The sequence below is a fragment of the Vibrio sp. UCD-FRSSP16_30 genome, assembly GCF_001676025.1.
In the GTDB taxonomy this organism is placed as follows: Bacteria; Pseudomonadota; Gammaproteobacteria; order Enterobacterales; family Vibrionaceae; genus Vibrio.
On record NZ_LZFW01000016.1, the window covers coordinates 1 to 56,534 of the forward strand.

General features: G+C 42.3%; 54 protein-coding genes, 2 pseudogenes and 1 riboswitch. Of the genes and pseudogenes, 35 read left to right on the top strand and 21 right to left on the bottom strand.

The window, feature by feature from the left end; all coding sequences use genetic code 11:
• Nucleotides 1–724 (top strand): IS66 family transposase (tnpC, locus tag A9260_RS08880; RefSeq protein ID WP_156684028.1); only part of this gene is annotated, 724 nt, incomplete at its 5' end.
• Nucleotides 725–1,178: 454 nt separating this feature from the next.
• Here the strand turns inward: tnpC and A9260_RS08885 are convergent.
• The 4 genes from A9260_RS08885 to A9260_RS08900 all read right to left on the bottom strand — a co-directional run bounded on the left by A9260_RS08885 (nucleotide 1,179) and on the right by A9260_RS08900 (nucleotide 4,848).
• Nucleotides 1,179–2,303 carry a M20 family metallopeptidase gene (locus A9260_RS08885; protein ID WP_068698190.1) on the bottom strand — a complete coding sequence of 375 codons (1,125 nt, stop codon included), beginning with the start codon at nucleotides 2,301–2,303 and terminating at the stop codon, nucleotides 1,179–1,181.
• 9 nt (nucleotides 2,304–2,312) lie between these two features.
• Entirely contained in the window at nucleotides 2,313–2,780 is a 468-nt protein-coding gene (locus tag A9260_RS08890; protein ID WP_068698192.1) for a YjiG family protein, read from the bottom strand.
• The gene (locus tag A9260_RS08895) at nucleotides 2,780–3,517 is read right to left on the bottom strand and encodes a nucleoside recognition domain-containing protein (protein WP_068698194.1); all 738 of its coding nucleotides are present in this window, start codon (nucleotides 3,515–3,517) and stop codon (nucleotides 2,780–2,782) included. The genes A9260_RS08890 and A9260_RS08895 overlap by 1 nt, the downstream gene beginning before the upstream one ends.
• Before the next feature lie 608 nt (nucleotides 3,518–4,125).
• Nucleotides 4,126–4,848: an SDR family NAD(P)-dependent oxidoreductase gene (locus A9260_RS08900; protein ID WP_068698196.1), complete on the bottom strand. Its 723-nt coding sequence runs from the start codon at nucleotides 4,846–4,848 to the stop codon at nucleotides 4,126–4,128.
• A 312-nt stretch (nucleotides 4,849–5,160) separates the two neighbouring features.
• Here A9260_RS08900 and A9260_RS08905 point away from each other — a divergent pair, with 312 nt between their 5' ends.
• Complete coding sequence (locus A9260_RS08905; protein WP_068698198.1) at nucleotides 5,161–6,354, top strand: DEAD/DEAH box helicase; 1,194 nt, start codon at nucleotides 5,161–5,163, stop codon at nucleotides 6,352–6,354.
• Between the two features lie 70 nt (nucleotides 6,355–6,424).
• On the opposite strand, the gene A9260_RS16925 is transcribed toward A9260_RS08905, so the two are convergent.
• Nucleotides 6,425–6,655: a hypothetical protein gene (locus A9260_RS16925; RefSeq protein ID WP_156684029.1), complete on the bottom strand. Its 231-nt coding sequence runs from the start codon at nucleotides 6,653–6,655 to the stop codon at nucleotides 6,425–6,427.
• A 55-nt stretch (nucleotides 6,656–6,710) separates the two neighbouring features.
• Here A9260_RS16925 and A9260_RS08910 point away from each other — a divergent pair, with 55 nt between their 5' ends.
• Nucleotides 6,711–7,043 carry a DUF1971 domain-containing protein gene (locus A9260_RS08910; RefSeq protein WP_068698200.1) on the top strand — a complete coding sequence of 111 codons (333 nt, stop codon included), beginning with the start codon at nucleotides 6,711–6,713 and terminating at the stop codon, nucleotides 7,041–7,043.
• A 143-nt stretch (nucleotides 7,044–7,186) separates the two neighbouring features.
• On the opposite strand, the gene A9260_RS08915 is transcribed toward A9260_RS08910, so the two are convergent.
• From A9260_RS08915 to nrfA, 4 genes are all read right to left on the bottom strand, one after another.
• Nucleotides 7,187–7,783, bottom strand: a complete 597-nt coding sequence (locus A9260_RS08915) for an acetate uptake transporter (RefSeq protein ID WP_068698201.1) — start codon at nucleotides 7,781–7,783, stop codon at nucleotides 7,187–7,189.
• A gap of 219 nt (nucleotides 7,784–8,002) precedes the next feature.
• The gene (locus A9260_RS08920; RefSeq protein WP_068698278.1) at nucleotides 8,003–9,361 is read right to left on the bottom strand and encodes an APC family permease; all 1,359 of its coding nucleotides are present in this window, start codon (nucleotides 9,359–9,361) and stop codon (nucleotides 8,003–8,005) included.
• Between the two features lie 280 nt (nucleotides 9,362–9,641).
• Complete coding sequence (locus tag A9260_RS08925) at nucleotides 9,642–10,289, bottom strand: TPR domain-containing protein (protein WP_068698203.1); 648 nt, start codon at nucleotides 10,287–10,289, stop codon at nucleotides 9,642–9,644.
• A 139-nt stretch (nucleotides 10,290–10,428) separates the two neighbouring features.
• Nucleotides 10,429–11,853, bottom strand: coding sequence for an ammonia-forming nitrite reductase cytochrome c552 subunit (nrfA, locus tag A9260_RS08930; protein ID WP_068698205.1), 1,425 nt, complete (start codon nucleotides 11,851–11,853; stop codon nucleotides 10,429–10,431).
• 478 nt (nucleotides 11,854–12,331) lie between these two features.
• On the opposite strand from nrfA, the gene nrfB reads away from it, so the two are divergent.
• The 5 genes from nrfB (at nucleotide 12,332) to A9260_RS08955 (ending at nucleotide 17,160) form a co-directional block, all read left to right on the top strand.
• A complete protein-coding gene (nrfB, locus tag A9260_RS08935; protein ID WP_068698207.1) occupies nucleotides 12,332–12,916 on the top strand; it encodes a cytochrome c nitrite reductase pentaheme subunit in 585 nt (194 codons plus the stop codon).
• Between the two features lie 8 nt (nucleotides 12,917–12,924).
• The gene (gene nrfC, locus A9260_RS08940; protein WP_068698209.1) at nucleotides 12,925–13,611 is read left to right on the top strand and encodes a cytochrome c nitrite reductase Fe-S protein; all 687 of its coding nucleotides are present in this window, start codon (nucleotides 12,925–12,927) and stop codon (nucleotides 13,609–13,611) included.
• Nucleotide 13,612: 1 nt separating this feature from the next.
• Complete coding sequence (gene nrfD, locus A9260_RS08945; protein ID WP_068698210.1) at nucleotides 13,613–14,572, top strand: cytochrome c nitrite reductase subunit NrfD; 960 nt, start codon at nucleotides 13,613–13,615, stop codon at nucleotides 14,570–14,572.
• 72 nt (nucleotides 14,573–14,644) lie between these two features.
• The gene (locus A9260_RS08950) at nucleotides 14,645–16,741 is read left to right on the top strand and encodes a heme lyase CcmF/NrfE family subunit (protein ID WP_082957100.1); all 2,097 of its coding nucleotides are present in this window, start codon (nucleotides 14,645–14,647) and stop codon (nucleotides 16,739–16,741) included.
• A gap of 26 nt (nucleotides 16,742–16,767) precedes the next feature.
• On the top strand, nucleotides 16,768–17,160 hold the full coding sequence (locus tag A9260_RS08955; protein ID WP_373604472.1) for a cytochrome c-type biogenesis protein: 393 nt from the start codon (nucleotides 16,768–16,770) through the stop codon (nucleotides 17,158–17,160).
• Between the two features lie 56 nt (nucleotides 17,161–17,216).
• Here the strand turns inward: A9260_RS08955 and A9260_RS08960 are convergent, their stop codons facing one another.
• Complete coding sequence (locus tag A9260_RS08960) at nucleotides 17,217–18,785, bottom strand: arylsulfatase (protein ID WP_068698214.1); 1,569 nt, start codon at nucleotides 18,783–18,785, stop codon at nucleotides 17,217–17,219.
• A 388-nt stretch (nucleotides 18,786–19,173) separates the two neighbouring features.
• Between A9260_RS08960 and A9260_RS08965 the strand changes: the two genes are divergently transcribed.
• The 7 genes from A9260_RS08965 to A9260_RS08995 are packed head-to-tail and all read left to right on the top strand — an operon-like array spanning nucleotide 19,174 to nucleotide 26,989.
• A complete protein-coding gene (locus A9260_RS08965) occupies nucleotides 19,174–20,193 on the top strand; it encodes an AAA family ATPase (protein WP_068698216.1) in 1,020 nt (339 codons plus the stop codon).
• An 18-nt stretch (nucleotides 20,194–20,211) separates the two neighbouring features.
• Nucleotides 20,212–21,150, top strand: a complete 939-nt coding sequence (locus tag A9260_RS08970; RefSeq protein WP_068698218.1) for a DUF58 domain-containing protein — start codon at nucleotides 20,212–20,214, stop codon at nucleotides 21,148–21,150.
• On the top strand, nucleotides 21,147–21,704 hold the full coding sequence (locus A9260_RS08975) for a DUF4381 domain-containing protein (protein WP_068698220.1): 558 nt from the start codon (nucleotides 21,147–21,149) through the stop codon (nucleotides 21,702–21,704). The genes A9260_RS08970 and A9260_RS08975 overlap by 4 nt, the downstream gene beginning before the upstream one ends.
• Nucleotides 21,694–22,872 (top strand): VWA domain-containing protein, encoded by a 1,179-nt coding sequence (locus A9260_RS08980; protein ID WP_082957101.1) that lies wholly within the window; start codon nucleotides 21,694–21,696, stop codon nucleotides 22,870–22,872. Before A9260_RS08975 ends, A9260_RS08980 begins: the two co-directional genes overlap by 11 nt.
• Nucleotides 22,865–24,571 carry a VWA domain-containing protein gene (locus A9260_RS08985; RefSeq protein ID WP_068698223.1) on the top strand — a complete coding sequence of 569 codons (1,707 nt, stop codon included), beginning with the start codon at nucleotides 22,865–22,867 and terminating at the stop codon, nucleotides 24,569–24,571. The genes A9260_RS08980 and A9260_RS08985 overlap by 8 nt, the downstream gene beginning before the upstream one ends.
• Nucleotides 24,572–24,574: 3 nt before the next feature.
• Nucleotides 24,575–26,074 (top strand): BatD family protein, encoded by a 1,500-nt coding sequence (locus A9260_RS08990; protein WP_068698225.1) that lies wholly within the window; start codon nucleotides 24,575–24,577, stop codon nucleotides 26,072–26,074.
• A 6-nt stretch (nucleotides 26,075–26,080) separates the two neighbouring features.
• Nucleotides 26,081–26,989, top strand: a complete 909-nt coding sequence (locus A9260_RS08995; RefSeq protein ID WP_068698227.1) for a LysR family transcriptional regulator — start codon at nucleotides 26,081–26,083, stop codon at nucleotides 26,987–26,989.
• Nucleotides 26,990–27,120: 131 nt separating this feature from the next.
• On the opposite strand, the gene A9260_RS09000 is transcribed toward A9260_RS08995, so the two are convergent.
• A complete protein-coding gene (locus A9260_RS09000; RefSeq protein WP_068698229.1) occupies nucleotides 27,121–27,441 on the bottom strand; it encodes a hypothetical protein in 321 nt (106 codons plus the stop codon).
• A 265-nt stretch (nucleotides 27,442–27,706) separates the two neighbouring features.
• Nucleotides 27,707–27,805, top strand: a riboswitch (TPP riboswitch).
• A 199-nt stretch (nucleotides 27,806–28,004) separates the two neighbouring features.
• On the opposite strand from A9260_RS09000, the gene thiC reads away from it, so the two are divergent.
• The 3 genes from thiC (at nucleotide 28,005) to A9260_RS09015 (ending at nucleotide 30,738) form a co-directional block, all read left to right on the top strand.
• Complete coding sequence (gene thiC, locus A9260_RS09005) at nucleotides 28,005–29,948, top strand: phosphomethylpyrimidine synthase ThiC (RefSeq protein WP_068698231.1); 1,944 nt, start codon at nucleotides 28,005–28,007, stop codon at nucleotides 29,946–29,948.
• Nucleotides 29,949–30,104: 156 nt separating this feature from the next.
• Nucleotides 30,105–30,437, top strand: a complete 333-nt coding sequence (locus A9260_RS09010; protein ID WP_068698280.1) for a type II toxin-antitoxin system RelE/ParE family toxin — start codon at nucleotides 30,105–30,107, stop codon at nucleotides 30,435–30,437.
• Nucleotides 30,424–30,738, top strand: a complete 315-nt coding sequence (locus A9260_RS09015; RefSeq protein WP_068698233.1) for a helix-turn-helix domain-containing protein — start codon at nucleotides 30,424–30,426, stop codon at nucleotides 30,736–30,738. Before A9260_RS09010 ends, A9260_RS09015 begins: the two co-directional genes overlap by 14 nt.
• 14 nt (nucleotides 30,739–30,752) lie before the next feature.
• On the opposite strand, the gene A9260_RS09020 is transcribed toward A9260_RS09015, so the two are convergent.
• Complete coding sequence (locus A9260_RS09020; RefSeq protein ID WP_068698283.1) at nucleotides 30,753–32,450, bottom strand: alkaline phosphatase family protein; 1,698 nt, start codon at nucleotides 32,448–32,450, stop codon at nucleotides 30,753–30,755.
• Nucleotides 32,451–32,498: 48 nt separating this feature from the next.
• Nucleotides 32,499–33,251 carry a formylglycine-generating enzyme family protein gene (locus tag A9260_RS09025; RefSeq protein ID WP_373604473.1) on the bottom strand — a complete coding sequence of 251 codons (753 nt, stop codon included), beginning with the start codon at nucleotides 33,249–33,251 and terminating at the stop codon, nucleotides 32,499–32,501.
• 202 nt (nucleotides 33,252–33,453) lie between these two features.
• On the opposite strand from A9260_RS09025, the gene A9260_RS09030 reads away from it, so the two are divergent.
• Nucleotides 33,454–34,785: an anaerobic sulfatase maturase gene (locus A9260_RS09030; RefSeq protein ID WP_068698237.1), complete on the top strand. Its 1,332-nt coding sequence runs from the start codon at nucleotides 33,454–33,456 to the stop codon at nucleotides 34,783–34,785.
• Nucleotides 34,785–35,825 (top strand): hypothetical protein, encoded by a 1,041-nt coding sequence (locus A9260_RS09035; RefSeq protein WP_231892588.1) that lies wholly within the window; start codon nucleotides 34,785–34,787, stop codon nucleotides 35,823–35,825. Before A9260_RS09030 ends, A9260_RS09035 begins: the two co-directional genes overlap by 1 nt.
• On the opposite strand, the gene A9260_RS09040 is transcribed toward A9260_RS09035, so the two are convergent.
• Nucleotides 35,784–36,077, bottom strand: a complete 294-nt coding sequence (locus tag A9260_RS09040) for a hypothetical protein (protein WP_068698239.1) — start codon at nucleotides 36,075–36,077, stop codon at nucleotides 35,784–35,786. The two genes, A9260_RS09035 and A9260_RS09040, sit on opposite strands and share 42 nt — an antisense overlap.
• A 141-nt stretch (nucleotides 36,078–36,218) precedes the next feature.
• Here A9260_RS09040 and A9260_RS09045 point away from each other — a divergent pair, with 141 nt between their 5' ends.
• A complete protein-coding gene (locus A9260_RS09045; RefSeq protein ID WP_068698241.1) occupies nucleotides 36,219–36,665 on the top strand; it encodes a methyltransferase family protein in 447 nt (148 codons plus the stop codon).
• Nucleotides 36,666–36,757: 92 nt separating this feature from the next.
• Complete coding sequence (locus A9260_RS09050; protein ID WP_068698243.1) at nucleotides 36,758–37,312, top strand: hypothetical protein; 555 nt, start codon at nucleotides 36,758–36,760, stop codon at nucleotides 37,310–37,312.
• Between the two features lie 142 nt (nucleotides 37,313–37,454).
• On the opposite strand, the gene A9260_RS09055 is transcribed toward A9260_RS09050, so the two are convergent.
• A complete protein-coding gene (locus tag A9260_RS09055) occupies nucleotides 37,455–38,174 on the bottom strand; it encodes an SDR family oxidoreductase (RefSeq protein ID WP_068698245.1) in 720 nt (239 codons plus the stop codon).
• A 150-nt stretch (nucleotides 38,175–38,324) separates the two neighbouring features.
• On the opposite strand from A9260_RS09055, the gene A9260_RS09060 reads away from it, so the two are divergent.
• Nucleotides 38,325–39,218 carry a LysR substrate-binding domain-containing protein gene (locus tag A9260_RS09060; protein WP_068698287.1) on the top strand — a complete coding sequence of 298 codons (894 nt, stop codon included), beginning with the start codon at nucleotides 38,325–38,327 and terminating at the stop codon, nucleotides 39,216–39,218.
• 227 nt (nucleotides 39,219–39,445) lie between these two features.
• Here the strand turns inward: A9260_RS09060 and A9260_RS09065 are convergent, their stop codons facing one another.
• Complete coding sequence (locus A9260_RS09065) at nucleotides 39,446–39,685, bottom strand: hypothetical protein (RefSeq protein WP_231892589.1); 240 nt, start codon at nucleotides 39,683–39,685, stop codon at nucleotides 39,446–39,448.
• A 322-nt stretch (nucleotides 39,686–40,007) separates the two neighbouring features.
• Entirely contained in the window at nucleotides 40,008–41,240 is a 1,233-nt protein-coding gene (locus A9260_RS09070; RefSeq protein ID WP_068698250.1) for an L-lactate MFS transporter, read from the bottom strand.
• 523 nt (nucleotides 41,241–41,763) lie between these two features.
• Between A9260_RS09070 and A9260_RS09075 the strand changes: the two genes are divergently transcribed.
• The 3 genes from A9260_RS09075 (at nucleotide 41,764) to A9260_RS09085 (ending at nucleotide 45,236) form a co-directional block, all read left to right on the top strand.
• Nucleotides 41,764–42,114 carry an NADH:ubiquinone oxidoreductase gene (locus tag A9260_RS09075; protein WP_068698252.1) on the top strand — a complete coding sequence of 117 codons (351 nt, stop codon included), beginning with the start codon at nucleotides 41,764–41,766 and terminating at the stop codon, nucleotides 42,112–42,114.
• Nucleotides 42,115–42,302: 188 nt separating this feature from the next.
• Nucleotides 42,303–43,808, top strand: a complete 1,506-nt coding sequence (locus tag A9260_RS09080) for a bifunctional ADP-dependent NAD(P)H-hydrate dehydratase/NAD(P)H-hydrate epimerase (RefSeq protein WP_068698254.1) — start codon at nucleotides 42,303–42,305, stop codon at nucleotides 43,806–43,808.
• Nucleotides 43,809–44,192: 384 nt separating this feature from the next.
• Nucleotides 44,193–45,236: a GMP reductase gene (locus A9260_RS09085; protein WP_068698256.1), complete on the top strand. Its 1,044-nt coding sequence runs from the start codon at nucleotides 44,193–44,195 to the stop codon at nucleotides 45,234–45,236.
• A 177-nt stretch (nucleotides 45,237–45,413) separates the two neighbouring features.
• Here A9260_RS09085 and A9260_RS09090 read toward each other — a convergent pair whose 3' ends face one another.
• The gene (locus A9260_RS09090) at nucleotides 45,414–46,658 is read right to left on the bottom strand and encodes an iron-containing alcohol dehydrogenase (RefSeq protein ID WP_068698258.1); all 1,245 of its coding nucleotides are present in this window, start codon (nucleotides 46,656–46,658) and stop codon (nucleotides 45,414–45,416) included.
• 408 nt (nucleotides 46,659–47,066) lie between these two features.
• On the opposite strand from A9260_RS09090, the gene A9260_RS09095 reads away from it, so the two are divergent.
• The 5 genes and pseudogenes from A9260_RS09095 to A9260_RS09115 all read left to right on the top strand — a co-directional run bounded on the left by A9260_RS09095 (nucleotide 47,067) and on the right by A9260_RS09115 (nucleotide 51,882).
• The gene (locus A9260_RS09095) at nucleotides 47,067–48,455 is read left to right on the top strand and encodes a coniferyl aldehyde dehydrogenase (protein WP_373604474.1); all 1,389 of its coding nucleotides are present in this window, start codon (nucleotides 47,067–47,069) and stop codon (nucleotides 48,453–48,455) included.
• Between the two features lie 37 nt (nucleotides 48,456–48,492).
• Nucleotides 48,493–48,834: pseudogene (locus A9260_RS09100) on the top strand (hypothetical protein); the annotation flags it as partial.
• A gap of 82 nt (nucleotides 48,835–48,916) precedes the next feature.
• Nucleotides 48,917–50,155, top strand: a complete 1,239-nt coding sequence (locus A9260_RS09105) for an anaerobic sulfatase maturase (protein ID WP_068698262.1) — start codon at nucleotides 48,917–48,919, stop codon at nucleotides 50,153–50,155.
• The gene (locus A9260_RS09110; protein WP_068698263.1) at nucleotides 50,152–50,646 is read left to right on the top strand and encodes a hypothetical protein; all 495 of its coding nucleotides are present in this window, start codon (nucleotides 50,152–50,154) and stop codon (nucleotides 50,644–50,646) included. The genes A9260_RS09105 and A9260_RS09110 overlap by 4 nt, the downstream gene beginning before the upstream one ends.
• A 651-nt stretch (nucleotides 50,647–51,297) precedes the next feature.
• On the top strand, nucleotides 51,298–51,882 hold the full coding sequence (locus A9260_RS09115; protein ID WP_068698265.1) for a hypothetical protein: 585 nt from the start codon (nucleotides 51,298–51,300) through the stop codon (nucleotides 51,880–51,882).
• A gap of 284 nt (nucleotides 51,883–52,166) precedes the next feature.
• Here A9260_RS09115 and A9260_RS16690 read toward each other — a convergent pair.
• Nucleotides 52,167–52,340 (bottom strand): annotated as a pseudogene (locus tag A9260_RS16690) (phage integrase N-terminal SAM-like domain-containing protein); the annotation flags it as partial.
• Nucleotides 52,341–52,386: 46 nt separating this feature from the next.
• Here A9260_RS16690 and A9260_RS09120 point away from each other — a divergent pair.
• Together A9260_RS09120 and A9260_RS09125 are read left to right on the top strand one after the other, a co-directional pair.
• Entirely contained in the window at nucleotides 52,387–52,665 is a 279-nt protein-coding gene (locus A9260_RS09120) for a type II toxin-antitoxin system RelE/ParE family toxin (protein ID WP_068698267.1), read from the top strand.
• Complete coding sequence (locus A9260_RS09125; RefSeq protein WP_068698270.1) at nucleotides 52,665–52,958, top strand: HigA family addiction module antitoxin; 294 nt, start codon at nucleotides 52,665–52,667, stop codon at nucleotides 52,956–52,958. Before A9260_RS09120 ends, A9260_RS09125 begins: the two co-directional genes overlap by 1 nt.
• Nucleotides 52,959–53,258: 300 nt before the next feature.
• Here A9260_RS09125 and A9260_RS09130 read toward each other — a convergent pair whose 3' ends face one another.
• Entirely contained in the window at nucleotides 53,259–53,831 is a 573-nt protein-coding gene (locus tag A9260_RS09130; protein ID WP_068698272.1) for a TetR/AcrR family transcriptional regulator, read from the bottom strand.
• Between the two features lie 174 nt (nucleotides 53,832–54,005).
• On the opposite strand from A9260_RS09130, the gene A9260_RS09135 reads away from it, so the two are divergent.
• The gene (locus tag A9260_RS09135) at nucleotides 54,006–54,674 is read left to right on the top strand and encodes an NAD(P)H-binding protein (RefSeq protein ID WP_068698274.1); all 669 of its coding nucleotides are present in this window, start codon (nucleotides 54,006–54,008) and stop codon (nucleotides 54,672–54,674) included.
• 199 nt (nucleotides 54,675–54,873) lie between these two features.
• Nucleotides 54,874–55,359: a GNAT family N-acetyltransferase gene (locus A9260_RS09140; RefSeq protein WP_068698276.1), complete on the top strand. Its 486-nt coding sequence runs from the start codon at nucleotides 54,874–54,876 to the stop codon at nucleotides 55,357–55,359.
• Nucleotides 55,360–55,747: 388 nt separating this feature from the next.
• Here the strand turns inward: A9260_RS09140 and A9260_RS09145 are convergent.
• A partial coding sequence (locus A9260_RS09145; RefSeq protein ID WP_156684030.1) for an IS256 family transposase occupies nucleotides 55,748–56,534 on the bottom strand: 787 nt, incomplete at its 5' end.

Genomic DNA, 56,534 nt, shown 5'->3' on the forward strand with positions numbered 1-56,534 from the left:
CGTAGCGGGCGGTGAGTTCACTCAAAATCCCGTTGTTGTCTATGATTACCAGCCAAGTCGAGCGGGTGCTTGCGTACGTGAATTCCTAACGGGTTACTCTGGTTATTTACTGTCGGATGGGTACAGTGCTTACGACACGTTAGAAGGTGTGACTCAAGCGGCTTGCATGGCTCATGCTCGTCGTAAATTTACCGATGCTCAAAAAGCATCGCCGTCAAAGAAAGCAGGTAAACCTGAAAAAGCGTTGAACTATATCGCCAAACTCTATGGGATCGAAAAGCAGGCGAAAAGCTTATCCTCTGCAGAGCGCCAAGCTTTAAGAAGACAACAAGCGCAGCCGATCCTAAGCGAGTTCAAAGAATGGTTAGATGCGCAAAATGTTTTGCCGAAAGGGTTGTTAGGTAAAGCCATTACTTACACTCAAAACCAATGGCCGAAGCTACTCACTTATTTAGAAGATGGCAACATTAGCATCGATAATAATGTAACCGAGCGGGATATTCGGCCCTTTACCACGGGCCGAAAAAATTGGATGTTCTCGATATCCGTTGGTGGAGCCAAAGCAAGTGCTAACTTGTACAGTTTAGTGATGACATGTCGTGCCAATGACATTAATCCCTACTATTACTTCCAACATCTGTTCACTGAGTTGCCAAAACGAACTCCAACCGATGACATGTCGGATCTCATGCCGTGGAACATTAAAATCGGTGAAGCTGATTAAGACTTCACTGGTTAATTAATCGCTTACCGGAGAAAACTATCAGGAACTATAGCTCTGCTATGAGGCAATACGTTCGAATGGTGAATCTTCAGCAGCTAAAAGACTGAAGGGCGGCTTTGCTGATTGTCCATATGTGACAGGCAAGCTTCGATGTGAAGTGTATCGAACCCTTGTTCGTGTAAAGCAGTAGAGGCAATGGCTCTTAATCCATGTGCAACAAGTTCATCTTTAAACCCTAAGCTACGTTTTAATGCTGCATTCGCCGTATAGATGCATATATGGCTATCCGGATTGCGTTCTCCGGGGAAGACAAATGAGCAGATGCTAGGATTTTAACACTATATTGAGAAAGGGCGAAGTTTCTAAAGAGAGAGAATAGTTATTGGTATTAGAAACAAAAAAGCGGCGAGCATTTAGGCTCGCCGCTTTCACTATTAACTCAAGCTTACTTAGTTTACTTAGCTAATTTAGTGATGACACTCATGAGTAGCTTAATGCGTGGTTCAATAGACTCAAGCAGTAGATATTCATCAGCACTATGGAAACCTGCGCCAATCGGGCCTAAGCCATCAAGGGTTGGTACGCCTAAAATAGCGGTGTTGTTGGCATCAGAGCCTCCGCCCACTTCTTGCCAATTAATATCAATTTCAAGCTCTTGAGCCGATTGTTCAACAATGGCCATTAAGGCTTCAGTTTGCACCGAAGGCACCATTGATGGTTTATAGGCTCCGCGTTCTACCGAGATAGAAACACCATCCACAAAAGGGGTTTGCGTCATGGCATTGAGTGCAATATCAATTTGATCGTATTCTGCGTTATCCCAGAAACGAACATCAATCACAGCGGTCGCTAAATCAGGAACGATATTTGCGCCAGCGCCGCCAGAAACAACACCCACGTTTAGGGTTGTGCCTGAGTCAAAGTTAGTCATAGCATTAACCGCTAAGATCCAGTTCGCCATTTCAGTGATCGCACTGCGACCCTTCTCAGGTTCATTACCGGCGTGAGCGGCTTTACCATTAAACGTCACTTTGTAGTTGGCCATGCCTTTACGCGCTTTAACTAAACCGCCATTGGCGCGCGCCGCTTCGGCAACTAATACATTGCGGGCTTTCTTTGCCGTGTTTTGTAGCCACTCAACTGAATCTTCAGAACCTGTTTCTTCATCAGGGTTCATGCAAACACAGATAGAGAGTTTTTCTAATACCGCTTGGTCTAGATGACGAAGTGCGTATACCACGTTCAGCAATCCAGATTTCATGTCAGAAACGCCAGGGCCATAAGCTTTTTCAGCATCGATAGACATTGGACGTTCAACTGCTGTACCCGCAGGAAAAACCGTATCCATGTGGCCAATCATCATGACATCAATATGCTCTGAATCTGGCTTATTGCGAACTTCAAGCCCAACGCCTGCTTTACCACAATCGATATGTTTGACTGACCAACCGTTCATTGCTTGGTATTTTTCGGCCATTAGTGTTGCGATGACTTCGATACCTGCGACGGTGTAGGTTCCACAATCCACATCAATGAGTGGGCGTAGTTCCTCTAGATAATTGTTTAGAGAAAAATTCATCTTCAGTCCTTATACAATCATGTTCATGACAAACATTGCGCCAAAGGCGTTCAGTATAGAGATAGCAATCATTACTGGAATATAGCGGCCTTCAGTGCCGATAGGTCCTAAGATACGACCCATGTATTGTACCTGTGAGCCCATTAGATAGATTGCCGGAGCAAGAATCGCAATGTGAGTACCGTTTAGAATACCTTGGTCAAATAGTGTGATAACAACGCCCACAGCGCCGCCCATCGACATCCACGCGCCAATCAATACTGCGGCCGCTTCACCTGGCAAGCCAAAGACAGCCATGATAGGGGAGAAGACTGAGCCCATTAAATCTAGCGCACCAGTAATTTGCAGTGCTTTGATGATAACGAACGCCATCAATACGTTAGGAACCGTTGAAGTTGTTGCAATAACCCAGCCTTTCTTAGCGCCTTCAACGAAGATGTCTGTCACCATTGGTTTTTTCGCTTTAACTTCGCTCATTATGCTGTCTCCGCTGTCATTTTTTTGTCTTGTTTATCATTGTCTTGTCCTTCTTTTCCTTCCGTTACATTTAGGTAAATTCGGAATAAATTTGCGCCAACAAATTTGAAAGCAAACATCACAACAACGGCAAGGCCAATAGAAGAAGGTACGGCTATAGAACCGTCAGGATTGGTTAACGTAAATAGCACTGCGCCTGAAGAAAAGAAGTTTACAATTGCAGCGCCTGCTGTGAATTGGAACATAGTGAAAATATCAGTTTCGCGCTTAGTTAAATGCTTTTCGTCTTTTAGCTGACGGGTCATTGCTGCCCCAGCATCGGTACTTTGCAATGAGCCAATTAATGCAAGACCAGAGTTACCAGGAATACCCATTAGAGGACGAAGAAGAGGAGTAAGCAGTTTACGAGCCGCATTTAGTGCGCCGTAATGCTCAAGAACATTAATCATGCCTAATGCAAACATCACTGTTGGGATCAGCGTTAGTGCAAAAATGAAACCGTCTCGAGCACCGCTACCGCCTTTACCGCGTAGTGATGTTGTCGCAGCTTGAACACCATCTGCAGTTTCAGAAACAGAATAAGCCACTTTACCAAAAGAACCGTTCAAAGTAGTAAAATCGAGAACACCGTACCATTCACTAGATTGCATTAAGCCTGAAAAGAAAACCACAGCAAAGGCTAAAGCTAAGTAGCTGCCAATACCGACCTTTTTAGCTTTATCAGCTGATTGAGTCATAAATACCTCGTTTGATTAATGAATTGCGATTGTTATGTAGTAACTATTTGCAGGTATTTTGCGTGAATGAATTTCAAAAAGGTGTGATTCTTATCAATAACTATTTATTTATATAAAAAATTATATAAATAGTTTTTTATATTGTGATCGAGCTGAAATTGTGGGTTTTATGTTGAATTGTTGTAACCTAAGGTTGCTGAACATGAGTTCTAGGCTGCCCCAGAACCATAAGATATGAGTGTTGGATTATATAATCGCTTATGTATCGAGCGACTTCGGTGTAAAATATAACCAATTTAGAGTTTGTTATTAAACAGAACGTTTTTGTGTGTGTTATAGAAAGTGCGCTTTTTACGAAGTTAAATCATTGCTGGTCTAGTGTTGATATCAAATAAGTGGCAGTGACTCGTGTTGAGATTTTAATATCATTTGTTGATTACTTTGAATGATTCGATCGGCATCAAATAGCAATCTAGCAATCAGTTTCTTGCGACCAATATTGAAATATAGATGCAACTCATTGCCCATACACTCAACTACATTAAGTTGAGTATGGATAAAAATTACTATCGAGAGTGGTGTTTCTCTCGATAGCATAAATAGGTTTTTTACAGGCTAGCAGAGGTTCTTTGTCCGCCATCAACATGTATCACTTCGCCAGAAATGTAGCTGGCTTTGGGGGACGAAATGAAGGTGACAACATCGGAGATTTCTTCGGCTGTTGCCAGTCTTTTCATTGGATGGCTATTGGCTTTTTCTGCAAATAACTCAGGTTCAGCAACTCTAAATTGGTCCCAACCGCTACCGGGAAATAGGGTTGAGGCAGGCGCAATAGTATTAAAACGAATTTTTCCTGCGTGTTCTTGGGATAACGAATGAATGTACTGCGTGAGTGCTGCTTTAATGGAAGCGTATGAGCTGCTTTGCTCGCTCATTATTGCGCTGACCGAGCCAATAAAACTCACCGCAGGTTCTGTGCCTGTCATAGCTGGAATCACCGCTTCTACATTACGGATAGTGCCGAGTAAGTCGGTTTCAATGGTCTTGCCCCAATCGCCACTCATTGCACTGACATTAGGGATAAAAATATCCACCACACCAATTTCTGTAATCCAAGCGTTGAAATCAGCCTCAATGGTGACATCTAATTGCTTTGCATGGACTTGAGATAAGTCATCTAATTCATTTAATAGAGCGGTGATCTTCTGTTGATTACGACCACAGAAATAAACATTGGCACCCTCATCTAAAAAGCGCTTAACCATAGCCGCGCCTATACCAGTGCTGCCTCCAGTAATAACCACATTTTTGTCTTTTAAACCTAGGTCCATCTATCACATCTCCGATTAGATTGGTATTAACTGATGAAAGTATTGAATATTATCCTAACATAGCCTCGAAATAAGGACTTTGCTATCACCTTAGTTCGCATGCGGTGGCAATTTACTGACTGTAGGTGATTTGAATGGCATTTAGTTCGACAAAACCAATGATTACGTGATTTATAGCCGACAAATGAGTGAGTACTTATTCAGCTTCAACGCTTGGTAAAAGTGGCTTTTTTACGGATGCGTGATAACATCCCCTCAATTTCTGGCAATAGCCTATGCTATGTCCATTCATCTGTTTCTATTGAGTAATCTATGTCATTTTCCAAACTGGGTTTAAGTACTCCTCTTCTTAATGCGATAAAGAAGGCGGGCTATGACAAACCAACTTCTATTCAGCAAAAAGCCATTCCAATTGTATTAGAAGGTAAGAACTTAATTGCCGCAGCGCAAACCGGTACCGGTAAAACGGCAGGCTTTGTGTTACCTATTTTGGAAATGCTAAGCAAAGGTGAAACTCAACGTAAGAAACGCATTCGCGCTTTGATCGTGGTGCCAACGCGTGAACTGGCGATTCAGGTTGATGAGAAAATCAAAGAGTACGCCAGTGAAACAAAGCTTACCTCTATGGCGATGTATGGTGGCGTGGATTACCAACCTCAGAAACAAGGTTTGGTCGATGGTGTCGATGTACTGGTTTCAACACCGGGTCGCTTAATTGATTTATACGGCCAAAAGGCGGTTTATTTTGAAGAAGTAGAAGTACTGGTTCTTGATGAAGCTGACCGTATGTTAGATATGGGTTTTATTGAAGACATCAACAAGATCATTGCTCGCTTACCGCAAGATATTCAAAACCTACTGTTTTCTGCAACCTTGTCTAATCCAGTGCGTGAATTGGCAAAAAGTGCCATTGATGGTGCGGTAGAGATTTCTATTGGCAAACACAATGCATCAAAAGCCAATATTGAACAGTGGTTAGTGACCGTAGATAAAGATAAAAAGTCTGCTTTACTGGCACACATGATTAATGAAAATCAATGGGAACAAGCATTAATTTTCATTCAAACAAAACATGGCGCGGCAAAATTGGCAGCGCAATTAGAAAAACGTGGTATCCACGCAGAAGCTTTCCACAGTGGTCGCAGTCAACCTATTCGTGCTCAGCTTCTAGCAGACTTTAAAGCCGGTAAAATTCAGTACATGATTGCAACAGGAGTTGGCGCGCGCGGTATCGATATTGATAACCTGCCACGAGTGATCAACTACGATTTGCCTTTTCCTGCTGATGAATACGTGCACCGCATTGGTCGTACAGGACGTGCGGATAAAAACGGTGAAGCGATCTCATTTGTATCAAGAGATAACTTCAAAAACCTATGCATGATTGAAAGCCGTTTGGGACATTTAATTGAACGTCGCCAAGTAGAAGGTTTTATACCAAGTAAAGAAGTGCCAGTTTCTGTGCTTAATTACGTGCCAAAGCATAAGCGAGAGCCTAGAGACTAAGAAACAGATTTAATCTTGTTATTTTAGTTAATAAACGGTCGCCAGTGATTTCACGGCGGCCGTTTTTGTTTTAACCCGCTAGGATAAAGCGACTATTCTCTAATTGTGTGGTACTTGCTATGGTTAGTGGGTTATAGGTGCAGGGTGAGATCACGAACGTTATTTGAACAAAATCATGTGCATTATCGGAACAAGCCTTTGTTGTATGGATTTGTGGCATGGATGCCACAATGAAGCCATCAAGGATGATTTCACGGCGTCTTGTGGAGATGATGTATATGATTGGTCGATAAGTGTTCACTCATGCGTTCACCCTAGTTATAGGTGTGAATAGAGATGTTAATAAGGGCGATAAAATGATAATTCCTCATGACTTTATCAATTACAAAAAGACGGATATCTTTTCTAAAGATAAGATCCCAAAGATGTTTTTGTTTGAACACAATACAAAAGCAGGGGTGTACGGAAAAATTAACGTACTGACTGGCACATTAAAGTTTACTGGTTTTACTGAGCGTCGAGGTGATGTAGAAAATGAAACTTTGATTAATGCTGGTGACTGTTTGGTATCACCGCCGGAATATTGGCATAAAGTTGAATTTATGACAGACGATACGCAATTCTTTGTCGAGTTTTATGCTCAAAAAGATTCAGAAATAGCCATTCAAAATCTCAGCGAACGTAACTAAGCCTAGTATTTATTCAAATTTATTAGCGGCTAAGTCTAAGTCTAAGTTACTCAATACAAATACAAAAAAGCGCTTCATCGCATATACGGTGAAGCGCTTTTTTATTATTTGAAAGGCTGATTAAAGACTTACTACGATGTTTATTAAGCGGCGATTTGCTTCGCTGCTTCAGTCTTTGGAAATACTGGGCGACCAACAGGTAAGATAGTACGACCGTATTCAGCGTTTAGCAGTTGCGCCATTGCAAAGTAGATTGCAGATGCGCCACAGAAGATACCTTCGATACCAGCAATGAAGCCAATAGTGTGGTTGCCTGTGTAATCGTGAGCGGCAAGTAAGAAGAACAAAATGGTTAATGAACCAAAGATCACTTGCTTAGCAAACGGGTAGCGTAAAGAACCAATGAACATGAAGCCTGTGAAGATACCCCAAAGAACAAGGAACCATACCATGAAGCCTGCAGGGCTTGCTGGTAGCCCCATTTTTGGCATAACGATAATACCCACTAGTGTTAGCCAAAATAGGCCATAAGATGTAAATGCAGTTGTACCGAATGTATCACCACGTTTAAAACACATAATGCCAACAATGACTTGGCTTAAACCACCGTAGAAGATACCCATAGCTAGGATCATAGAATCCATTGGGAAGAAACCTGCGTTGTGGATGTTAAGCAAGACGGTGGTCATCCCGAAGCCCATGAGTCCAAGTGGAGCAGGATTGGCCAGTTTGTTTGACATATGATTACCTTATTCAAAATAGTGCGTAAAAATTAGCCGAGAATTTTAATTGAACGAACATGGATTACAAAACACTTAAAGCAAAAACTAAGATTGCGTTTTTATTATGAAATCTGTGGGTGTTGTTTTGGAGGCGGTGGGGATGGTGTTACAAAGATAGAAAACAATAAAAAAGGGAATCTGAGTCGATTCCCTTTTAAGCAAATAGAGGTATTAGCGCTACTCTCTAGGAGACGAGGTTGCGTATACCACTAAACCAATACCAGCAAACGCGCATGATAATACAAATGAGGTCACGTGTGATGGAATGAAGCCATACAACGCATAGCCTGTACCACTAATTGCCAGAAGAACAAACAATGGTAGAGCAGGTACGCGAATCAGTCTTTTTACATCCGGTTTAGTGATACGTAAGCGCCATACACCGATAAATAATGATGCATAGATGATCCACATAATTGCGATAGGTAGATCGCCATATAGGTCAAAAATATTCTTATCGACGTCAGTACCAGCAATCACAAAACCAATGATCATGTAGATGGCTACAACCGTCAGCATGGTTAGCCCTGAACGTACCGGAAGGTTTGTTTTTGGTGAAACAGTTAATAGCGCTGCTGAACCCTTAAAGTTACGACGCATTGCTAAAGAGTAAGGCATACGCATACCAAGCAACATAAGGCCGTTAAAGCCACCTAGCGCTGAAATAACAATGAAGAATGATAGAGTTCGACCGATATTGTCACCAAATAGCAAACTAGCAACTTGGGAGACGCCCATTTCGTTGGCTGCGTAAGCTGTGCCTTGAGATACCGAAAGTAGCCCTAAAGTGAAAATAACGTAAACCAGTCCAATGATCGCGAGACCGCCTACCATTGCTAATGGCAAGTTACGTTGAGGGTTCTTAATTTCGTGAGCAACAGTCGTTACATAAATCCAGCCGTCAAAAGCAAACAAAACCGGAATTAATGCAGCTGCAATTGCAGTAGCAAAGCTTACTTGTGTAATAGAAGCAACAGCGTCTGCTGAAGCATTAACCACATCACCGTGATAGAACAAACCAAAAATTGCGATACTTAGCAAAGGAATCAGTTTGATTAGGGTAGAGATGCGTTGTAACAATCCACCTAATGATTCGGCCAATAAGTTAGCGGCAGCAAAGACAACAAAATATAAAGCGGATAGGCCTGCTAGCATTGGGATGGTAGGTTCTACTTGTAAAAAAGCACAAGTGAATACCGCTGAGTAGTATAAAATCACACATAAAATCAGTGGGATATAAAGAAGAGTTTGTACCCAACCTACGAAAAAGCCAAAGCGTTCGCCCCAAGCCGTTTCACTAAATGACATCAATCCACCGGTTTTTGAACCCATGGACGCAATTTCAGAGATTACAATTGCCGCAATTGTGGTCAGTAAAGCGGCGAGAACCCATGCAATAACAGCATAAGCACCATTACCACCTGTCGCTTGTAAAACCGGTCCTGTTTTAAAAAATATGCCGATCCCTACTACGATCCCGACAACCAGTGACACTGCGGTACCTAAACCGTATTTAGGCTGTAACTTTTCGTGCACTTGCATTCCCTCTATGTAACTTCTAGCAAAAAAACATCTAGCAAAAAATCTCGAACTATTGGTTTCGAGAACTTATTAAGGCGTGCAGTGTAGACTAATTGAAAAAAAATGAGAACTACAATGCCTTTCGTGTGAGCATACATAAAAGTAAAGTGATTTCGCGTAGGGTAAGCTTAGATTGCAATTATTTTTATTTGAAATGAAAAGGATTGTTTTGCAGATAAAATAACGAGCACAACAGGGTTAAATAATAATTAATTGTCATCAGCCCATGCTGAGGTTATGAAGAAGAATTACTAAGAAATGCTTGTGCCTGTTTGATATGCGTGATGATCTTTACTCGATCAACACCTAAGTGATTAGAGTCTAAAATCATCGTCCAGTGAGTGATCGCTTGTTGGTACCTTGCACTTAGAAAATGATCCGATGCGATGAGTTGTAACGCAGTTTCATTAAAAGGATCCATCTCTAAAGTCATGTTGAGTAAACGCTGAACTTCGGGGGTGATGGTTTGTGAGTGTTGGTAGTAAAGAGCGCTGGCAAGCGCGGCAAATTGTCCCCCGTAAGGGGCGTTTGCTAAGCGAATCGAATAGTTAAAACAAGTCGCAGCGGAGTCAAACTGATATTGCGTCATATACAGTTGGCCCAGTTCAAACCATGCTTTTTGATCGTTTCGGTTCTGGGTAAGGTGCTGTTGTTTTTGTTCCATTATTTGTTGGATGGTCTGAGGTTTTGATACTTCAGCCATAGCGGGTGGATTGTCTCTTAGAGCCTGCCAGAGGCTTAGAGTCAGGATAAATAAAACAGATGTAGTGGCAGAGGACAGAATAAGGCTTTGCTTGTTTGGCAACCTAGCGCGCAGTACGGCATAACTGATGCAAGCAGTCAGTAGTAATAAACCGATAAGCAGTGAATAGGTGGTTAGCATGCAATGCCTCATTGATAATAGGGCTCCAAATCAGTGGAGCCCTAGATTATACCTATCGTGGTAAGTCTGCGTCAGTCTAGCGACTCTCAAGAGTTTTTCTTACGCTATTTCTGACTGTGATAGGGACTACTTATTATTGTTAGTAAGTTGCTTCTCGTTTTTCAGCTGCTTCATCCCATTTTGGTGCGAGCGTCTTTAAGAAGTGTTCTTTTTCAGCTTTCATTGCTTCCATATCCATTCCCAGTGCGGCTTGCGCCTTCTCTTTAGTCGAGATATCAGGAATTTGTACAGGATCAGTGATGCCTTTCTTCGCTAACAGACGAATCAGTTTAGTACGTGCATCTGCCGCTTTATTAATGGCAGTACCTAACTCCTCTAATGCAATTTCAGGGGCGTGCATGTGAATACCATGAGAGGCAATCGCATAATCCCAGCGCCATTGTGCATGACGAATATCTTGCAAGATGTCTTTCATTTCCTGTTCTGTTGCGCCAGCATCCCAAGCCGCTTTTGCTTCAAAGTGAGCGGCAACAATTTGTCTTTCTGCCGTTAGTTTCAGGTTAAGTACCTGCGCTTTACGGGTTGAAACAACTTCTTGAAGCTGATCTTTGGTTTGGGTGTGACAATTTGCACAAGTATCTTCGAAGCGATCAAATGGGTTACCAATCTTGTGGTCGGTAAATACCGTACCATCTTCGTTTTCAACTTTAGGCATATGACAGTCAGCACAGCCGACGTTGTTTTTGCCGTGAATGCCATCGCGCCATGTTTCGTAGCCTGGGTGCTGCGCTTTTAGCATAGGTGCTTTAGAAACAGCGTGGGTCCAATCAGAAAAACCAATTGCGTCGTAATAAAGCTCCATTTCGTGCGCTTTAGTGCCCATATCCCAAGGGAATTTCACGGCATTTTTCGCATCTTTTACGAAGTAGTATTCAACGTGACACTGAGCACAAACACCGGCTTGTTGTTCAACGCGTGATTGGTCTTCAAATGGTTTACCAATCGTATTAAAAGCACGCTCAACATAAGGACGGGTTATCGCAAGCTCTGGTTCGCCATTCTTGAATTTTTCACTGCCTGTATCGTGACAGTCAGAACAACCAATAGAATTGACGACTTCATCGCCGCCACGCGCCCATTTGCCGTCAAAATAGCCGTCTTCGCCGTGCTCATCAATGAGACGTGCAACATCTGGGCTTTTACAGCTCCAACATGCCATAGGCATAGGGCCAGACTTTTCATCGGTAGGACCGCCAGTACGTAGGGTTTCTCTTAAATCATCAATGGCGTAAAAGTGACCACGTGCTTTGTTGTAGTCTTTGGCAAAGCCATAGCCTGCCCAAAGGACAACCATTTTAGGGTCGCCTGCTAAAGCATCGTCTATTGATTCGCTTTCACTGGTGGCTTTCCAGGTATGAAATTGATCGGGGTGTGCTTGTTCGAACGCTTGATTACGCGGATCAATACGCACTTTATTTTCGTCTGACGCCGATGTATTGAAGGTCAATAACCCCAACAAAGCTATAGGCGCAAGCAGACCTAATTTCCACTTACTATTCACCATGTTATCTCCAAACTCTCATTTTTATGAATTGCGTTGTGGGGCAGGTTCCTAAAAAGAATTGGAGGAGTTGGCTACAGGTGATGCAATATAGCCAACCCTGTCACTATAAATGAAAAAATAGATTTCATGTTTGTGTGAATTGCATGGCGTTGATCTTAATCAATATTCGCTATCGATCGCGGTCACAGATAAATAATGTTCTTTTTACGCTGCTTTAAATATTAGATTGAATGATATCTATTACTATTTAATCGTATTTTCACCATGCAATAACATTGATAATAATTATGGATGCTGGTCACTAATATGCATTAATTTGCTAGGTAACTAGCTGTTTAAACATTATTATTATGGAAAGCGTTGTGGCTTATCCTAAATAAGAATTGATTACACTTAGTTTTGTATATTTACAAATCTAAGAGTTGTTAATTGATAGTCGAAATAATGTAAAAATATTTTGATTTAAGGAAAGGATACAATGGGCAATATTAAATTGACCATAGCCACATTGCTGAGAATATTTATAGCATCGTGTCTATTTGGTTATTCAATTAATGCTTTGGCCAATGATGGTGTCCCGAGTAATTCAGCGACATCTGAACGCTTTAAAGTAGAGTTTACCCGTGATAAAGATTACAAATGTACTCAATGTCACAAAGACTCTAAACACACTTTAGCTGGATCTCATGGGCAAAACGTTATTGATAAAATCGGCAAAGAAGTTAACTGTACCGATTGTCATAGCAATATCGGACCAGATCATAGAGACGGAGCCTCAACCGTCACTAAATACTCTGATGCACAGTCTCAAGCTGGGACAGATAAGCATCAACTACCCACCGATCAAATTCTAAAAGCTAACAGCATGTGTACCGATTGTCATACACCAGAACGCTTGCAAAAAGCGAACTGGACACATGATGTGCACGCCAAAAATTTGACCTGTACTAACTGCCATACCGTTCATGCAACTGATGCCAAAGTGCTTTCCTTTGACCGTAAGGCCAAGATTGGTACGTGTGTCGACTGTCATTCTGACATCAATCACCAGCGTGAAGAGTAGGAGGGGCTATGAGTTGTTCTAGAAGAAACTTTATCGCAGGTACTGGCGCAGTCATTTTTACTACCGGTGTCGGCACAAGTGTTGCTTTATCAAGTGGCCGTTCGTTTGCTGCCGCTGAAGAGAAAAAAGCAATTAAATACGGCATGTTACATGATGAAAATGCGTGTATTGGTTGTACAGCATGTACTGAAGCATGCAGCGAAGTGAACAAGGTTCCTGAGGGTGTCAGCCGTTTGAATATTAAACGTTCTGAACCTATTGGCGAATTTCCTGATGTGGAATATCGCTTTACCCGTGACTCTTGCCAACACTGCGAAAACCCGCCGTGTGTGTATGTTTGCCCTACAGGGGCGGCTTACAAAGACGAGAAAACCGGCATTGTTGATGTTCATAAAGACAAATGTGTCGGCTGCGGTTATTGCCTGGCAGCTTGTCCTTATCAAGTGCGCTTTTTCCATCCAGAAAACAAATCTGCAGACAAATGTAATTTCTGTAGAGATACCAATCTTGCACAAGGTAAGTTGCCTGCGTGTGTTGAAAGTTGCCCAACCGATGCCTTGGTATTTGGTGACTTAAATGATGCAAATAGCAACATCAATAAAGCGATCATGGCACAACCTGTTTACCGTGACAAAGTCACTTTAGGTACTAAGCCACAAATGTATAAAGTGCCGTTTGATAAGGGAGAGGTGTAACATGAGTAGTGCATTTCATTTCGACTCCTTAGTATGGGATTGGATCATTGCGATCTACCTATTCTTAGCGGGTATGTCAGCAGGCGCTGTATTAGTTGGTTTGTATTTAAAGCGTAAAGTGATAATTGGTAATGCGGCAAATAATGGCATTATTAAAGCCATCGCTTGGCTTGCGCCGATTGGCATTATTGCGGGATTAACCATATTAATCTTCCATTTAACAAAACCGCTGACCTTTTGGAAAATCATGATTTATTTCAACCCAACATCTGTGATGTCTATGGGTGTGATTTTATTCCAAATTTATATGGCGGTATTGTTTGTGTGGATTGGTATTATTTTCCGTACAACCATTACTCAATACATCAGAAAATACTTGGGAGATCGTTTTTCCTTTGTGGAAGGGTTACTGCTTAAATTTAAACAGTTTGAAAACTCTTTAGAGCTGTTTTTAGGCATTTTAGCCGTAGCGTTGGCCGCTTATACCGGATTTTTATTATCGGCGCTGCAAACTTATCCGATGTTAAATAATCCGGTACTGCCGATTCTGTTCTTATTCTCTAGTTTGTCATCAGGCGCAGCCGCGTGCTTGTTGTTTGGCATTTTAGTGTTTAAAGAAGATTCGCGTAGCCCAAGTGTTGCATGGATCCACAGTTTTGAACGACCAGTGGTGTTGTTCGAGCTGTTTGTGTTAGTGACTTTTTTCACCGGTCTTATCTTTGCTGGCGGACAAAGTGAACTTGCCGCATGGAATGCCATCGGCGGAGGCTTTTGGTCTAACTGGTTCTGGTTTGGCGTGATTGGCTTGGGGATGTTAATGCCTCTTGCTATGAACTACTTTACTCCATCGCAAACGAAACATAATCACGGATTTATTCTTATCGTGACCAGTTTGAGTTTGATTGGTGTATTAATGCTACGAACCTTTGTTCTTTACGCAGGACAAATGACGGTTGTATAACGCACGTTGATAACCGAAGCCCTAGGTAGTATGACGTTGCATGCTACCTAGGCAATATTTTTAAGGTATAAAATGGTAGCGAATTTAGGGCTATTTTGTTTAATTTTGACGGCAATAGTCAGCAGCAGTGGTGCTGGCGTCGGTGTGTATTCCCTAATTAGTGGCGCAAAAGCTCAGGGTACAAAAAACAGCATACTGACCTCTTCTATTGTGCGCTCGTTTTCGCTTGTGACATTACTGGCATCTATTTTATCTATTGCGGCATTAGCCTTTGCTTTTGCCAGTGATGATATGTCTCTTCGCTATGTGTCCGATAATTCTAATCTTGATCTCGCCTTACCTTTCAAAATCGCTGCCACATGGGGCGGACATCAAGGTTCAATGCTGTTTTGGGTTGTGGTGCTTGCATGTTGGAGCGTCGCAGTCTCGAAGTTGAATCAAAAAGCGGCTGATTATCACGCCAGTTGGATCATGCTATTGCTGGTGGCGATATTTAGTTGGTTTACGCTACTTGCGTCTAACCCGTTTGCATTAAATGAGGTATTGCCTATTTATGGGCGAGATCTCAACCCAATGTTGCAAGATATCGGTTTAATTATTCATCCTCCTTTGCTGTATGTGGGCTATGTGGGTTTTGCCTCAGTACTGGCGCTCACTTGTGGTTCATTGCTTGCTGCCGATAGCAACGTAGACAAAACAAAAGAGGATCAAACCCATAAAACCTTAGATAAAAACAGTGATCTGTTTTATCGCCTGACACGTCATACGCTGTTTGCATGGATCTTTTTAAGTGCAGGGATCGCCGTCGGAGCAGCTTGGGCTTATTATGAATTAGGTTGGGGCGGTTGGTGGTTCTGGGATCCGGTGGAAAACGCCTCGTTATTGCCTTGGTTAACCGCAACGGCTTTATTGCATTCTGTGATGGCAAGTCGCAAGCAAGGTCAACTCAAACTGTGGACCTTTTCATTAGCGATTATCACCTTCTGTTTGAGTATTTTAGGGACTTTTATTGTACGTTCGGGGATCTTAACCTCAGTGCATGCCTTTGCTGTGGATCCGGGAAAAGGTCTCACTTTATTGGGCATGTTAAGTGTGATTTTTATTTCAGCTTATGTGTTGTTAATTTGGCGAATACCTCACTTAAAATCCAAGCCCATTAGCCGCTTCTCTAGCAAGAATTTCTTGATTTTGTTATCGCTTAATCTTTTGCTATTGGCGACGATCATTGTATTACTTGGTACGTTTTACCCGATGCTTTATCAGCTGTTTGGCTTAGGTAATATTTCCGTCGGTGCGCCGTATTTTAACCTGTTGTTTGGCCCTTTAACCATTGGTGCATTAAGCGTTATGGGGTGTGCACCACTGCTTAAATGGCAAGCGCAGTCCGGTAATTTTCCGATTAAAATGGGCTTAACGTGCGCTGTGGTCAGCGGTTTACTCGCCATTGCCTTCATCTACTATTACACACAGAAAAACAGTGAAGTGGGGGCTTCGTGGTCAATGTGGGCGTTCATCACCACTTGGGCTACGCTCTGGATGAGTATTACGCACCTATTACGCTGCATTCGCGTTCGCAAGCAGGTGTATAAATATAAAGTGTATTTAGTCTCTCTGGCGCATGTTGGGGTGGCAATTATGGCATTTGGTGCAAGTATGAATAGTGATTATTCTTATGAGCTTACCGCAAAACTGGGGCCAAATAGCGAAGTGCAGTTTGGCAATTATCAAATTAAATATTTGCGTAGCCAATGGCATATTGCGCCTAATTACACCGCAGAGCAGGGCGTGATTGAAATAATAAATCAGACACAGCAATTGCCACAAACGATCTACCAAGCGTATCCAGAAAAACGTCACTACCCAATTCGAGTCATGAATATGACCGAACCGTCACTGACTCCTTTTTGGAATGGTGATGTTTACATTACTCTAGGTGAAAAGATTGATACTCAGCATTATGCCGTCAGAATTCAATTTAAAGCATTTGTGCGTTGGATTGCCTTGGGGGCGTTATTGATTATCTTTGCCTGTGTTGGATTATTGTGCAGAGAAGCTTTGTGCCGAAAAGAGTTGTGCAGAGAAGCGTTGAGCAGAAAGCGCAGTCACCACTTATCGGTCAATAATCGAGACAATGCATCCGAGCAAGACAGCAAGGAGTGTCAAATATGATAAGGCGAATCAACGCTGGACTGATTATGCTGCTCAGTGCGCTGTTTTGTTTACCGACATTTGCATCGGGCTACCAATCAATTTCCCATCCGGTGGATCTCTTTCAGTTTGACTCTGTAATTCAACAAAAACAGGCCATAGAGCTTGCCAAAACATTGCGCTGCCCAATGTGTCAAAACCAAAATTTGATCGAGTCTAACTCTGCGGTTGCTAAAGACATTCGGCTACGGGTTTTTGAATTGATTAAGCAAGGTAATAGCGATGAGCAAGTCAAGCAGTATATGGTGGCAAGATATGGCGAGCATGTATTATATCGGCCGATGTTTAGTTGGAAGAATAGCTTGCTTTGGGGAATCCCAATACTGGTTGCCTTACTATTGCTAGGCTTTAGTGTTCACTACATTAAACGCTCAAGTTAAACAAAAAAAGCTCAGCCCGAAGGCTGAGCAAAGTCTCTTAGAGGAAGAGATAGAAACTATTTTTGCATCTGATTGATTTGCTGTTGCATCGTATCAATTTGGTCAAGTTTCGCTTTTACACCCAAAGACGTTTGGCTAATTGCCGCAGGGTTTATAATTTGACCTTGCTGGCGTGGGAACTTGTCTAAAGTGACAAAGAACTTACCTAACTCATCTTGAACTGGGACAAATAACCACATGTTATCGGCCATCCAGCGCAGGTACATGCCTGATTCATGCGGTGCTTTTTCAAATGGGTCAGCACGCAAGTGAATGATTTTAGGCCAGTTTGATTCAAAACGAACCGCATCGGTAATGTTGCCTTCTAATGTTGCAAAGTGCAGTTTCCAGTCTTGCCAACGGATTGCATTCAACTCGCCATTGGCAGTGAAATACAGCAGTGACTCACGAGGGCCTTGCTCTTCTTTACCTTCAAAGTAAGGCATAAAGTTGTGACCATCGATGTGTACGCGCCATTCTTTACCATTGGCGTTATAGCCTTTAGCTAGCTTCTCTTTGACATCTGGAACTCCGGCCGCTGCCATGATGGTCGGTAGCCAATCTTGGTGCGCCATCATTTCGTTAACTTTAGTGCCAGGTTTAATGACGTTAGGCCAGCGAACCAACTGAGGAACACGCATACCGCCTTCCCAAGTGGTGCCTTTCTCGCCGTGGAAAGGTGTTGCGCCGCCATCAGGCCAAGAAACGGTTTCTGCGCCGTTATCGGTTGAGTAAATTACGATAGTGTTGTCAGCAATGCCAAGATCATCGAGTTTATCCAACAAAACACCAATGTGGTCATCATGCTCTAACATGCCGTCAGCATAGATACTGATGCCTGATTTACCTTGGTATTTTTCTTGTAAGCGGGTCCAAACGTGCATACGAGTGGAGTTATGCCATATAAAGAAAGGTTTATCTGCTTTAACCGCTTTTTCCATGAACGCGAGTGATGAATCTAGGAACTCTTCATCGGCCGTTTCCATGCGCTTACGAGTCATTGGCCCCGTGTCTTCAATGCGCCCATCCGCGTACGATTTTATGACGCCGCGCGGACCGTAGTTCTTACGAAACTCAGGATCTTTCGGGTAATAATATGTTTCAGGCTCTTCTTCAGCATTTAGGTGATAAAGATTGCCAAAGAACTCATCAAAACCGTGTTTAGTCGGTAAGTGCTGATCTTGATCGCCCAAGTGGTTTTTACCAAATTGCGCAGTCATGTAGCCTTGATCTTTAAGAAGGTCGGCAATGGTTGGAGCCCAATCAGGAATGCCGTGAGTCGATCCTGGCATACCAATAGTAAGAAGGCCTGTTCGGAAAGGTTCTTGACCTGTTATGAAAGAGGCGCGTCCTGCGGTACAAGATTGTTGTCCGTAGTGATCGGTAAAGAGTGCACCTTCGTTAGCGATACGGTCAATGTTTGGGGTTTGGTAGCCCATCATGCCTTGGTTGTATGCGCCTATATTCCATAGACCAACATCATCGCCAAAGATTGCGAGGATATTGGGCTTGTCAGCGGCCACAGCAGATGCTGAAGCGGCTATCATTCCTGCAGATATCGCCAGTTTACTTAATTGATTAGTCATAGAGACTCCATCACATTGTAGGGAAAAGGATTCCGACAGTTCAGTGACGTAGGCGGCGGCTCTATAGAGACTATTTTCAGAATAAATAATGCTCAATAGATATCATGCCCAGTCGCAAGTGATAGCAAAACACTTATCCAAACTGTTGTTGGGCATACTGTAAATTCTTAATCTAGTGATTGTCGCTTTATAGAGACTATAACCATTAGTAATGTAGGGTGATTCATGCAGTAAAATTCCCCTGCTTGTAGTCAATATATAGGCAAAATAGAGTCAGTATTAGATCCTCATTTTGCCTATTCAATATCGCAATAACGATGATCGTATATAACCTTTTGTTATGTGAGAGTGACGTAAAATAGACCTATTCAATCGTTGAGGAGGGTTTATGAGTCAGTCACAAGAAGCAGTAACAGCGTTAATTTCCCAAGTCGAGAAAGCCGTTGTTGGACAGCGACATGTTGTTGAGTCTTTGGTGCTCGGTTTACTCACTAATGGGCATGTTTTATTAGAGGGACTTCCTGGGACTGCCAAGACCCGCTCAGTAAAAGCGCTTGCTGATGCGCTGAATACTTCTTTTGGCCGAATTCAATTCACTCCCGATTTATTACCATCTGATGTCACAGGTACACAGGTCTATCAAGAGGCAAGCGATCACAGTGGAATTGCCAAACCTCAGCTTCGTTTTCAAGCCGGCCCTATTTTTAATAGCATCGTATTAGCCGATGAAATTAATCGCGCTCCAGCCAAGGTTCAAGCCGCACTGCTAGAAGCAATGGCCGAAGGGACGATTACCGTCAGTGATGAGACCCACCAACTGCCCGAATTATTTATGGTGCTGGCCACGCAAAACCCCATAGAGCAAGAAGGCACTTACCCTTTGCCAGAGGCGCAAATGGATCGCTTTATTGTTAAAGTCAGCGTTGATTATCCAGATGATGAGGCAGAACTGGACATCATGCGCTTGGTGCGCTCTGAAGAAAGCCTATCGACTAAGCCTCAAGCGGATAAGGCATCTGATATAGCGTCTGAAACTGACGCAACGATTGATCCCAAGTGGATTCTTCAAGCCCGTGAAGAAATTGCCGTAGTCGAAGTGTCGCCAATGGCGGAGCATTATATGGTGGCGCTGGTCATGGCAACGCGCTGTCCTGAGCGTTACCCGCACTCACACTTATCTCGCTGGATTCAAGTTGGCGCAAGCCCTCGTGCCACTATTGCTTTGGATAAATGTTCACGTGCTTATGCGTGGCTCAAAGGTCGAAATTATGTCGAACCGGATGACATTCGCGCCGTTGCTCATGGCGTATTGGGTCATCGACATACTCAAAGTTATGACGCTTTGGCAGAAGGGATTTCTAGCCGTCAAATTATGGATGAATTGCTTGATCATGTCGTCATTGGCTAAAGACGTGGAGACAGTGATATGAGCTCTAACCTATTAACGGATTCACGTATTTATTGCAGTTACAGTGGCTTGGTCAAACTGCAAGGGCAGGTTAATGCCTTTTCATTTTTGCCTCAGCTTAAAGCGGGCACCCTTTTATCTGGTCGTCACCAATCGCTGTTTCGTGGTCGAGGTTTAAATTTTGAAGAATTGCGTCACTACCAACGTGGCGATGACATTCGGAACCTTGATTGGAAGGTCACCATGCGTACTGGTAAGCCTCATGTACGTGCCTATACCGAAGAAAAAGACCGCAATGTCATTATCTGTGTTGATCAGAGATCAAGCTTGTTTTTTTCCTCTGTCGAGATCATGAAATCGGTGGTTGCGGCAGAACTGGCTGCGTTAAGTGCATGGCGAGTGCTTAAAGACAGTGATCGTGTTGGGTTTGTGATTGCCAAACCGACCAGTATTGATTGGCATAAACCTCAGCGAAGCCGGGCGCACCTTCTTCATCGATTACAAGGTTTAGCGCAGGCGAACCAATCCTTAAATGTCGCTTCTCAAGATTCGAATAATGTGTCTTTTCAACAATTTATGAAGGTATTGACACAAGTGGCGAGTAAGGGCTCAACCATTATTGTATTGAGTGACTGGCAAGGCGCGAACGAGTCAGATCTTAACCGACTCAAACAGCTGCAAATCCATAATGATGTTTTGACGGTATTCATTTCTGATGCTCTAGAGCAACAATTACCGAGTCAAGCAAAATGGGTGGTAGGGGATGGCAGTCATCAGCTGGATATCAGTGAACAACGAAAGATAAAAATCGCCAATCACAGCTTGCAGCAATCTCAGACAATGAAACAAAAACAATTGCTGAAACTGATGGCGACCAAGGGTTTACCACTGCTACAACTTGATACCTCAGGTGATCATTTAGCGCAGTTTCAGCGCGCAATGGGGGTGGCTCAATGACAATTCATTCGCCTCCCCAAAGTTATATGCTGCGAAACATTGTCGATGTCGCAACGCCGTCATCGGTGAGTTGGTATCCGCAGACTTTAGGTTGGAAAATACTGGCATTCGTTTTCATCGTTTTTGTGATGTTTTGGACAGTCAAACGGGTCAAAATTTATTGGCACAATCGTTATCGAAGAGAGGCGCTAGTAAGCCTTAGATTGATAGACAAATCCCTTGCCAATAACGCGGATAATAGCGCGGCGTGTATGCAGATCTCGTATGACATGCACCGGGTAATGAAGTCAGTGCTGTGCATTGTAAATAGTGATGCGCGCTCGTTTCATGGTGATCAGTTTCTTGTGTCGTTAGATGCACAAATGCATTTAACGAATATGAAATTTGCCGATAAATGGGCTCACTGGCCTCAATCACTTCTTGTTCAGCCGGCGTTAAGCTCTGTTGATCTGCATGAGGTCGATCTGCATGAGTTGATGCAAGATTGCCAGTTTTGGCTGAAAAATCATCATAGTGATGGGGCTAATCTCAGTGCGGAGGTTAATGGTGTTTGATTTTAATCAGCTGCTTAATTCGACGGTAGAATTTGCTCATCCATCATGGCTATTGGCTTTACCGTTACCACTCTTGGTGTTGTGGTTCATTCCAGCATATCGCACGTCTCAATCGGCAATTAAAGTGCCATTTTTTAATTTATTAATCAAAGCATTAGGCGAAACGCCTACACAAGGGGCGAGTCAACTTCGCCCTTCACTTTGGCAAAGATGCACCTTAGTCCTGTGTTGGTGTTTGGTGATTATTGCGTTATGCAAACCTACGATACTTGGCGAGCCACAAACCCGAGAGCAACTTGGGCGAGATGTGATGGTGGTGGTCGATCTTTCCGGTTCAATGCAAGAGCGCGATTTTACTTCACAAAATGGCGATACAGTCTCAAGGCTTGATGCGGTGAAAGAAGTGTTAACGACCTTTGCATTGTCGCGCAAGGGTGACCGATTAGGTCTGATTTTGTTTGGTGATGCCGCCTTTGTACAAACCCCTTTTACTGCTGATCAGAGGGTATGGTTAGCGCTTTTACAGCAAACAGAAGTGGGCATGGCAGGCGCTAGCACTCATTTAGGCGATGCGATGGGCCTTGCGATAAAAGTGTTTGATAGCAGTTATCAAGAGCAGAATCCGCAGCAAGCGCAAAATTTACAACAAGCGAAATACTCAGCACAAGCACAAGCACAAGCTCAAACAAAAACAAAGCGGGAACGATTAGTGATTGTCTTAACCGATGGTAATGATACCGGCAGTTTTGTTGAGCCTATTGATGCGGCTAAGGTTGCCAATGCTAAGCAGGTTAAAATTCATGTTATTGCGATTGGCGATCCTACCACTATCGGTGAGCAAGCGCTGGACATGCGCACGATTGAGCGCATTGCCAGTGAATCTGGAGGTGAAGCATTTCACGCAATAGACAGGCAAGCCCTTGATCTTGCATACCAAAAAATTGATGAGATAGAACCAGAGCTGTACGAAAGCACGACGTATCGACCTAAAACCAGCGTACATGCTTATCCAATCATGTTGCTGGTCTTTTGGTATCTGTTGGCGTTTTTGATTAGCACTGCGCATAGGTTAATAACGGAGCACAGATTAATAACAGGTCCTAGATTAATAACGGCGCGCAGGGTAGCAGTAGATAACAAGCAAAAGCAGGAGAAGCCTCATGCTTGATTCTATCTCTCTCGATTTGGATTTATTTGATTGGTTAGCGTGGCAACAGATGAGCAGCCAATTTCATTTTATTAGGCCACTATGGTTACTGGCATTAGTGCCACTCATAGCCGTAGTTTGTGCGCGCTGGAAACTCGATTCGGCTGATCGCCAACAGGGGCACTTACCCAAGCATTTAACCGAAGCATTAACCATTGATGATTTAGGTTGGCGCAAACAGCTTCCGCTGAAATTTCTATTTGTGGTGATGTTACTTGCCATCTTGATATGCGCAGGACCGACATGGCAACGTAGCCCATCTCCCTTTGGAGAAGATAAAGCTTCGCTGCTGATTGCGCTAGATAACAGCAGTTCCATGCTAAATGAGGACTTGCCGCCAAATAGACTGGAACGCTCAAAGCAAAAAATACAAGATTTATTAAAACTGCGTAGTGGCGGACAAACGGGGCTGGTGGTGTTTGCTGGCTCTGCGCATTTGGCCATGCCGTTGACCAAAGACAGCTCGGTATTTCTACCTTTTTTAAACGCCATTGATCCCAGCATTATGCCCATTGCCGGTAAAAATGCCGCTAGCATCATCGATCTAGTGCAGACACAGCTTATTGATGAATCGGCAAGTACGGTATTGCTTATCAGTGACGGCGTAACCCCAGATAGCCTAGATGCGTTAAGTGATTACTTTGCTCAAAGCCATCATCAGTTATTGATATTAGCAGTAGGTAATCAACGGCTACAAAGCAATAATCCGATGGATCTCAATTCCTTAAAACGTTTGGCTCGGCAAAGCGGTGGCAGTATTGAAGTTGTGAGCATTGATGATGCCGATGTTGAAGGATTAAACAAAGCCATCGAAAGACACATGAGGCTTAATAGTGAATCGGCAATGCCTTGGCAAGATATGGGTTACTACTTATTGCTGCCTATCGCCTTACTGTTGTTATTGTGGTTTAGAAAAGGCTGGCTAGTACAGTGGGTATTGATTGGGTTTATCGCCACGCCATTGCTGTCACTGCCCGTTTATGCGACGACGCAAACTCATTTTGCTGACACTACGGTGCAGGCAGAGAAAATCACAACCTGGGATACGCTTGCACAATCTTGGATGAACCTTTGGTTAACCCCAGACCAACAAGGGCAGTGGTACTTTAACCAACAAGACTACCTGCAAGCGGCCATTCATTTTCAAAATCCTTTAAGTAAAGGCATCGCCTATTACTACGCAGGGGAATACCCACTGGCTCATGCTCAGTTTATTAATGTTGAGTCGGCATTATCGTTATTTTACGCCGCTAACGCGCTAGCAAGGCAGCGTGAGTATTTAAAAGCAAGAGATGTGTTTCAGTACTTGTTAGAGCAAAAAACATGGCCGTTATCCATAGAACTTAAAAGTGATATTCAACATAATTTGCAGGTTATGCAGGGTATTATCGATGAAGTTAATAGGTTAAGTGAAAGTCAGGCAGGCACGACAGATGGCGCGGAAGATTCCATCGAACTTGGGGATAATCCGCAGACAGGAGATGGAGCAGAAGATACTGCGGTTGAGCAAATGATGCTCAAAGAAACGCTCAATGCGAACGAAATTTTAGGCAGTGATGAACTGGCGGATAAATGGCTGCGCCGCGTCGAGTCTGATCCAAAATACTTTCTGCGCGCCAAGTTTTACAGCCAACTCAACCAGCATAAAACGAAGGAGTAGCCGATGATGAATCGATTGTGGTATTGCGCCGCGCTTGCTTTGGCGGTGGTTGCTTTAAGTTTTTCCTCACTCAGTTACGCCAGTGACATGCTTGCGTTGCAACGAAGTGGTGACATTAAGATAAAAACGTGGCTTGAAAAGCAAAATGAAGGCGAGCAAAACGTCAATACCCGTTTAGAAACTTCAGTCAATCAGCCAGTGACTTTGTATATCGAACTGTCCACACCAAGATGGTTTACCGCGGGTACTAGAATAACGCTTCCTGAAATACCGAATGTGATTGTTAAGCAGCGCTCTCAATTAGCGGTGAATTATGCTGAACGTAGAAATGGACAAACGTGGTCAGTACAGCTTTGGCAGATCAACTTATTTGCGCAAAATGTTGGTAGCTTTGTTGTCCCGCCTGTAGCCGTCAATGCTCAAGTTTCAGTGGATTCTAGGCATAATGTGGCTGGAACACTGTATAGCAAGGCTTTGAAGTTTAATGCCAGTTTACCGAGCGGGCGCTTGACGCAAGATTTGCCATGGATAAACAGCCCCAATGTTGAAATATCACAAGATTGGCAGCAGTCGAGTGATGCGCTTAAAGCAGGGGATGTGATTACGCGAACCCTTGTCGTTACGGCCTCTGATACCTTATCCGTGTTACTTCCACCCATGTTAGTTCCAACTGTGTTAAATGAGCCTAATCAGGGGCAAGTTACCGCTAACAACCGCGCTACTGCAACGCAAAGTTATCAAGTTTACTCGAAACCCGTGCAGTTATTTGATGAGCAAACCCGTACTCAATATCATGCTAAAAGAGTGGAAGAGCAAGTCTATGTATTACAGCACGGCGGGGAAGTGCATTTTGCTGATTATTCAGTGCTTTGGTGGAACTCAAATACTGAAAAATTACAAAAGCTCACCTTTAAAGGAAACACATTTAAAGTCGCGCATACTCTAAGTTCTTGGTTGAACTACTATAAAGGATACCTTTTAGCTGTTTTAATAAGCATAAGCTCATTGTTGGCTATCAGTTGGTTTATATGGCGCTATTATCAAACAAGGCCACGACCAAGCTGGTGGCATTTTGCTTGTGTATTAAGCCAAGGACATAACAGTGAGGTGAGAAGTGCATTGTACTTGCATCTCAGAACAAAAAGCGGCCATTTGCAAATGGGAGCGTTATCTAGCTCTGATGAATGGCAAGCGTTAGCTAAGGTGATACAAGCGCCAACGACTTGCTTTCACTCTATCGGTGGTTTTTTTCGAGGCTGGATATTGTGGCTACAAATTAGCCTTCTGAGTCAACGCCAATACTCAAGGCTGTCCTGTGGTGGATTGCCGTGTCATGGTTCGATTCGCTATTTATGGCATCGTTATCGCGATCGCGCGTTACCACAGTTGGATGAAATTAACCTACGTTATCAATCAGTTAAGTTTCATGCAGCTAAGTTTCATGTACTTAAGCTTCAAAAACATAAGTTTCAAAAGCATAAGTCTCAAATAAAGGATAAATAAAACCCAATGAAAAGTACTGAGCTTAATTTGATTCCTTTCTTTGTGGCGGTTTATGAAGAAAGCAGTATGTCAAAAGCGGCCAACCGTTTAGGGGTGAGCCAACCTGCGGTAAGCAAAGCGCTGAAACGTCTTCGTGAGATTTATGATGATCCATTGTTTCATCGAAGCCCTGCCGGGGTTAAGCCGACGACTTTTGCCACCGATATTTATCCAGCGTTATCGGCGTCATTTAAAAACTTCACTTCCACTTTGACTGCTACTCGCGATTTTGACCCTAAAGTGTCGGAGCGTATTTTCTCTATTGCTTGTATCACTTTGGTCGGTTATCAATTGATGCCAGAGCTGCTCAAAAAAGTGAAAAGCCTTGCGCCAAACATCGATCTAGACGTACATCCTCTGTTTACCGAAGATCATGAATCTGATTTGCGTTTGCAGCGTTACGATTTAGTTCTGGATATGAGACCGACCGAAAAGACCTCTTTAAAAGTAGAAAAGTTAGGCACGGAAAGTATCAGAGCGATTGTAAGAAAAGATCACCCACGATTAAGCGGCGCGATAACAGTAGAAGCGTTTTTACAAGAAGAGCATATTGCCGTTTCTCGCTGGCAAAGTCGCAGCTCGTTTTTATCCAACCATCATTTTCCAGAGCCCAATAAACGCAAAATAGTGTACCGCTCACCAGGCATATTAGAGGTATTACCCGTGGTATCGAGTACCGATTATATTGCTTTGTTTCCTAATTCGATGCTTAAACAGATGGAGTCTTTGTATCCCATTCAAGTATTGGAGGCGCCGTTTGTGGAGATTTCAGAAGATATTTGCATGTTATGGCATGCAAGCCGTACATCAGAGGCGGGACATAAGTGGTTAAGAACGCAAATACTGTCAGTATCAAAAAATATGTTTAATGATTAGCCTTGTATGACAAGTTGACGGTTTTTGCTGTGATTAATTTGACGGATTTTGAGCTTAGTGCCATTAATCTCTTGGTATTATCACTATGAATAATACCAAGAAGACAACTTTATTTGGCAAGAATAAATGGATTATAGGCTAGACCAGTTTTTAGCAGTTTGATATCCAACAATTGATGACATGCGTTCTAGATAGATAGCAGGGATAGGTTGAATCGCTTCAATTTGATCGGTGAACTGACTGAAAAAAGATTGGTAACTAGATAGTGTTGCTTCGTCAGTGCCATTGGTACCAGTCACTCTGGCGATCTTTCTTGCTTTTTGAGAGAGGTAGCTTTCAATAATACTTGCTTCACCGCGCAGTAATGAACGTGTATTAATCCCGCTTAATTCATCATTGGCAATATCGTTTTTGATTGAATTTTTAAGCATTGCTAGTTTTGAAGTGTCCATTGATAAATTCCCCTTGATAAATTGTAGAGAGTGAATGTTAAGTTATTTGGCTTATAGATGGTCAAATAACCATCTATAAATAATTACAAAGCATCCTAGATCTGGAATTTCAAAACGTCCATACAAATCAAAAAATAATCATACAAATACTCACAAAGTAGTATATGAAACTGCGCTTATTTCATTGTCAATCTGCATAATCTATGACTTAGATTGCATATTTGTGAGTAAAGCTTCTCTTCCCAATTTAGTCTGGTTATACTCGCGTTACTTGTCGGAGTGCCATAAGGCTGAGACCGTTAATACGGGATCCGTTGAACCTGATCAGGCTAATACCTGCGAAGGGAACAAAGAGTAGAAATCATGACATCATCGATTTCTATCATCAGATCATAACTCTAAGCTTTTGCTTTAATAGCAAATTGTAACTAGCTGAGCTAAATAGCGAATGTTAAACCGTTGGGTTGAACCATCGACTTGATACACGTTATTGACCGAGATGATCTGTCTTGTTGCATCCTATCCGCCAAGCATTTTATTAACTTATATTAATGGAAAATGCTATGTCGACACGTAAACAATCTAGGCTAGAAGCTCAACACTTTATTGAGTCGTTATCTGTTCAGCCATACCCAAATTCAAGCAAGCTTTATATCCAAGGTTCTCAGCCGAGTATCCAAGTTCCCATGCGAGAAATTACTCTTGCAGATAGCTTGATTGGAGGCAGCAAACAGGCCCCTGTTTATCAACCTAATGAGCCAATTCAAGTCTATGATACTTCGGGTGTGTATACCGATCCCGCGCATACGATTGACCTCTATACTGGACTGCCTAAATTGCGCGAGCAATGGATTGAGCAGCGCCAAGATACAGAGCAGTTAGAAGCAGTGAGTTCAAGCTACAGCAAAACACGTTTAGAGGATGATACTCTTGATGATTTGCGTTACGGAAATCTACCTATAATTCGCAAAGCGGTGGGGGATAGCTGTGTTACGCAACTGCATTATGCTCGCCAAGGCATTATTACCCCTGAGATGGAATACATTGCGATTCGAGAAAATATGGGGCGTCAAAAATTTGCCGATGAACAGCTTAATCATCAGCATGCAGGTCAGCACTTTGGTGCGAATCTGCCTAAAGAAATCACCCCTGAATTTGTGCGTAAAGAAGTAGCGGAAGGTCGCGCCATTATACCGGCCAATATTAACCATCCAGAAGCTGAACCTATGATTATTGGGCGTAATTTCTTGGTTAAAGTTAATGCCAATATTGGTAATTCTTCGGTGAGCTCTTCCATTGAGGAAGAAGTAGAGAAATTAGTTTGGTCGACTCGTTGGGGTGCAGACACGGTAATGGATCTTTCTACGGGGCGAAACATTCATGAAACTCGAGAGTGGATATTGCGTAATAGCCCAGTGCCCATTGGCACCGTACCTATGTATCAAGCCCTAGAAAAAGTAAATGGAGTAGCAGAAAACCTTAATTGGGAAGTGATGCGTGACACCTTAATTGAGCAAGCAGAGCAGGGTGTCGATTACTTTACTATTCATGCAGGCTTGTTATTGCGTTATGTGCCAATGACGGCAAAACGTGTGACGGGTATTGTGTCTCGCGGCGGCTCTATTATTGCTAAATGGTGTCTTGCGCATCATCAAGAGAGCTTTCTTTACACCCACTTTAGAGAAATTTGTGAGATTTGTGCCAAGTACGATGTGTCATTGTCTCTTGGTGACGGACTGCGCCCGGGTTCCATTGCCGATGCGAATGATGAAGCGCAGTTTGCCGAGTTACGCACCCTTGGTGAGTTGACTAAAGTCGCTTGGGAATATGACGTGCAAGTGATCATTGAAGGCCCCGGTCATGTCCCAATGCATATGATCAAAGAAAATATGGAAGAGCAACTTGAGCATTGTCACGAAGCGCCATTTTATACATTAGGCCCACTTACGACCGATATTGCACCCGGTTATGATCACATTACATCGGGTATTGGCGCAGCGTTGATTGGTTGGTATGGCTGCGCAATGCTGTGTTACGTGACGCCAAAAGAGCACCTTGGACTACCTAATAAAGAAGATGTAAAAACCGGTTTAATTACTTATAAACTCGCGGCGCATGCCGCCGATCTAGCCAAAGGTCATCCGGGCGCGCAAATTCGAGATAATGCGCTATCTAAAGCGCGTTTTGAATTTCGCTGGGAAGATCAGTTTAACTTATCTCTTGATCCAGAAACCGCACGTTCATTTCACGATGAAACCTTACCCCAAGAGTCAGGAAAAGTAGCTCATTTTTGCTCCATGTGTGGCCCTAAATTCTGCTCAATGAAAATCTCACAAGAAGTGCGAGAATATGCCAAAGACTCTAAACAGGTCGCAATGGATCAAGCTCTAGAAATCAAAATGCTGGATAATCCATTAGAAGGAATGCGTCAAAAATCTCAAGAATTTTTAGACACAGGCTCAGAGCTATATCACGCTAAACCAGAGCTTGAAGGCAGTAATAACTAACTGAGAGCCAGTGCTTTAATTATTGATATTAAAGTGAAACTTTAAAGTGATAAAAGCTAAGGCGACTGACTTGTTTGGCAGTCGCCTTTAGTGTTAAAACATACGCAGATAACGTATATTTTTGCTATCCATACGTTACTTGCGTATAATTCGATAATGAAAAGCGTATTTGTTGAATCAAGCATATTTGAAAAGTACCGAAATGAATATCTTAGCGATGAGGAGTTTAGGCTTTTTCAGGCTGAGTTGATGTCGAATCCTAAACAGGGTGACGTCATTCAAGGTACGGGTGGTTTGCGGAAAATTCGAGTTTCTAGCAAAGGAAAGGGAAAGCGAGGTGGCTCACGAGTTATCTATTATTTCCTTGATGAAATGCGACGTTTTTATTTACTGACTATTTATGGGAAGAATCAAATGTCAGACTTGACCGCAGATCAAAAGAAACAATTAAAAAGTTTTATGGAGGCGTGGCGATATGAGCAGTCGTGATTTGTTTACAGAATTAAGTTCAGCTCTTGTTGAAGCCAAAGAACATTCACAAGGCAAACTTACATTAAGGACTTATGAAGTCAATAATATGAGTGAGTTGGATATTTCACCAGACGAAATTGTCACTATCCGTGAGCAATTTAATATGTCTCGTGGTGTATTTGCTCGTCTACTACACACATCATCTCGTACATTAGAAAACTGGGAGCAAGGCCGCAGTGCACCAAATGGGCAAGCTGTGACCCTTCTTAAATTAGTACAACGTCATCCAGAAACGCTCTCGCACATTGCTGAACTTTAACAGCAGTAAGTACCCTAATCCCTAGAAAACGTCACTTCTTTTAACACCTCACCGGTGCTGCCACTGGGATGAGTAATGCCGAGTGTGTTAGAGAGTGTTGGTGCGATGTCATAGGGAGTTATGGCCCTTGAAACTTGCTGAGCTTTCATATTGTACCCAGCAAAGATGACGGGTACGTGCGTATCGTAGCGCCATGGCGAGCCATGAGTGGAGGCAACGGTTAGCCCATCCATATCGTTAATGTAAGTACGAGGAGCAAAGACTAAATACACGTCGCCAGAACGGTTGGGGTGATAGTTATTGCTGACCAGTTTATTGATATGAGAATCTACCAGTCGACCGCTAGCAACATCATTACTGGTTATCGCGTATGCCACGCCTTCAATCTTCATCACTTCTTCAGCAATCGCGGTTTGCAACTCGGCGAGATTGAGGTTGTTTTGTTTAATTAAATCATGATTAAGATAAACGTATGGCTGTGCGTATAGACGAATGATCTCTTCATCCACAGAGAACTGCTTGGCAAGTCGTTGTTTTAATTGCTCGGTCAGCAAAGTCTTCTTATCAAAATAGTTTGCTCGTTTTAAGCCCAGTGAAGCGGCAACGGGTGAGGCTTCTGGCGCGCCGTGATCGGCGGATAATACAATCAATGTGTTATCCAAACCGATAGAGTGATCAATGTGCTCAAATAGGTCTGCCAAGGTTCTATCAAGGCGAACTAAATTATCTTCTGCTTCTAGGCTTGAAGGGCCATAAAGATGCAGAACATAGTCGTTAGATGAAAAGCTAATAGCTAGGTAATCGGTGACATTGTTACTGCCCAGTTGCTCTTGTTGGAGTAAAGTTTTCGCAAAGTCTGCGGTAATTTCATCACCTGCTGGGCTAATGGTGAGCATAGTCGAGTAATAGGGGTAGCTTGCCGGGCCATAAGGGTGCGGGAAGGTTCGTTTAAAGCCGGCTAAGTCAAATTTATGTTGTTGGTCTCGCTCTTCTAGCGTGTAGTTATTTCTATCTAACGAAAGCTCCCAGCGTTTTTTTGAATACGTTTCAGGCAGTTTCTTCTCATTCCATTGATTAACCCATGTAGGGTACTGCTGATAATAATAATCACTGGTGACAAACTCAGAGCTGCCTTTTGAGAGCCAGAATGCTTTACCAGTATGTCCGGCTAATGAAATCGCGCCTCGGTCTTTGACTGAAACACTAAACACTTTAGATTGGCCGTTGTTAGAAACCGACAACTCATCACTAAAGGTGGAGACTAACATAGGCACAGGAGAGCGACCGTCTTGTTTGGCAGTACGCTGAGTGGGATCTATTTCAGTTTCTTGATTGACGCCAGCATTGACGCCAGCATTGCGGCTGAGCATTTGGTAATCGCCATCTTCTACATTGTAAACAAGGCGCTCAAGTCCTCTGTCGTACCAAACATTGCCTACCATGCCATGCACCGATGGCGGCGCACCTGTGGCAAGGGAGACATGTCCGACAATCGTTTCAGTATTGCTGTGTTGATAGTGAGCGTTATTGTAGTAAACACCCTCATCCATTAGATAGCGAAAGCCACCTTGAGCAAAGTTGTGCTTGTATCGCTCAAGCAGATCGCCTCGAAGACCATCTACGGTAATTTGTAATACCAGTTTGGGCGCGTTGTCTCGGGCAACGGCTATTGTGCTAAGAACGCTTAAACTTAAAGCCGTTAATCCAATCATCAAGCTAATGGAACGTTTGTTCATAGGAGCTACTCACTATTAAAAGGATTAACGTGCGTCTCTTACAAGGCGTAAACCCATGTCAGACATAATGATGGTTTGGCTGGCAAAATCGCGTCTAAAATTCTCAGACTCATCTTGAGCATAAGCAAAGCTGCCACCACGTACTGACTTATGAGCGAGTTTGATGTCGGTGTGCTGCTCGTTACTTGGGTTATGGGTAGGAGAGTTGCGATAGAAGGTGCTCTCAAAGGCATCAATGGTAAATTCGCCAACATTACCGGTCATATCATAAAGACCTAATTCATTGGGTTTCTTTTGTCCAACGCGGTGTGCTTGGTTATTAGCATTGCCCGAAAACCACGCCACATCATCAATATTGTTTGAACCACTATAAGCATACCCTTGTGACTGATTGCCCCCAATGGCGGCAAATTCCCACTCCGCTTCTGTCGGCAGGCGATAGTGTTGCCCCGTTAGCTCGTTAAGTCGTTCAATAAAGAAATACGCTTGTTGCCAACTCAAGTTATTGACGGGAATTTGAGGGTCTTTAAAAAAGCTTCGCGAAGGTCCCATGACCTCTTCAAATAACGACTGGGTAACTTCAAATTTAGAGATATAAAAGTCATCAACAGTGACTTCATGAGCCGGTTGCTCTGAGGCATTAGCATGTTGCGAATTTGACCCCATAATAAAGCTACCACCTTCCACTAAAATCATATCAGCTTCTATTTTTGCCACGATTGGGTGAGGCGGGGCTATCGAACATCCTGTTAATACTACTATGCTGGTTGCCAGCATAGTGATAGTTACTAGCGTCCTTGCTAAAAGCGGGCGAGCAGTCTTTAAAGGCAGGTTCATAGTCAATCTCAAATCAATGCTAGTCAGTCGCCAGTATAACAATTAACCACTTTCCAAATGGTTATAAGCGCAATAACAAGCGCTTTGTATAACCAAAAGTTAAAATTAGGCTGTTTTTGGCAATCAAAATAACGGTATCGATATGTTGTTGACTCAAGGCCCACAATTTAATGGCAAACCTTCAAAAAGAATGCACGTCATGGCAAAGCCTATTGGCGCCGCCTGTAATATTGACTGTAATTACTGTTACTACTTAAGTAAGCAAGATCTTTTAGAGTATAAAAAAGGCTGTTCACCACAGATGAGTGAGCAGGATCTTGAGTTGTACATCAAGCAATATATCGAAGGACAAAATACCCCAGAGATCATTTTTTCATGGCAGGGTGGAGAGCCGACTTTATTAGGACTCCCTTACTTTGAAAAGATCGTTGAGTTACAAAAAAAGTATCAGCCTGCGGGGATTCGCATCGCCAATGATTTGCAGACCAACGGCACTTTACTGAATGCTAAATGGTGTCAGTTTTTAAAAGAAAACAACTTCTTAGTCGGCCTGAGTATTGATGGGCCGGCAATGTATCACGACGCTTATCGCACCAATAAAGCCGGGCGTGGTACGCACAAACAAGTGATGCAAGCGGTCAAATTACTGCATGAATATGAGGTGCGCTTTGCAACGCTTACCTGCATTAATAACCTGACGAGCCAAAATCCATTGGAGATTTATCGCTTCCTTAGAGATGAGGTGAAATCACCGCAAATGCAGTTTATTCCGATTGTGGAACAAAAAACATTTCGTGATACTGCGCCGCAAACTTGGCAAGCTGACTCAAAGCCTCGTCAGGGGGATAAACGCCTTATTCCGGGCTCGAAAAATTCGCTGATGGAGTCATGGTGCGTGTCAGATGAAGCATGGGGAAACTTCCTGATTGCGGTATTTGATGAGTGGGCCAGTCGCGATGTTGGCAAAGTGTTCGTGCAATATTTTGAAGCCTTCATTGAAACTTGGATGGGTCGTAAAAACCCATTGTGTACATTGAGTGAGTTTTGCGGCAAAGGGCTTGCGATGGAGCCAAATGGCGATGTATTTGCTTGCGATCACTATGTCTATCCAGAATACAAAATCGGCAATCTGCACACCGATAAGCTAGATGATATGGCGCTATCGAGCAAACAACAGCAGTTTGGTTTTTCGAAAACTAAAAACCTGCCCGAGCAGTGTAAGCAATGTGATTACCAGTTTGCCTGCTTTGGCGAGTGTCCCAAAAATCGTTTTGTTCGCACACGCTCAGGCGAAGAGGGATTAAATTACCTGTGCGCAGGTTGGAATAAGTTTTATAAGCACGCCGATCGTTCCATTGCTCATATATTGCGCGTGCTAGGTTACCCTGTCGCGCATGGTAAGTTTAGCGATGAAATCATGCGTCAGGCATTAGCCCAGCAAGTGCCAAGTAACACTTTTGGAGCTAAATTCTGATGAGAACAGTAATCGGTAAAGGGATGCAAGCTTCCAAAATATTTGTGCAGCTAATATTGCTATTGATGACGATTATCGTGCTGAGTCCGCTAGCATTTGCTCAACAAAAAAGCGCTGAACAACTGTCTTATATTGCGCAAGATAAGAGTAATAACAAGGCAACACGAATAGAGGCTTTTCAGCAATTGGCGACATTGCCTAGCCAAAGTGCGTTAATTGCGGTGGCACGCGGGCTTAAAGATCCTCAACATGAAATTAGGTTGGCGGCCGTTGAGGCTTCGACGTTGTATTCATTTACTCATCGCTGGCGTTTACTTTCACCGCTGATGAGTGATTTGGTATTTGATGTGAGAGGAGCAGTAGTCGAAAATTTAGTGGTCGACTACCCACAGATGAACGCGGTACAAAAACAGCAATTCTTGCCATTATTTAATGACTGGACTGTAAAAATGGAGCAAAACAACAGTAATGAGTCGTTATTAAAAGCAGGGCATGGTTACAGCGCAATAGAGGATTATGACTCAGCAAGACGAGTGTATCGCCAGATCATTGAGCACTGTCTACCTAATAAATATTCCGATGAGATAGAACAAGCTTGGGTTGGGATTTCTGAAACTTATCGTTTAGAAAACAAGGATCAACAAGCCCTGTCAGTGTTAGAAGATGTGTTGCAATCTGTGCCTGATGAGCCGCAGATCTTGTATTTAAAAGCACTGGCCTTGGTAAGATTAAGCCTAAATGAGCAAGCAGCAGAGGTAATGAATACCGCGGCTAACATAGCTGAAGATAACAGCCATTATTGGTATGTGAACGGGATATTACAAGACTCTGTGAATAAGGATGAGGCTAAGCTATCACTTAAAAAAGCCTATCAACTGTCTAATAGCTCTGAGCATTTATACGCTTTGTGTGATTTTAAAATTAGGCATTCGGATAACCACGCCAAACAATGTGTTATGCAGCTAAAATCTGTGGCGCCAGCACCAGTGATTAATGACCTAATGAGTCGTATTGACAACCGGAATATTGTTGCGAACTAAGGCGCGTTTTACATTTTTGCATAACTTACCAAAGCGTCTAATATCATCAAAATTAGGCGCGGTTCCATCTGAGATGTAGTGTTCCCAGTAAGTTAACTCACTATCCACCATCTCAAGCAGCTTTTTAGGGCAACCGACACAGTTGGTTCCCGTACCACAGACAAAGGTTTCTTCTTCATACAGAGGAAGCTCACGCTTGGCTTGCTGTATAATGTTATGCATAGCGGTAGTGCGATCGGGTTTATGTGTCATTGTGATGATATTCGCTCATTAATTCGGCAGGGATATAATAATACAAATGAGTTGGCTCTGTACTATCATTTTATGAAACTATCATTGAACTTTTTATCAGTAATGCGTGTTCATTTTATCGATTTAGCGTAGGAGACTTGCATGTTACATAATAAAGTTCCACCGCCAATAATTATGCTATTTTGCGCGATAATGGGTGGAATGTTCGAGCAGTTTTCTATTTCTCAGCAACCTATTATTTGGTTATTAACTCTGGGTTTAATAACGATAAGTTTAGGGATTGCTTTTGTTTCCATTCGAGCGTTTAGACAAGTTAAAACAAGCATTAACCCTCTATTACCTGCCAAAACAACGGTATTAATTACCGACGGAATATTTCGTTATAGTCGCAATCCAATGTACCTATCATTGCTGATACTACTGCTCAGTTGGGCGTGTATATTAACTTCTTGGATGGCGTTATTCATGTGCTTATTGTTTGCGTTATATATCACTTATTTTCAAATTAAACCGGAAGAGAAGGTGCTGACTGATAAATTCCCTGAGATGTACTTACAGTATTCGATGACAGTCAGAAGGTGGCTATAGAGCAATTTTACTTTTGGTCAGTCATGAAATTGGTGATACGGTAAAGAGATATATCTATCAAGTACCAATTTCGATGTAACAAAGGATAGAAAGTGAATAGTTACCAAATTTTATGTAAAAGCCAGGTCGTGTTAGCGGTTAATCTGGGCAACGACAATGCGACAGAAGAGATAGCAAGTCTAATAGAGCAAGGCTTTGTTGCTTTTAGTCGTGTTATTCAGGCGGTATCTGAAGAAAGAGCACTTGCGATCTATCGAGCAGAAAATCCAACCGCGATCAACTCGCCTGAAGCGAATATCAAGAACATCTTTTTCTTTAAAACCAACCAATTACAGCGTCTGGCTTATGTTGGTTATTCACTAGCAAGTTTCTTATTTGTTGCGGTTTGCCTCGTGATATTGTTTGAAATTGTCAACGGTAGTGCCAATGGTTCATTGATGATTTTGGCATTTCCGGTGCTGATAGCGGCGGTATGGTTTGGCGGTGGTTTATCTATTGCGAGATGGAAAAACTGTGGTAATAGAGGCTGGGTGTATTGTGTCGTCGCGCTGGTGGCGATGCTAATGGATATTTATTTAATGGGGCTGGCAAGTACATTGCTTTGGCTGTATTTGATTTTTTGGCCTCAATCTAAAAATCTTAGCTGATACTTTTGTTATTGGTTGCGAGAAATCCGCGTAATAATAACTCTAGGTAATAACAAATCCGCAATAATATGCCCCGTAAATGGGGCATTATTGATCTTAATGTCAGGTTTATTCTTTAAACAAACTGTTGGGGTTAATAAAGCTACGGCTGCTGCTTGGTGGGTGCTAACGCTATTTCTCGAATACAAACGTTTTGTGGTTGCTGAAAAGCAAAGACGACAGCGCGAGCCACATCATCAGCGGCAAGAACGCCACCCATATCGTCTTTCCACGCGTCATAGCCGTCTTTAATATCTTGAGATGAAGTATGAGAAAGTAACTCCGTTTCGACCGCGCCAGGGGCAATGGTGGTTACGCGAACATTGTCTGCTGCGACTTCTTCACGAACGTTTTCTGAAATTGCATGCACCGCAAATTTAGTGCCGCAATAGGCGGCGTGATTTGGAAACGTTTTCTTGCCTGCGATTGAGCTAATGTTAATGATTGTACCGCTATTACGTGCTTTCATCGGAGCAAGAACAGCTTGCATGCCGTTTAACAGGCCCAACACGTTCACATCAAACATACGCTTCCATTCATTGGCATCTTGAGTGTCTATTTGCCCAAGTAGCATAGTGCCAGCATTGTTGACTAGACCTTCAACAGGCCCAAATTTCTGTTCAGCTTTTGCGATAGCAGCAGCAAATGATCCTTGCACCGTCACATCGACTTTTTCGCAAAGTGTATTGGGCAATTGCAATGCTTCAAGTTTATCTACGCGACGAGCAAGCAATAATAGAGGATGGCCTTCATCACTCAAGCGACGTGCTATTGCTTCGCCAATACCTGAACTTGCGCCTGTTACGACAATCAATTTTTTCATCATTTCTCTCCAAATACATTTTGCTTTGACACTGTATGTGTCGATGAGAGAAGTCTAATCGTTCTGTCTTTGTTGATAAATATCACTTTACTTAAAACACTATTGCTATACTGCAACAATAGATGGAATGCTCAATCACTGGTGATGGCTATGTTAGATAAGATAAACCTTGCCGATCTTCGCTCTTTTGTCTTCATTGCACAGTTAGGTAACTTTACTCGTGCAGCTGAGGCGCTGAAGGTATCGCGATCGCATGTTTCAAGACAAATCAGTCAATTAGAGTCTGATTTAGGCGTGACGTTACTGTTACGAACAACCCGCACATTGAAGTTAACTAAGGCCGGACAGCAATTATTTGAGCAATGCCAAACTGCTTTTAATGATATTGACCAAGCACTATTGGCGGCAATTGATGCTGTGGATGAGATCCGTGGGCATATAGCGATCAACTGTGTTGGTGGGGTAATAGGAGAGGATGTGCTAGTGCCGATGATTAATGAATTTATGGCTGAGTATCCAGAGGTGAGCATAAGTTTAGATTTTAGTAGTCATCGCGTTGATCTGATCCAAGATGATTTTGATGTGGCTTTTCGTATGGGGTCATTACCAGACGCCAGTTTTGTGGCACGAAAACTGGCAGACATTGAAATGGTGACGGTTGCGAGCCCTAGTTATCTAAACAAATCAGCTTTAATAACCCATCCCAAGCATTTAGAGCAACATCGCTGCCTCACCGGATCAGTGAATCGTTGGAGTTTTATAAACAATAAAACAGCTGATAGCGCAGACGTTCAAATAAAGGGTGATTTACAGTGTAAAAATGGCCGTGCTTTAGTCAACGGTGCACTGCTGGGCAATGGTGTAATTCGGGTGCCCTTGCTCTATTGCCAGCGTGACGTAGAAGAGGGGAGACTACAGAAGGTATTCTATGATTGGCAGATACCGAGTGTCGATTTTTCGCTGATTTATCATAAAGATAGATTTAGACCTGCACGCTTAACAAGATTAATTGAGTTTTTCATCAGTAAATTTGAGCACAAATAATCGTCGTCTAACAGAAGTAAAAGTAAAGAGAGTAACTAACCTATGTTAGTAACCTATGTTAGTAACCTATGTTAGCTGAAATTCATTAGCTTCTTCTAGATTGGCACAATAGATCGACCCCATAATCATGATAGGATCTATTGTGCTAAATTATCAATGTTTTGAATGCTAGAATGTCGAAGCTAGGAATTGCAGGTGTACGAGTCGTAGGTGGTTTTTTCTTGCCGCTAGGCGAGGAATGCCTTATCACAATTTAATAGTCTTGCTAGTTGTTCAGTAAAGTTAATACGCTTAGAGAGCGTTAATCGGCCAGCATCATACAATTTAATCAGCGTGTTGCTGTTAATACTGTCGGTTTGGTTTGTATAACGAATCTCTTCAAGGAACGCCTCCATTTTATATGGGGATAATTTGAATCGTTCTATTTCGCGCTCTTGTTCGCAGTTGAATATAACTACTTCCATCATTCTCTCCTAAGAGCTTCATATTTTCTACAACAACTATCGTTTATATTTGCGTATGATTTTTAGGGATAAATCACACATTTAAATCTAGCCAATATAGATGTGAAATAGATCAATAAATGCGCGGTCAACACCTGAATATATGGGAGATTAGTCACGGTTGCCTTTCTGTTAATCAATGTTGTAAATAATACAATATGATTAAAAATGTAAATTTTAGAAGGCTAATGAAGAGGGGAGGTTTCTAAGTGTGGGGTGGTTTGTGAGGTTTAATACTAAGTTAGGGATTCAGTTTTGTACTGCTGAATCCCTAATTGAATTGAGCTTATGCCGCCGCTAGTTGGGCTGCTTTTTCTTCGTTGATTGGACGTGTGATGAGTGATAATGCCACACAGACTCCCATCATTACTGCAGAAATAGTATACGCCAGTGCGTAGTTATCACCGTGAGTCATTGAGAAACCAACCACTGCCGCGCCAATTGCGCCGCCAATACCCCATGCAGTGTAAAGTACGCCATAGTTTGTGCCGTAGTTCTTTAGACCATAGAATTCAGCAGTAATTGATGGGAATACCGCAAGCAGTGTTCCGTAACCAACCGCTGCGATAGCAGTACCGATAATGAGAGTTACTTCTGAATTAAACGTAGCGAACAGAACCATATTGATGCCTTGCAGAGCAAAAGCGATAAATAGAGTACGTAGACCACCGATTTTATCAGAAAGGATACCAGCGCCAATACGACCGCCAGAGTTGAAAATAGCCAATATAGAGGCTAAATAAACTGCGTTTGGAAGGTTCGCTTGTACGCTGGCAATAGTTGTAATGTTACCAATGATCATTAAGCCTGTTGCAGAAGCAAACGCGTACATAATCCACAGTGAATAAAACTGCGGTGTTTTCAGCATGACTTTCCAAGAAATATCGTTGTTCTTTTTAGCTACTAGTGGTGCTTGACCGGCTTTTACTTTCGGTGCTTCTGGAACGTAGTCTGCTGGTGGGTTATTAATTGTTGCCGCTAAAGGCACCGCGATAACCAATACACCAACACCTAAAATTAGGAAACTTTGGTCAATACCATAATTGGTAATCAAGGCTGAAGTTAAAGGTGCTAGGTAAACAGCTGCAAGTCCAAAACCGGCTGCGATTAAGCCATTAACCAGTCCTTTCTTCGAAGAGTGAAACCATTTCATTGCAGCAGGAGAAAGACAAGCATAGCCAAAGCCAATACCTGCGCCAGCAACCACACCAAATGTCATGCTAAGCATTGCAGGAGAAGTTGCAAAGCTTGAACCAATCATGCCTAGTCCGGTAAGCGTTGCACCCAACATAAGAATGTTTCTAGGGCCCATACGATCTTGAAGAATACCAGCAACTAAAAGAGCAATAGAGAAAGTGATTGTTGCGATAGCGTAAGGTTGAGATGCATCGGCCGCATTCCAGCCCAAGTCGGTCACAAGCGCTTTGTTAAATATGCTCCACGCATAAAGAATACCTAAGCAAAGGTTGATACAGAACCCTGCAATTAGGATACGCATCGCTTTATCTATCTTTTTCATTGTTTGTTCTCTGTGCCAAATGGGCGTTTCAATTAGTTAATGGTCTTAAAAGCTGAAAACCTTTAGTTTCTTCAAATTTTTCAAGAGCGAGAATCGCGAATTGTACAGAAGTTTATTGTGATTTAAATCCCTTTTTATCAAAAATGAAAAATAAATTTCCATTCCATTTTTTGAGACTGATTCTTTCTCTCAGTTGGTAAGGTTTGCTAACGTTTTAGCGCTGTATTTCTTATGAAATGTGATGTATTAGCCATTTAAGGAATTAAATGACATTTATCATTTGTGTAACATTTGAGCGTAAATAAAGGCGTTTTTTATTATATGAGTTTGATAATTCGGGCATTATTGATTTACAACAATGTTAAAATGTTATTTTTTTGTAAAATAGAAAAAGAACTAATGGTTTTGCTTAATAATCGAACAAAATTACAGCTTGCATTTGATTGTTTTTAAGTCAAAATGCTTTGAAATCTTAGATTCCAAATCTGAAAGGTCGCTTAATTAAGCTTTTGTAGGATTCGATATGAAAATATTTTTGCTGTTATTTATTTCTGTTTCTGCAGGCGCGGCATCTGCTGAGCATTTAACTTCGTTTTTATACGGGTTAAGCACTGCATCACTCGCAGTAGGTGTCTGTTTTTGGTTGGCTTTTCGCACTTCTCGCTGGCCACAGCTAGCGGTATTTCTGCTGTTAACCGGAATGTTATGTAAGCTGACTATTACCGTTGTTTCGACAATTGTTGGTGTTAAGGCCGGTTTAATCACATCACCGTTTATTTTCTCGCTCTCTTATTTGTTTTTCGCCATTGCGACGACCTATGTGTACTTTTACTTTAAAGATAAAAGCACCAATCGTAAGCTGGGGTTAAACTAAGTTTATATAAACAACAGCCCTATGAATAACAGCATTAAATAATAAGATCTTCTGCATTTTCTATTTATAAGAAGCCGCTACAGCATATGCTGTAGCGGCTTTTTTCATGCCATAACCATTGATATTTGGTCAGTTGTGATTGATAAGCGCCCGCACTATGATGAAGATTCAATCGAAAGGAAAAATCAATGAAGCCTTTATATTCTGCAACGCAAGTTCTACGCAGTGAGGGACTGGCAGCTAAGAGTGCGGGACTGTCGCTCTATCAACTAATGGAGCGGGCAGGCCACGACGCGTTTTTACGCCTAAAACACTATTTATCCAATGGTGGCAAAATACTGGTTTGTTGTGGATCGGGCAATAATGGTGGTGACGGCTTTGTAGTGGCGAGATTGGCACTAGAATCTGGCTTTGAGGTGGATGTTTTTCAGCCCCTAGGTTGCCGTTCAAATACAGCCGATGCTCAACAAGCACAGCAAGCATGGCAACAACACAATAAGCCGATTCTGAACCATATAGACAGTCAGCAAAAATATGACTTTATTATCGATGGTCTATTAGGCACAGGGTTACAAGGAAAGGTTCGCTCAAATCTCATATTGGTCATCGACGCCATTAATGCGTTGGCGACACCCATTTTAAGTTTAGATATTCCATCAGGCCTTGATGCAGATACCGGGGTTATATTGGGCGCTTGTATTCAGGCCCAAGAGACAGTGACTTTTGTGGGGACTAAAAAGGGCTTAATGACAGGGAAGGCGCGCAATGTTGTCGGTCATCTTTATGTCGCAAACTTAGGCATTGCCTCTGAGTTTTCATTATTAGAACAAGCTGAAGCTTATTGCTATGAAACCTCAGATGCCTTGAGCGCAAGACCACAACGAGACAATACTTCACATAAAGGAAGTTGCGGTCGTGCTCTGTTAATTGGTGGTAATCAAGGTACAAGTGGCGCAATCATCTTGGCAACACAAGCTTGTGCTCGGGTTGGAGCTGGCTTAATCAGTGCGTTAACTCATCCAGATTCAATCCCACCTATGTTATCCAGACAACCGGAAGTGATGCCGATTGCGCTAGATAAAGATCTAACGACTGCTGTCTTGCCCAACTTAGACCCATTTAAATCCGCAATAGGATTAGGCCCCGGTTTAGGCACTGATTCATGGGCAAATCACTTGTTTGACCATGCGATAAATGAACAGTGCAGTAAAGTCATTGATGCCGACGCGCTTAATATATTAGCCAAGCGTATTGAGCGTTATGATCTAAGCCGATGCGTGTTAACGCCTCATCCCGGAGAAGCGGCTAGATTACTCGGGATCTCTATTGCGAAAATAGAGCAAGATCGATATAGCGCAGTGGCTAAGTTGCAAGAAAAATATCAATGCGTGGTGCTGCTAAAAGGCGCTGGCACTTTGATGTGTAATGGAGAGCAAACTTGGGTCATTTCTGCGGGCAATAGTGGGATGGCCAGTGGCGGAATGGGAGATGTACTAACGGGCGTTATTACCGGATTACTTTGCCAAGGGTTAACGCCAACTCAGGCTGCGTGTTTAGGTGCATGGTTACATTCCACAGCAGCAGACAACAATGCCCAGCAGTTTGGCAAAATAGGCATGTTAGCATCGGACTTGTTAGTGGAGCTTCGTCTATTAATGAACGTTGATGTCTCTGAAACACAAATTGTTACTTAATTTTCGTCAATTAAATCAAAAAACAGAAGGGGTTTTGGCTCGTTTAAAGTGCATGTTTATCGCCTATTTATGATATGGATCACAATAAAAAGCTAATAAAAACAATGTATTATTTTTAGGTTATTAGTCACTTTAAAGTAAGTGTTTGTTTTGTCGAGAGAAGTGTTGAACTGCGCGGTGAGGATTTGCAAGTTTCAAAATAGTAGCACAAAAAAAACCAAAAAATCAGTCTTGCGACTAATTTATCTCGCCCTATAATGCTGAAAACCGGAGCGTCTGCCAACGCTCCGGTTTTTTTGTGTCCGAAGAATGGTCAACGCTTCTGCCAAAGCACGACCTGCATTGTAATTGGCACATCTTCTATTGAATAAAGGAAATGCAACAATGCGTATCGAACAAGAACTTAAGTTAGGCTTTAAAGATGTATTATTTCGCCCTAAGCGTTCTACACTAAAAAGTCGTTCTCAAGTAAATTTAGCCCGCGATTTTACATTCAAGCATAGTGGTCGTCAATGGTCTGGTGTGCCTGTCATTGCCGCTAATATGGACTCTGTGGCAACTTTTGAAATGGCAGCAGCCCTTGCTGAGCATGACGTAATGACCGCAGTACACAAGCACTACTCAGTAGAGCAGTGGGCGGAATTTGCAAAAACAGCCAACTCAAAAACGCTAAACAATGTCTTTGTTTCAACTGGCACATCTGATGCTGAATTTGAAAAAACAAAGCAAATTATGGCGATGAGCGATGAGTTCATTTTCATCTGTATTGATATCGCAAACGGCTACTCCGAGCACCTTGTTGAATACGTGCAAAAAGTGCGAGCGCACTTCCCTGATAAAGTGATTTCAGCAGGTAACGTAGTTACTGGCGATATGTGTGAAGAGCTTATCCTTGCGGGCGCTGACATTGTTAAAGTAGGCATTGGCCCTGGCTCTGTATGTACCACTCGCGTAAAAACAGGTGTGGGCTACCCACAACTTTCAGCCATCATTGAATGTGGCGATGCAGCTCACGGTCTAGGCGGCGTGATCATCGGTGACGGCGGTTGTTCGTGCGCGGGCGACGTATCGAAAGCCTTCGGCGGCGGCGCAGACTTCGTGATGCTTGGCGGTATGCTAGCAGGCCACGAAGAATCAGGCGGTGAAGTGGTTGAAAAAGACGGCAAGCAATTCATGAAGTTCTACGGCATGTCATCAGAATCAGCCATGGAGAAACACTCTGGCGGCGTTGCTAAGTATCGTGCAGCGGAAGGTAAAACCGTACTGTTACCATTCCGTGGTAGCGTCCATCATACTATCTCAGACATCCTTGGCGGTGTACGTTCAACTTGTACCTACGTAGGCGCAGCAAAGCTTAAAGAGCTCACTAAGCGTACAACGTTCATCCGCGTACAAGAGCAAGAGAACAACGTGTTTGGTAAAGAATAAGCCGAATATTGTTTAAACTAGCATTTGAATTTAACTGAAAATAGCCTCTAGATTAGAGGCTATTTTATTACTGAACTTAATAAGTGTCGGCATGTAGCGGCCAAATTCATTATGCCGCTATATAGCCCAAATAATTGAATGCCTCAGGCATAAGTGATGTTGTGTAAATGTGTTACTTTAAGCAGCCATTGGTTTATGAACGTAGTTTCTACGCTCAAGTAGGAAGCTCTCAAGGTGAGCGTAAGAATCAAAATTACGGTGTGAAGGGTAGGCCATGTTGCCCTCTTTAATGATATTTTTTGCGATATTAGCGACGTCTTCTTCTTTCAACATATCCAGTTTTGAATCGATGTCTAACGTACGGTTCAACTCAAATACAGCATCAACGACAGCTTGAGCTTTCTCTTTGTCTGTTGACCCTTGAAGGCCCAATGCATCCGCAATAATAGCCAGACGGTCAGTCGCTTTTGGAAGAGCAAACTGAAGTACATGCGGCAATGAGATCGCACAGCCTAAACCGTGCGGAACTTTGTAAAAAGCGCCTAGTTGGTGTGAAATACCATGTGCCCAACCCAATAGTGTTTTAGAAAACGCTTTACCTGAATCAAATGAAGCTAATGCCATTTCACTTCTTGCTTCATCGTCTTCTGCTCCATTTTTATAGGCTCGTGGAAGGAATTCGAATATACGCTTTATGCTTTTTAGGTTCATTTCATCTGTTTGTTTTGTCGCGTAGGTACTCATGAATGATTCCATAGCGTGTGTCAGTGCATCCATACCGGTTGAAGCTGTGATATGAGGTGGTAGCGCCATGGTGAGCCTTGAATCGAATACTGCTAAGTCTGGCACTACGCCATAACTTACTAATGCGTTCTTTTGGTTGGTTTTTTCGTCTGTAACTACGGTTACTGTTGTTGCTTCAGAGCCTGTTCCTGACGTTGTTGGAATGGCGACAAAGTAAGCCCCTTTACGACGAAGCTGCAGCATGCTCATCAAACCATGGGTGATCTTACGAGGATCCAAATTGTGTTTAGCACAGCCGTTGATCATCTTGGTACCATCAATTGAGCTGCCACCACCAATTGCGATTGCGCAGTCATAGTTGTGTTCATGACACGCAGCAATCCCTTTTTCTACAATGGCATATGAAGGGTCTGGCTGGATCTCGTTGAAGACTTTATAGTCGATATTTTTCTTCTCTAGTGCATCAATAAGTAGTTGGAATGAGGGTAGAGTTGCAAAAAAACTGTCCGTAAAGATAACAGGACGTTTGATCCCTTTGTCTGCCAAATGTACTGCAAGTGTATCGAGTGATTTGTCACCGTTCAGTACATTGGGTACTGGAACTGGCATACGAGGAAAAGCGGTACTCGCAATCGCGTGGTATGTGTTTACAAAAAATCGTTCAGTTTTATATAGCATTGAAGTTACCTACTGTAAGTTAAAATTGGGAGTAAAGTGGTTAGCTTTTAATAAGAGCTAAGCTTCCATTTTGTTGAGCAAGTTCCATCATTTTCTTTACTGTATGCATTTACCTTACAGCAATGCAGACCGGTCGGTCTAGTGTTTTTTGTGTTTATTTCGATTGTTTTTTCATCTCATAAATTAATCAGATTAAATAGAATCAATAAAAAATAAAACGGTCATCTCCCTAAGTAATTGTAATCATGAATTTTAATTTATATTTGGTGTCTATGAGGTAGGAGAAATTCACCTAACCAGGATCATTTCTTTTAAAAAACACTAGACCGACCGGTTTGTTTTGTTTATTGTGTGATCAACTCAATAAGAAAGGTAAACAAAATGAACAGCATTACGTCACTAAACGAAATGAAGCATCACTACACAAATATGAAAGACGCCTACAACTCATACCCAATGCCAAAACTCGATGAGCGAGTTGTAAAGCTTAATATGCTAAGAAGTGCGCTAATTGATTTCAGTGACGCTATTTGTGAAGCAATGAATAAAGACTACGGCCAGCGTAGTGTACAAGACACTCTTATCGCTGATGTACTGCCATGTGTGGCGAATATTGATTACAGCATCGAACATATTAGTGAGTGGATGGCACCCTCTGTTCGTGATGCCGGCGCATTGCTTTCACTGTCGCAGGTTGAAGTGGTTTATCAGCCGAAAGGTGTTGTTGGTATTGTGACCCCTTGGAACTTTCCTGTAATGCTGTCTGTTGGCCCACTTATCTCTGCTATCACTGCAGGTAATCGCGCCATGATCAAGATGAGTGAATTCACACCAAACACAAATCAAGTGCTGAGTGAGATGCTATCAACCATTTTCAGTCATGACGAAGTTGTTGTTGTTGAAGGTGAAGCGGAATTATCCGCTGAATTTACCGCACTTCCTTTTGATCACCTGTTATTCACGGGATCGACGGCTGTTGGACGCTTAGTGATGAAAGCTGCGGCCGCGAATTTAACACCGTTAACTCTTGAGTTAGGTGGAAAATCCCCCGTTATTGTCGCTGATGACGTTTCAATGGAGCTGGCGGTAGAACGCATTATTTACGGCAAAAGCTTGAACAATGGTCAAGTATGCGTAGCGCCGGATTACGTGTTAGTTCCGGAAGGTAAGAAAGAAGCATTTGTCAGTGAATATAAACGCCAGTATCAAACATTGTTCCCAGAAGGCATTCACTCTGAAAACCTGACCTCAGTGGCGAACGCTCGTCAGTACGAGCGTATTACTTCTTTGTTGAATACAGAAATTACCAATGGCACGCGAATCGAACCTTGCCATACGGATAGCATCGACGAGAACGCACACAGACTCGTGACTCACCTAGTTATCGAGCCAGCACTTGATTCAAATATTATGGATGAAGAAATTTTCGGCCCGTTGCTTCCTGTTATTGGTTATCAGCAAGTTGATCAAGCTATCGAACTGATTAACAGTAAGCCACGACCATTAGCACTTTATTTGATGACGTTTGATGAAGCGTTACAAATTAGAATTAAACAAACGATCCACTCTGGTGGTATGTGCATTAACGATTGTGTATTCCACTTAGCCGTTGATGATGCACCATTTGGTGGTATCGGGGAGTCGGGTAAAGGTAATTACCACGGCAAGGAAGGTTTTATTACTTTCTCGCACGCTAAGACGGTAATGACCAGTGGTCAAGATCACCAAATCAAACACTTGTTCTCAAAGGAAGATAACGAATTTAAGTCTGCGGTTTTAGCCATGCTTGGAAAGTAAGCCCTAACCGTTAATTCAATATCTAAGAGGAAGATAAATGTTAGAACGTTTTTTTGAAAAAACAATACGTGGTTATTTGTTGATTACAGGCTTATTAACGGCGAGTGCATTTGCTACGTTTATTGCGCCTGAGTGGAGCATGATAAACCTATTTTTCTATGACCAGCAGATGATGGAGAACAAAGAATACTTATTAGCGACTTACCAACACTGGGGTGTCATGGTGGGCTGTATAGGTGTGCTTTTAATGGCCTCGGCCTACATTAAGCCTTTGCGAACCTCAACCATGATTTACAGTGGATTTGAAAAAGCGATGTTTGTCGGCCACATTAAATATAGACCGGTCGGTCTGCTTTGTGTGTTGTGTATCCAATATTTCGAAATAACATCTCGAAATAATATAGTGAAATAACAGCGAGACACAGCTAGAGAAGGAAACTCTTCAATGATTGGGAGCAACTATGACAACTATCTCGGCACCACAGTTTAATGGTAAAGCACACAGCAAAATTCAAGCGTTAGCAAAACCTATTGGCGCGGTTTGTAATATCAATTGCACTTATTGTTATTACTTGGGAAAGCAAGGTCTATTAAATTACTCGTCACGACGCTCACCAACGATAGACAAAGCAGCAATTGAGAGTTACATCAAACAATACATTGAAGCTCAAAACACACCTGAAATTATCTTCTCTTGGCATGGCGGTGAACCCACGCTGCTCGGTGTTGAATACTTCGAATACGCTGTCGAACTGCAAACCAAATATTGCCCAGACACATCAACCATCACCAATGATATTCAAACCAATGGCACGTTATTAAACGACCAGTGGTGCCAGTTCTTTAAGAAACACAACTTTGTCGTTGGTGTGAGCATCGATGGTCCAGAACACATCCATAATCACTACCGTAAAAATAGAGCAGGTCGAGGCACATTCGACAAAACCATGCGCGGTGTTGAGCTACTTAAAAAGCATGAGGTGCAATTTGCGACGCTTACTTGCGTAAATGATGTGAGTAGTGCCCGGCCACTACAGGTGTACCAGTTCTTGCGAGATGTGATTCAGCCTTCTCAAATCCAATTCATTCCAGTGGTCGATAAGTTATCGGCCCCAACAAATAGCCAATGGCATACCTACGGTGACTTAGCCATTATTCCTGTTAAAGGTGTGGTTGAACCTTGGAGTGTGACAGCCAATGGTTGGGGGCATTTTCTTACTACGATATTTGATGAATGGTTAACACACGATTTTGGCCGTGTGTTTATCCCTTATTTTGATAACTTTTTCGGAGTATGGATGGGGCACGAAAGCAGTATGTGTACCTTAAGTGAAATCTGTGGAAAAGGACTCGCTGTTGAGCCAAATGGCGATGTGTATTCTTGTGATCATTACGTATTTGATGAGTTTTTATTAGGGAATATTGAAGAAGTTCCACTGGGTTCTCTCGCGCTCTCTTTTATGCAGCAACAGTTTGGTTTTGCAAAAAGTAAATCGTTACCAAGGCAGTGCCGTGAGTGTAATTACCGGTTTGCATGCCATGGTGAGTGCCCTAAAAACCGTATATTAACCACCGATAGCGGTGAAGTCGGCCTTAATTATTTATGTTCCGGCTGGATGGATTTCTTTAAGCATATCGATCCCATAATTACCGAGATTTTAAAAAGAAATGGCAAACCATTGAGAGGAGATAAAGCATGAACTTAGCATTAGAAAGCTATTTGGCTATTGGTTTGTCCATGGCGTTATTGAGTCTCTGGAAAACGTATTCTGGGCCCGCAATTGCTGCGTTCCTATCTTATTCTTACCCAGAAATGTTGATGTTTAACTTAGTGCCAGCCTTGATTGCAGCTTATGCGGGTTGGAAGATAGCACCGGTTTACTCAAGCTTCTTTAGCAAGCGACAGCCAGTCGTTTTTAAGCCTAAGCTTAGAAAGTTCATGAAAAGGTGGAATCAATATGGTCAACTTTCAATGGCGATATTAGCGCCGGTTTTAGTTGGTATTCCCAGTTATACCTTTGTATCGAAACGACTGAATCAAAGCGGTTTCAAAACATTCGGTATGCTAGCGCTATCGATATTGGGTTGGAGTAGTTTGGCTTATGGTTGTTTCGCGCTTCTCGATGTTGATCAATACATCACGATTGAAAACATTATTCCGGCGTCTGTTATCGAGCAAACTCAGCAATAGATAGATTTGAAATCAAAAAAGCTCGCATAAGTTGGATTAGTCTGGACTTGACCTGTCAGTGCTAAAATTGCGGTGCTATCAGAACTGACAGGTTACCCTAACTTGCTTCTACCCAGAACATCACAGACGGCACTTCGTAACTCGGAAGCGCCCCATTGTATTTTAAGTTGGTTTTTCTACATAGCATTCAGTTTGGTAGTTGACTCACTTTTCCTTATGGAAACTCTAGTCATAGGGGCAAATTTTCTCAGCTACTCACAGAACTTCCTATCTGCACAGTTTATTGGGCTTATCTGACTGCAAAAGTATTAAATGGCTTGTTTTATCAGGAGCAGTGCATTGTTTTTCAGCAGAGCAATTAGTCAGTTTTTGTTAATAGGTAAGTTGATGCCAAAGCTCCCCAAGATAACATCCCACGTCAAAAAGTGATAACAGGCTGGCTCGTTTTTATGTGACGGTGAAATAAGAATTATATATATATTCTTTAATTTTTAGTGGGTTATGGTAGGTTTGTTGTAACTTAGGTTGGCGGAAAAACGAGCCGGCCTGTTATTAATAATATTATGTTTCCGCTCTATGTGAGTTTTGCTAATCCATAGAGTACGGTACGATGTAGCTTTCTTGTTGTGTGAATCGTTTAATAGGTATGAAATGAAAAAAACGGTATTTTTCAACGACTATGAGTCTTTTTTTGATGATACGTTTACTGTCAATGCTGAATACGCAGATGAAAATGATAGTGCATTGTTAATTGTCGGCAAAGTAGGTTTTGACTCGATTGAGCATGTGCTAAGACGCGGACATCGTGTGGTTGTCTCTTTCGAGAAAGACTTTGAGGTCAAGTTACTTAAAACATCACCAACGCAGGTTGAGGTTGATGTTCGCGAAATAGAAAACCTCAAGTCAAAATACACGTTATTCCTAGACTATTCAGTAGTTGCTATCCCTGAATCTGATGAAAATTTTTCATCTCAAGAGATAGATGAATTAACAGAGAAAGTTACGCAATTGCAAAGCGATTTTTCCGAGTATAGAAGACTTTCCAGAGAAGAAGCAGAGTTTTTAAGAGCTTCTGTTGAACTTTTAATTAAGAAGTTAGATAGCAGTAGTAAATCCGCGTGGAAATATACTGCAACGGGTGTTGTTGCTAGTTTGCTAATGACTATTTCCCCAGACACATACGTAGAAATTGCATCTAAAGCTGGAGTCGCAATTCAAAACTTGCTACCTAAATAAACATAACAAATAAGGATCAGTGTCGCCCAGCCGATACTTTATCTGGGTGTTGAACAAGCCCAATCGTGTCGTTGTCTTCTATTAGTAAATTGCTCTTTGGTGAGTAGCTTGAAATGAGCCTCATCTACTTTCTACCAGTCGCACGAGGCTATCGAGGCGAATCCGCTATGATTGACCCTGATGAACTCTAATTATTGTGACTTTAAGATTCTTTACCTCCTCAGTGTGTTCTCGCATTATCAAATCTGAAGTTTATCGCGATAAATGGGTCATGTAGGCTTGGTGATCCCAACACATGTCATGTTGACAGTGCCCCACGAGTGAGATTCGATGAGGTTAATAAAGAAAGCCTTTAAGTCATCTGTGCTTAAAGTGTCTGGCGAGCGGTCAAAATAGTGAGTAATCCGACGTACCGTGCGGGAATAAGTATCAATTGTCGCAGGCCGTTTACCTTGCAGTTATATTTTTATCGACGAGTGATGCGCATCGCGCTACACTTGTGTCATGATTAAATCTTTCAAACATAAAGGCCTTAAAAAATACTTCCAAACAGGAAGTGTTGCTGGAATTCAGGTCAAGCATCAACGCAAACTGCGCATGCAACTTACTGCAATAGATACCGCACAAGAAATTGAAGATATCAATTTACCCGGTTTTAAATTACACCCTCTCAAAGGGGATCGTGACGGGATTTGGTCTATTACTGTAAATGGTAACTGGCGCATTACTTTTGAGTTCATCGATGGTAATGCATACATTCTCAATTATGAGGACTATCACTAATGACTATGCATAACCCACCGCACCCAGGCGAGTTTATCTACGACGTATATTTAGAGCCTGCGGGTTTCAGTTGTCGTTATTTAGCTAAACAATTAGATGTTGCATCATCTACTTTAAACCGAGTTCTTAAAGGGCAAAGTGCTATCTCACCAGAAATGGCACTTCGCTTGTCAAAAGCAATAGGTAGAACTCCTGAAAGTTGGTTAGCGATGCAACATAACTATGATCTGTGGCACGCTAAACAACAAATTAACCTTACAAATGTTCATTCTGTAAATTTTTCAATTGCATAAAAAATATTACAAGTTGCTTAAAAGGAAAATTACAGTTGGCTCGCGCTTCGCGCATTATAGCCAATCCGTAATTTTCCTCTTAGCAAGGCGTTTCTTTCACATACTTACGTTAATCCGTTATATCCTAATTTAGTAATATAACTGACAAAGTTCTGTCCAAAAGTAATTTTGGTGGCACAAAGAGTAGCCCTGTACGACTAGGTCACGCTTCACCATCAAAGGTGCAGATCGTGTATGAGTCAGTACACATAAGTGAGCATTTTAACAAGCTAGAATGACCCGCAATTTAGTACATTGGTATTACTGTTTGATTAGTTTTAATGTTTCATTCATCGCGTTATCTAACAGCGAACGGTCTTTTTGCATCGCGGCCAACAGCGTACTGCCTAGCCATAAACCATAAAGGGTTCGTGCTGTTTGATAGCCATCTACCATGTCGAAGTCGCCATTTTCAATGCCTTCTTTGAAGAAATGTCCCATTCTCCCAATGATTTTTTCTGCACCTTCATTCAGCACTTGCTGCATTTGGTTTGAAGTCCCCGCAACCTCTCCAGACAATTTAACGACCAAACATTTGATTTGGAAATCTGCAGTCAGTTTTTCTGAGCACCAATGCTCAAAATACTCTTTTACTCTATTTTGGCATGATAAAGAGGTATCCATCAGAAAGCTGTCTAGCGTTTCTAGGTGTTCTTCAAAATAGTTGGTTAATAGTATCGAACCAAAATCTTCTTTTGATTTGAAATGGTGATAAAACGACCCTTTGGTTGCTTCTGCACCATTAATGATTTTCATCAAACCCAGACCAGCAAAGCCTTGTTCACTGATAAGGTCAAAGCCTACATCTAAGAGTTTCTGTTTTAAGTCTTTCATCGTTCTGCTCTGTACTTCTATGAATAGTTTGATTATACGCCCACAAAACAGACCGTCCAGTCTAATCCGAACAAAATCGATAATTTAACTAGACCGGTCGGTTTGCTTGATCTATTATACATACAGAGTCGAGACAACGTATGTGTTGAACATAAATTAGACGGTGGATTTAATATGAACAAATCAATAATGATCGCTGGAGCAAGTGGCTTGGTTGGACGAGAAACGTTAAGTGCTTTGTTGGATAGTCGCCATGTAGATACCGTTTATGCGCTTTCTCGACGTGAACTGAATACCCAGCATAAGAAACTGATTCAGTTAATCGATAACAACTTAAGCGTTTCTGTGAGTGCTTTGGACTCTTTTGTATTACCTGTAGTAGGTGTCATTGCTATAGGTAGCACAATTAAAAAAGCCGGTACAAAAGAGAAGTTACGCGAGATTGATGTTGACCTTGTTGCCTCCACTGCGAAAAACATGAAAAAACTGGGCGTGAAGCACCTTATTGTTGTCTCTTGTTTAGGGGCTGACATCAAAGCTCGCTCGCACTACCTTCGCTGCAAAGGGGAAATGGAAGCCAAAGTTGAGCTGCTTGATTTTGAAAAAACGACGTTCTTACATCCGGGACCTTTAGCGGGAGATCGTGTTGAAAATAGAAACGATGAAAAGATAATCCAAGGCGTTTTAAAAGTACTAAAACCTTTGATGTTAGGGCGCATGAAAAAGTACATCCCAATTCAAGCGTCAAGTATCGCGGAATGCATTTTAGCTCACTCAATCTCTCCAACATCAGAAAAGGTCGAGAGGTTAGATTGTAGTGGTTCAACAAATACCGGACACTGATTTAAGCCGATTTGCAGCATTAACAGGTGATAGCAATTGCCCCGACGGTTCATGCTTTTTGTTTTACGATATCGCCTAACAAATTGCTTTACATGGACAAAAAACGTATGACATTTTCTGCTTAGTTACAAAGTATGGCACACTGGTTTATTACCCGTTAATAAGGCGTTGATATGCCTTAATAGAGAAAAATGAACATATGAAAGTATCATTGAAAATGATGAATAGAGAAGCATTCTCTGAGTATCTTAAAATTGCTATTCCATCCTATGCCAAAGCTAATATCGATTCTGGTCGGTGGGATGAATCAGAGGCATTAGAGAGATCTGAAAAAGCACATGAAACACTGTTACCTGACGGTGAAAGGACGAAAAACCATTACTTATTTAATATTACGGAAAACAATAGCCAGAATCGAGTCGGTCATATTTGGGTGAAAATTGAAGATAATTGTCATACAAAGTCTGCTTTCATATATGACATAGAGATATATGAAGCTCACCGTAGAAATGGATATGCTAAATCGGCCTTTGAATGTATTGAAAAAAGAGTAGCTGAGTTAGGGGCAACCAGTTTAGGGCTTCATGTTTTTAAGCAAAATGCCGCGGCTATCGCTCTCTATAGCAGTATTGGCTATCAAATAATAAGCCACAATATGCAAAAACCAATCGTAATTGCACCTTAACTCAAAATACTAGGGTGTGATAATTATCGTAGATGGTTTTGTGGCAGTTGCAGCTTCGTGCAAAACGTTCAATTTAATTTTATCCTGATAAATAGGTCATACAGGCGTGGTGATCCCAACGGATGTCATTTCATGCTTGCAGAAAGTGCATGAACGTTTCTCTTTGTTTGGTGAGTTGAACTGTCACGAGTGAAATGAGCACATCAATATAATACTCTATCTTATTTCTGACTGGTGTGTACAACAGGGCAGGTAACAGGCTTCTATTAGGTTTAGAACAAAAGCCAGTTACTTTGGATATAGTATGTTGCTTAGTCATCGATTTCACAGGAGTGGTTGTCTAGGGTGAACGCATGAGAGGCTGTAACAGATTCTGTGTAACTGACATTTAGTTAACGTGCTTCTCGACACGGTCTTCGAACTCGATGATAAATCGACTCATCGCCTGACGCCAGTTTTGAATGGGCATCGTCCATTTTTTACTGGCATCTTTAATCGCTAGATAAACCATCTTAGTTGCCGCTTCATCATTTGGGAAGATTTTACGCTTCTTCAAAGCCTTACGTATCACGCTGTTGAGTGATTCAATCGCATTGGTTGTGTAAATGGCTTTTCGAATATCTTGTGGGTAGTTAAATAGCGTATTCAAGTTTTGCCAGTGATTACGCCAAGACTTGGTTATTTGAGGGTACTGGGCGTCCCAGGTTTCACCGAACCGCTCTAATTCAAGTAACGCTTCGTCTTCTGTTGCCGAACGGTATACTCGCTTCAAGTCAGCCGTGACGGCTTTATAGTCTTTCCAAGAGACGTATTTCAGAGARTTGCGTACCATGTGAACGATGCATAGCTGAATGTGTGTTTYAGRGAACACGGTATTGATRGCATCAGGAAAACCTTTGAGGCCATCCACGCAAGCTATAAGTATATCCTCAACGCCACGTTGGTTAAGCTCTGTCAAAACATTGAGCCAGAACTTTGCGCCTTCATTTTCTGCTATCCACATGCCCATCAATTCTTTTTGCCCGTCAGTATTAATTCCAAGGGCAAGAAAGATGGATTTGTTGATAATACGTTTATCTTGACGCACCTTAATCACAATGCAGTCAAGGTATACGATGGGGTAAAGGGCATCAAGCGGACGGGACTGCCACTCAACAATTTCATCGATGACGGCG

What these genes read in the sequence shown, in the direction of transcription:
- A9260_RS08885 (WP_068698190.1), bottom strand. Translation starts at nt 2,303, where the DNA reads ATGAATTTTTCTCTAAACAATTATCTAGAGGAACTACGCCCACTCATT.
- A9260_RS08890 (WP_068698192.1), bottom strand. Translation starts at nt 2,780, where the DNA reads ATGAGCGAAGTTAAAGCGAAAAAACCAATGGTGACAGACATCTTCGTT.
- A9260_RS08895 (WP_068698194.1), bottom strand. Translation starts at nt 3,517, where the DNA reads ATGACTCAATCAGCTGATAAAGCTAAAAAGGTCGGTATTGGCAGCTAC.
- A9260_RS08900 (WP_068698196.1), bottom strand. Translation starts at nt 4,848, where the DNA reads ATGGACCTAGGTTTAAAAGACAAAAATGTGGTTATTACTGGAGGCAGC.
- A9260_RS08905 (WP_068698198.1), top strand. Translation starts at nt 5,161, where the DNA reads ATGTCATTTTCCAAACTGGGTTTAAGTACTCCTCTTCTTAATGCGATA.
- A9260_RS08910 (WP_068698200.1), top strand. Translation starts at nt 6,711, where the DNA reads ATGATAATTCCTCATGACTTTATCAATTACAAAAAGACGGATATCTTT.
- A9260_RS08915 (WP_068698201.1), bottom strand. Translation starts at nt 7,783, where the DNA reads ATGTCAAACAAACTGGCCAATCCTGCTCCACTTGGACTCATGGGCTTC.
- A9260_RS08925 (WP_068698203.1), bottom strand. Translation starts at nt 10,289, where the DNA reads ATGCTAACCACCTATTCACTGCTTATCGGTTTATTACTACTGACTGCT.
- nrfA (WP_068698205.1), bottom strand. Translation starts at nt 11,853, where the DNA reads ATGGTGAATAGTAAGTGGAAATTAGGTCTGCTTGCGCCTATAGCTTTG.
- nrfB (WP_068698207.1), top strand. Translation starts at nt 12,332, where the DNA reads ATGGGCAATATTAAATTGACCATAGCCACATTGCTGAGAATATTTATA.
- nrfC (WP_068698209.1), top strand. Translation starts at nt 12,925, where the DNA reads ATGAGTTGTTCTAGAAGAAACTTTATCGCAGGTACTGGCGCAGTCATT.
- nrfD (WP_068698210.1), top strand. Translation starts at nt 13,613, where the DNA reads ATGAGTAGTGCATTTCATTTCGACTCCTTAGTATGGGATTGGATCATT.
- A9260_RS08950 (WP_082957100.1), top strand. Translation starts at nt 14,645, where the DNA reads ATGGTAGCGAATTTAGGGCTATTTTGTTTAATTTTGACGGCAATAGTC.
- A9260_RS08955 (WP_373604472.1), top strand. Translation starts at nt 16,768, where the DNA reads ATGCTGCTCAGTGCGCTGTTTTGTTTACCGACATTTGCATCGGGCTAC.
- A9260_RS08960 (WP_068698214.1), bottom strand. Translation starts at nt 18,785, where the DNA reads ATGACTAATCAATTAAGTAAACTGGCGATATCTGCAGGAATGATAGCC.
- A9260_RS08965 (WP_068698216.1), top strand. Translation starts at nt 19,174, where the DNA reads ATGAGTCAGTCACAAGAAGCAGTAACAGCGTTAATTTCCCAAGTCGAG.
- A9260_RS08970 (WP_068698218.1), top strand. Translation starts at nt 20,212, where the DNA reads ATGAGCTCTAACCTATTAACGGATTCACGTATTTATTGCAGTTACAGT.
- A9260_RS08975 (WP_068698220.1), top strand. Translation starts at nt 21,147, where the DNA reads ATGACAATTCATTCGCCTCCCCAAAGTTATATGCTGCGAAACATTGTC.
- A9260_RS08980 (WP_082957101.1), top strand. Translation starts at nt 21,694, where the DNA reads ATGGTGTTTGATTTTAATCAGCTGCTTAATTCGACGGTAGAATTTGCT.
- A9260_RS08985 (WP_068698223.1), top strand. Translation starts at nt 22,865, where the DNA reads ATGCTTGATTCTATCTCTCTCGATTTGGATTTATTTGATTGGTTAGCG.
- A9260_RS08990 (WP_068698225.1), top strand. Translation starts at nt 24,575, where the DNA reads ATGATGAATCGATTGTGGTATTGCGCCGCGCTTGCTTTGGCGGTGGTT.
- A9260_RS08995 (WP_068698227.1), top strand. Translation starts at nt 26,081, where the DNA reads ATGAAAAGTACTGAGCTTAATTTGATTCCTTTCTTTGTGGCGGTTTAT.
- A9260_RS09000 (WP_068698229.1), bottom strand. Translation starts at nt 27,441, where the DNA reads ATGGACACTTCAAAACTAGCAATGCTTAAAAATTCAATCAAAAACGAT.
- thiC (WP_068698231.1), top strand. Translation starts at nt 28,005, where the DNA reads ATGTCGACACGTAAACAATCTAGGCTAGAAGCTCAACACTTTATTGAG.
- A9260_RS09010 (WP_068698280.1), top strand. Translation starts at nt 30,105, where the DNA reads ATGAAAAGCGTATTTGTTGAATCAAGCATATTTGAAAAGTACCGAAAT.
- A9260_RS09015 (WP_068698233.1), top strand. Translation starts at nt 30,424, where the DNA reads ATGAGCAGTCGTGATTTGTTTACAGAATTAAGTTCAGCTCTTGTTGAA.
- A9260_RS09020 (WP_068698283.1), bottom strand. Translation starts at nt 32,450, where the DNA reads ATGATTGGATTAACGGCTTTAAGTTTAAGCGTTCTTAGCACAATAGCC.
- A9260_RS09025 (WP_373604473.1), bottom strand. Translation starts at nt 33,251, where the DNA reads ATGCTGGCAACCAGCATAGTAGTATTAACAGGATGTTCGATAGCCCCG.
- A9260_RS09030 (WP_068698237.1), top strand. Translation starts at nt 33,454, where the DNA reads ATGTTGTTGACTCAAGGCCCACAATTTAATGGCAAACCTTCAAAAAGA.
- A9260_RS09035 (WP_231892588.1), top strand. Translation starts at nt 34,785, where the DNA reads ATGAGAACAGTAATCGGTAAAGGGATGCAAGCTTCCAAAATATTTGTG.
- A9260_RS09040 (WP_068698239.1), bottom strand. Translation starts at nt 36,077, where the DNA reads ATGACACATAAACCCGATCGCACTACCGCTATGCATAACATTATACAG.
- A9260_RS09045 (WP_068698241.1), top strand. Translation starts at nt 36,219, where the DNA reads ATGTTACATAATAAAGTTCCACCGCCAATAATTATGCTATTTTGCGCG.
- A9260_RS09055 (WP_068698245.1), bottom strand. Translation starts at nt 38,174, where the DNA reads ATGAAAAAATTGATTGTCGTAACAGGCGCAAGTTCAGGTATTGGCGAA.
- A9260_RS09060 (WP_068698287.1), top strand. Translation starts at nt 38,325, where the DNA reads ATGTTAGATAAGATAAACCTTGCCGATCTTCGCTCTTTTGTCTTCATT.
- A9260_RS09065 (WP_231892589.1), bottom strand. Translation starts at nt 39,685, where the DNA reads ATGATGGAAGTAGTTATATTCAACTGCGAACAAGAGCGCGAAATAGAA.
- A9260_RS09070 (WP_068698250.1), bottom strand. Translation starts at nt 41,240, where the DNA reads ATGAAAAAGATAGATAAAGCGATGCGTATCCTAATTGCAGGGTTCTGT.
- A9260_RS09075 (WP_068698252.1), top strand. Translation starts at nt 41,764, where the DNA reads ATGAAAATATTTTTGCTGTTATTTATTTCTGTTTCTGCAGGCGCGGCA.
- A9260_RS09080 (WP_068698254.1), top strand. Translation starts at nt 42,303, where the DNA reads ATGAAGCCTTTATATTCTGCAACGCAAGTTCTACGCAGTGAGGGACTG.
- A9260_RS09085 (WP_068698256.1), top strand. Translation starts at nt 44,193, where the DNA reads ATGCGTATCGAACAAGAACTTAAGTTAGGCTTTAAAGATGTATTATTT.
- A9260_RS09090 (WP_068698258.1), bottom strand. Translation starts at nt 46,658, where the DNA reads ATGCTATATAAAACTGAACGATTTTTTGTAAACACATACCACGCGATT.
- A9260_RS09095 (WP_373604474.1), top strand. Translation starts at nt 47,067, where the DNA reads ATGAAGCATCACTACACAAATATGAAAGACGCCTACAACTCATACCCA.
- A9260_RS09105 (WP_068698262.1), top strand. Translation starts at nt 48,917, where the DNA reads ATGACAACTATCTCGGCACCACAGTTTAATGGTAAAGCACACAGCAAA.
- A9260_RS09110 (WP_068698263.1), top strand. Translation starts at nt 50,152, where the DNA reads ATGAACTTAGCATTAGAAAGCTATTTGGCTATTGGTTTGTCCATGGCG.
- A9260_RS09115 (WP_068698265.1), top strand. Translation starts at nt 51,298, where the DNA reads ATGAAAAAAACGGTATTTTTCAACGACTATGAGTCTTTTTTTGATGAT.
- A9260_RS09120 (WP_068698267.1), top strand. Translation starts at nt 52,387, where the DNA reads ATGATTAAATCTTTCAAACATAAAGGCCTTAAAAAATACTTCCAAACA.
- A9260_RS09125 (WP_068698270.1), top strand. Translation starts at nt 52,665, where the DNA reads ATGACTATGCATAACCCACCGCACCCAGGCGAGTTTATCTACGACGTA.
- A9260_RS09130 (WP_068698272.1), bottom strand. Translation starts at nt 53,831, where the DNA reads ATGAAAGACTTAAAACAGAAACTCTTAGATGTAGGCTTTGACCTTATC.
- A9260_RS09135 (WP_068698274.1), top strand. Translation starts at nt 54,006, where the DNA reads ATGAACAAATCAATAATGATCGCTGGAGCAAGTGGCTTGGTTGGACGA.
- A9260_RS09140 (WP_068698276.1), top strand. Translation starts at nt 54,874, where the DNA reads ATGAAAGTATCATTGAAAATGATGAATAGAGAAGCATTCTCTGAGTAT.